Consider the following 57,671-nt stretch of genomic DNA (forward strand, 5'->3'; position numbering starts at 1 on the left):
TAAGTTGAGAGCGTTGGGGCAACACTAATAATCCAATATCAATTCAAGGAGAGGCCAAAAAGCCAGATCAAGGAAAGGCCAACACCGCGGGTAAGAAGGCGCAGAGTAAGCGCTAATAAACCAATAAGAAAATTAATACATAAATCGAATAAATACAGGAAACAAAAACACAAAAAACAGAAATGAGAAAGAAGAAACAGCAAACAAAAAACCCTCACAAATCCAAGCCCCGCAGGGCGCCAATTGCGCGCAGCAATCACACTTCTCCACATAACGCCAAAAAAATCCAACCCCAAACCGCACTGCATAAAATGCAAAAAACAACACATTTCACCACTTAACAACAACATCAAAAAAGCCAATCCCCACTCAGACGCCCAATAAAATCTATTTCAGCTATAGTCGCCATTTTCCAGCCGCCCGCCGGGCAAAAAAGAGCCCTAATAAGCCCGCCACCAGGAGTCAGTAAAATGAACGCCCGCGAACCCGCTTTCATCTCCGCTTCGCGCAGCGCACGCCTGCGCCAGATGCTCGTCAGCAACGAACTCGAATTCATGATGGAGGCCCACAACGGTCTCTCCGCCCGTATCGTCCGCGAAGCCGGCTTCAAGGCGATCTGGGGTTCGGGTCTCGCCATCTCCGCCCAATTCGGCGTGCGCGACAACAACGAAGCCAGCTGGACGCAAGTCGTCGACAACCTCGAATTCATGGCCGACGCCAGCGATCTGCCCATCCTCCTCGATGGCGATACCGGCTACGGTAACTTCAACAACGTGCGCCGCCTCGTGCGCAAACTCGAACAACGCGGCATCGCCGGCGTCTGTATCGAAGACAAGCAATTCCCGAAAACGAACAGCTTCATCAACGGCGAAGCCCAGCCGCTCGCCGATATGGACGAGTTCTGCGGCAAAATCAAAGCCGGTAAAGACTCGCAGTCGGATGAAAATTTCTCGATCGTCGCCCGCGTCGAAGCACTCATCGCCGGCTGGGGGATGGACGAAGCCCTGCGCCGCGCGGAAGCCTATCGGCAAGCCGGTGCGGACGCGATCCTGATTCACAGCAAGCTCTCGCGCCCCGACGAAATCCTCGAATTCGCGCGCGAATGGGCCGGCCGCGGGCCGCTCGTCATCGTGCCGACCAAGTACTACAGCACGCCCACCGAAGTGTTCCGCGAGGCCGGCATCAGCACGGTCATCTGGGCGAATCATCTGGTCCGCGCAGCAACCTCGGCCATGCAGGCCGTCGCCAAGGAAATTCACTCGAGCGAAACGCTCGTGAACGTCGAAGACAGCATCGCCGCAGTCAACGAAATCTTCCGTCTGCAAGACGCCGACGAATACTCGGAAGCTGAAGATCGCTATCTGTCGAGCGGTCGTGCAGCCGGCGCGGCCGTCGTGCTCGCGGCCAGCCGCGGCAAGGGGCTCGAAGCGGTCACCGAAGATCGTCCGAAAGTCATGCTGCCGATCGCAGGCAAGCCGCTCCTGCGCTGGCTCGTCGATGCGTTCAAGAAGCAGAGCGTCAACGACATCACCGTGGTCGGCGGTTATCGCGCCGATGCAATCGATGCGGCCGGGATCAAGCTGGTCGTCAACGAACGTCACGCGCAAACCGGCGAACTGGCGTCGCTGGCCTGTGCCGTCGACAAGCTCGCGGGCGACACGGTCATCTCGTACGGTGATCTGCTGTTCCGCAGCTACATCCTGCGCGATCTGGTCGAGAGCGAAGCCGCGTTCAGCGTGGTGGTGGATTCGTCGTTGACCGATACGGAAAACGCCAGCGTGCGCGACTTCGCGTGGTGCTCGGCGGGCGACGATCGTGGTCTGTTCGGCAACAAGGTCACGCTGCGTCACGTGTCGAGCGGGCAGGAGGCAACGTCCGCCATCGCTTCGCAAACACCGCATGGTCGCTGGGTCGGTCTGCTGAATGTGCGCGGCGAGGGCCTTGAACGTCTGCAAGCGGTCCTCGCCACGTTGCAAGCGCGCCCGGATTTCGATTCGCTCGATATGCCCGCGCTGCTGAATGCGCTGATCGAAGCGGGTGAAGCGATCGAAGTGCAATACGTGCACGGCCACTGGCGCGGTGTGAACGATCTGGAAGACTTCCGTCGTGCCGGCGATTTCGCGCATGCGCAAGCGCCGTTCGCGGCAGCGGCCGGCAACCAGACGGGCGCTGCCAGCGGAGCCGCGCAATGATTGAGGCAGCCCAATTCGTCGAGGCGGCGCGCGAACGTGGCTTCGACTGGTATGCCGGCGTGCCGTGCTCGTATCTGACGCCGTTCATCAACTATGTGTTGCAGGACGAATCGCTGCATTACGTCTCGGCGGCCAATGAAGGCGATGCGGTCGCGTTGATCGCGGGCGTCACGCTCGGCGCACAGAACGGCCGGCGCGGCATCACGATGATGCAGAACTCCGGTCTCGGCAATGCGGTGAGCCCGTTGACCTCGCTCACATGGACCTTCCGTCTGCCGCAATTGCTGATCGTGACGTGGCGTGGGCAACCCGGTGTTGCGGACGAACCGCAGCACGCGTTGATGGGCCCGGTCACGCCCGCGATGCTCGATACGATGGAAATTCCGTGGGAGACCTTCCCGACGGAAGCCGACGCGATCGGCCCGGCGCTGGATCGCGCCATCGCTCACATGGATGAAACCGGCCGTCCGTATGCGCTCGTGATGCAAAAGGGCAGCGTGGCGCCGTACGAGTTGAAAGAGGGGCCGGCAGGCGCGCGTCGTGTGCCGGTGGCGCCGCGTTCGCAATTCAGGAACGCCGCAGCGAATGAGTTGGCATCACGTCACGACGCGTTGCAGAACGTCATCGCGCACACACCGCTCGAATCGACGGTGGTGCTTGCGTCGACCGGATTTTGCGGCCGCGAACTCTATGCAATCGACGACCGTCCGAACCAGTTGTACATGGTCGGCTCGATGGGTTGCGTGACGCCGTTCGCGTTGGGGCTTGCCTTGGCGCGTCCCGATCTGCACGTGGTCGCGCTCGACGGCGACGGCGCCGCGCTGATGCGCATGGGCGCATTCGCGACGCTCGGCGCGTACGGTCCGTCGAATCTCACGCATGTGCTGCTCGATAACGGCGCACATGACTCGACCGGCGGTCAGGCGACCGTGTCGTCGCAGGTGTCGTTTGCGGGTGTCGCCGCGGCTTGCGGTTATGCGTCGGCGCTTGAAAGCGACGACATCGGCGTGATTGACGAGCTGTTCGAAACAGCGCCGTCACCCCATGGTCCGCGCTTCGCGCGACTGGCGATTCGCCGCGGCACGCCCGATGGCCTGCCGCGTCCCACTATCACCCCGCCCGATGTGAAAACGCGCCTGATGCGCCACATCGGCGCCGCTTAAGGAGTGTACTGATGCTGCTGCTCAATCCCGGCCCGGTGACGCTCACCGAACGCGTCCGCAACAGCCTGTTGCAAACGGATCTGTGCCACCGCGAAAGCGAGTTTTTCGATTTGCAGGAAGAGGCGCGTACGCGTCTGGTCGATCTTTACGGCCTCGACGCCAGCGAATGGCAAGCAGTTTTGATGACCGGTTCGGGCACGGCTGCGGTTGAAAGCATGACCGCCGCGCTGGTGCCGCAAAACGGCAAGCTGCTGGTCGTGGAAAACGGTGTGTACGGTGAGCGTATTTCGCAGATCGCCACGCAATACGGCATCGCGCACGAGTCGCTGAAGCACGACTGGATGCATGCGCCGGATCTCGCGAAGATCACCGAACGCCTCGACGCGGACAAAGCGTTCACTCACGTCGCCGTGATTCATCACGAAACGACGACGGGGCGCCTGAACGATCTGCAGGCGCTTGGCGCGCTGTGCCGCGAACGCGGCCTGCGCCTGCTGGTGGATGGTGTCAGCAGCTTCGGCGCGGAAGCGATCGATTTCGCCGACGCCAGTCTCGATGCCGTCGCGGCGACCGCGAACAAGTGTCTGCATGGCGTGCCGGGCGCGTCGTTCGTGCTGGTGCGGCGCGCGGCGCTTGCGCAGGCGGCGAGCCGCACGTATTACCTGGACCTCGGGCGCCTCGCGCGTTTGCAGGATCAGCGCAATACGCCGTTCACGCCGTCTGTCCATGCGTACTACGCGCTGGTCGAAGCGCTGCGCGAACTCGCCGACGAAGGCGGCTGGCAAGCGCGCCACGCGCGTTATGCAGCGCTCGCCGAGCAGGCTCGCGCGGGTCTGGCTGAGCGGGGCATTGGCAGTGTGTTGCCGCCGGAGCAATCGTCGGTGGTGCTGCGCGCGTATCGCTTGCCGGACGGCGTAGCGTATCCGCAACTGCACGACGCGCTGAAGGCGCGCGGTTTCGTCATTTATGCGGGTCAGGGCGGCTTGTCGGCCGAACTGTTCCGTATCTCGACGATGGGCAACATCCACGCCGCCGACATCGACCGTCTCCTGCAAGGCTTTACCGAGCTGACACGCTAAAGCGCGCGCTCATTCAGACGCTCACTTAGACGCTCACGCACGCGTCCGGTGACAACCGCACGGGCGTCACACCGGGTCTTTGTCCGGCGGCCCATCGGGCCGCTGCGGCTCCTCGGTGTGATGACCGGGCGACGGCGGCACTAGCGGGTCGGCTTCCGGGTCCCGGTTCGGATCGGCGTTCGGGTCGGGAATCGGGCTGGTATGCATGTCGTAGCTCATTGCATCACCTCTTTGAGTCAGGAATAGGGCTCAAAAGCGGGCTAAAAAGCGGGCCTGAAAAGTGGGTCGAGGCGCGGGCGGTACGCCCGGTCGAATGGGCATCAACGCCGTCCGTTTCCTTCTAGCGTAGACGATCCAGCACGCGGCGCGACCCTTACTTCTTCGCGCGGCGGCCCACGCTCAATTGCCAGTAACGTTCGGCAGCGAAAACATCGTCGTAATCGCCGGCGCCGAACGCGCGTAACTGGCTTTCGTAGGCGTTGACTGCTTCGCGTTTGAGTTGCGTGCGACGCTGGAGATCAATCACATGGCCTATGCTCGGATAGGCCGGCGTCGCGACGATGCCACGCTGCGCGAGGTCGGCGAGCCGTGCTTCTACGACACCCGGCATGCGGCGGTGAATCGCGTCCTCATAAGCGAACCACGTGAGATGCGACAGGCGCGGCAGGATTTCGCAGCAGGCTTCGAACACGCGTACGTGATCTTCGTGATGCAATCCGAGCGGCATCAGCAGTGTGTTCGCGGTTGTGCGGTAGATGGTCTCTTCGAGTTCCGCCGCCAATCTGCTGATCGACGGCGAGTCCAGGTATTGGTCGTCGCGAAACGGCATGCGCAGTGGAATTGCGTCGAGCACCTCGAGCGCGAGGTTGTCTTCGCGCGTGCGGGCGTGGATGGCCTGATGGGCGCTCGTGAAACCCGACTTTTTATCCCACTCGGTATGCATCTCCTGCTCAGGCGGCGCGGCAAATACCGTGCAGACCGCGGCGTCAGGATGGGCGGCGAGTAATGCGCCGCAACTGAAGACGGCGTCGTCGAAATGGGGCGAGACGATGAAAAGGCGTGGGCTGGTTTCGCTCATGGGACGTGGGGTGGTGTCGAGACGCTCGGGGCCGCCTTCGAAGCTTCAATATCGCGCGAGACAACCTTGCTGGATTGGCGGCGTCACATCAGCTTAGGCGGAATTGGCGCGGCTTGTGTAACCGTTTTGATCGACGCAAACCGCATGCCTGGGTGGGCTGATGCTGCCGTGGCTTCCCGCAGAAGCTCACCGTGACGCATTGGGCATATCCCGAACCTTCTCACCTTTGGCCGGCGTGCTGTCGGGGGTGCATCGCGCTCTCCTCACCGCTCGGGTATGAGCGGTGAGCCTGATTAATCGCTCACCTGTGAGCAGTGACGTTTTTACTCCTGCTGGCTACGTGCCGCCGGCCGCCAGCGCCGCCGCGCGACTGAACGCCGTCGTCATGGTCGACACGATGTCGTCGCGCAACCTGGCGTCGGCCGTACTTAGCGCATACGACGGATGCCAGGCCGGCACGATCAGGCGCCCGTCGTGGGCGATGGTTTGACCGAGGTATTCCGACAGATTGACGTGCGCGCCGACCAGCGCTTTCAGCGCGGTTGCGCCCAGTGTGACGACCACGCGTGGCGCAATGTGAGCCAGTTCTTTCTCCAGCCAGTACTGGCAAGCCTCGACTTCGCGCCGCACGGGCGTGCGGTGCACGCGCTGCTGGTCGAGGGTTTCCCATTTGTAATGCTTGACGGCATAAGTCAGATAAAGCGTCTCCCGCTTCAGACCGGCGCGCGTAAGTATGGCGTCCAGCAGTTGGCCGGCAGGGCCGGTGAAGGGTTCGCCGTGCTGGTTCTCGTACTCGCCCGGCTGTTCGCCGACCACCATGATCGCCGCATGGGCGGACCCGGCGCCCGCAACCGCCTGTTTCGCGTTGCGCCATAACGCGCAGCGCCGGCAGGTGGCGAGCGGGCCGGTGGGTTCCTGCAAGGGCGGTGTCATTGCCGAATATTCGACTGGCGGCGTGGGCGGGACGGTGACGGCGGCACTTTGCGCGCCGAGACGGCTGCGCTCACGTGCGAGCCGCGCGGGTAACGGTGGACCCGCGGGCGGCATTCTCCAGTAGCGCAACGGCACGGGCGACGGCTCGCCATTGAAAGCGCTGGCGTAATACGCGAGCCAAAGCGCTTCGGTGGACGTGCTGGTGATCGCTTCGCCGGTCATGGCGCTTTCCGGTAAATCGTGCGCGACTTGCTCGTCTTCCTCGGTTGCCGGCCGACCGATGCGCAGCAGCATGCCGTTCCAGAATGCCGCGCCGTACGGCGTGGCCAGCATCCAGGTGGAATCGCCCATGCGAGAGGCGAAGCGCGCGGCGGTGCGCTCCAGCAGGTCATGATGCGGTTCGTACCAGCCGACGAATTCCGGCCAACCCATCGACGGATCACGCCGCCTGAACAGCGTGAGTGTCAGCAGATCCTCAGTTTCGTGCTCGACCGCCTGGAAGCGTTGATCGAGCAACGCGCCGTCGGGGTCGTTCAGATCGAGGGCGTGGCGTTCGCCGTGGGTCCAGCGCCACAGGATGCGGTATAGCAGCGCCCAGCGATCCGGCGCGCGAAAGCAGGCAGCCGATTTCAGCCGGAAGAGGAGTTCACGGGGAATCGCGGGCGCGGCGAGGGCGGCAGTGGCGCCTATCTCGGGGGCACTTGCAGGCGCGGAATCGGACTCGCTATCGGACGCGCCTCGCGCAGCCACGCTAGAAATGCCCGCAGTGCCTGATGCTGTCGAAAACCGCGCATCTTGCCCGACGGCCGCACCGGTGTCGTTGCCATCGCAGACTGACGCTGCGTCATCACCCCCGGACTCAACCCACTCGATCTGCGACGGCTCGACACCCTGCCGCAGCATCGCCCGTGCGGCGCGCCGCCAGACGGCGAAAGACGGTTCGATTGGAATGCGTTTCATGCTGACGCGCTGTGGATGCGCGCAGCGTCATGTTGTCATGCGCCAATCCAAGCGTTCAAAATACTGTATGGATATACAGTATGCGCCCAAACGCCGGCCTGGATCAACCCCGCCGGCTCGCAGACTGCGCCGACGGCGCAGTCGCGCTAAAGCTACACATTGCGCAGATCCTCCGGCGTATCCACGTCGCGCAGTATTCCGGGGTCGTCGACGTCCAGCCGCATCACCCGCTGCGACATCAACAGCGCGCGCGCGCCGGTGTCGCCGTCGAGGGTCATCAGTGCGTCCCGATGCTCGATGCCGAAGCCGACCGGATGGCCGCGCTGCCCTTGGTAAAACGGCGCGACGATCGACGCGCCGCCGTCGAGCGCGCGCGCCACCGCTTCGATCGTCGTGGTGGCGATGCGCGGCATGTCGGCGAGCGCGACGATCCAGCCTTCAGCGTCTTCGCTGGCTTCGATGCCGGCGGCGAGGCTGGCGCCCATGCCCCGTTCGGCGGCCGGGGCGAACATGACTTCACAACCGGCGTCGTTCAGGAGGCGCGCAAGGGCGTCCGAGCCGGGCCGCACCACGGCCAGCAAATGCGAGACGACCCTCAGCAACCGGTGCGCGGCTTCGTGCGCGACCGGCGTGCCGTCGGGCATGCGCGCCAGGAGTTTGTTGTGCACGCCGTCCGGGTCGAAGCGTGAGCCAAAGCCGGCGGCGAGCAACACGCCAGTGGCGAGCGAGGCGTAGGCCATGGGCGGGCACCGGTAGAAAGAATGAGACCGATTGTGCGATGCAACGCACCAGCAGGCAAGCGGCAATGCATCAGCCGACGTGTGCCGTCATGGGCGGCCGTGCCCGTACAATGAGTCGCTTACCTCACATCAAAGCGGATCTTCATCGCCATGAAGCGCCTCGACGACAATGCCGCGCTGATCCTGATCGACCTGCAAAAGGGCATTCAGTTTCCAAAGCTTGGTCGCCGCAACAATCCTGACGCCGAACACCATCTCGCGGGCTTGCTCGCCCATTGGCGCGACACCGCACGGCCTGTCGCACACGTGCGCCACATTTCGCGTGATCCGGACTCGGTATTCTGGCCGGGGCAAAGCGGCGTCGAGTTTCAGGCGGCGTTCGAGCCGCACGATAGTGAGCATGTCGTCGAAAAGAATGTGCCGGATGCGTTCATCGCGAGCGGACTCGAACGCTGGTTGCGCACACGGCAGATCGATCAAGTGGTGATCGCGGGCGTGATTACGAACAACTCGGTCGAAGCCACCGCGCGTACGGCCGGTAACCTTGGCTTCACCACCCTGGTGGCGAGCGACGCAGCCTTCACGTTCGACATGCGCGATCTGAACGGCCGCGTGTGGGCGGCCGAGGATATTCACGCGCTGTCGCTCGCGAACCTCGCGATGGATTATGCGGAGATCGCGACCACCGCCGAGATCGTCGGCCGCGCGTCGCGCGCTTAGCGCCCTCGGCGGACCCACGCATCAAGTACGACCGCATGCGTGGGGCGCCGAACGCGCATCACACCTGCATCACCCCCATCACCTTATCGAGCGTCACCGGCAGATCGCGCACGCGCACGCCAGTCGCGTGATACACCGCATTCGCAATCGCCGCCGGCACGCCCGTGATGCCGATCTCGCCGATGCCGCGCACGCCGAGCGAGTTGATGTAGGGATCAGGCTTATCGATGAACGTAATGTCGAGCGAACCGATGTCGGCATTCACCGGCACGTGATATTCGGCGAGATTCGCGTTGGTGAAGCGCCCATAGCGGGTATCGAGCGAGGTCTCTTCCTGCAACGCCGCCCCCACACCCCACACGATGCCGCCCATCAACTGGCTGCGCGCCGTTTTCTCGTTCAGCACGCGCCCCACGTCATACACACCGACTACGCGCGGCACGCGAATCGTGCCGAGGTCGGCATCGACATGGACTTCGACAAACACCGCACCGAACGAATGAAGCGAATACTTCTGCCGCTCGTCGCCGGGTTTGACCGTCGCGGTGGCTTCGATCGGTTTGCCACCTGAACGCGCGATGATTGCCGCGGCCGGATCGCGCTTCGCCGGTTGCGAGCGGCTGATGACCCAGCCGTTTTCCACCGTGATGTCGTCGAGCGCGATGCCGTGCACCGGCGAGGCCTCGTCGGCGAGCGCCAACGCGATCAACTGGCTGCGCACCTGGGTCGCGGCATCGCGCACGGCCGGCGAGACGCTCGCCGCCGATTGCGAGCCGCCCGACCCCGGGGCTTTCGGCAGCGAAGAATCGCCCAGCGCGAAGTGGATGTTTTCCGGCGCGAAGCCGAGTGCATCGGCGGCAACCTGGGTCATCACTGTATAGGTGCCGGTGCCAAGATCCTGGGTGCCGGAGGCGACCATGGCGCTGCCGTCCGGCAGAATCCGCGCGATGGCCGAGGCTTCGTTGCGGTTGGCCGGGTAGGTGGCCGTGGCCATGCCCATGCCGATCAGCGTGGTGCCGTTGCGCATGGAGCGCGGCGCGCTCGACCGACGCGACCAGCCGAATTTCTCCGCGCCGATCTGATAGCACTCGCGCAAGGACTTGCTCGACCACGGCCTGTTTTCCTGCGGATCGGCATCGGCGTAATTCTTCAGACGCAGCGCGAGCGGGTCCATTTTCAACGCCGCCGCGAGTTCGTCCATTGCCGATTCGAGCGCGAACGAGCCGGTTGTTTCGCCGGGCGCGCGCATGAAGGTCGGTGTGCCGAGATTCATCGGCACGATCCGGTGCGTCGTGATCTGGTTCGGCACGGTGTACAACATGCGCGTGACCATGCAGCAGGTCTCGGTCCAGTCTTCGAACATCGACGTATTCGACGTACTGTCGTGACGCATCGCGGTCAACGTGCCGTCGTGCCGCGCGGCAAGCGTGAAATGTTGCTCAGTATGCGGACGCGCGCCGACGGGCCCGAACATCTGTGGTCGTTCGAGCACGAGGCGCACCGGACGCCCGGTCTGTTTCGCGGCCATCGCGCAGAGCGACACGTGTGACCACGACGATCCCTTACAACCGAAGCCGCCGCCGATAAACGGCGAAATCACGCGTACGTCGCCAGGTGCCATGCCGAAGGTTTTGGCGACCGCCTGAGCCGCACCGCTAACGCCTTGCGTCGAGTCGTAGAGCGTGAGTTGCGGGCCGTCCCAGCGCGCCATTGTGGCGTGCGGCTCCATCGGGTTGTGATGCTCGATCGGTGTCGTGTAAACGGCGTCGACGTGGACCGTGCCGCTGCGCATGCCGTCCTCGAAGCTGCCGCGTTGCGTGTCGGTTGTGCGGCCCTGCGGCTTGTCAGGCGCATGGCCGTTCGGCTTCGCCTGGGCGAAATCGAGTGTCGCGGCGCTGCTCTGGTAGGTGATGCGCAACTGACGCGCGGCATCGGTGGCATGTTCGAGTGTATCGGCGACCACCACCGCGACCGGCTCGTTGTTGTATTGAATGTGATTGTCCTGCAGCAGCGACAGATGCCTGCCGGCCGGCGGCGTCAACGCAGGCCTGCCTCCGTTCGGCAGGCGCGGCGCGTTCTGATATGTCATCACCAGTAGCACGCCTGGCAAGGCCTGCGCGCGGCTTGCATCGATCGACGTAATCGTGCCGCGCGCAATCGTGCTGGTGACGAGCACCGCATGCGCGAGCCGTGCCTCGGGGAACTCGGCAGCGTAGCGCGCTTCGCCGGTGACTTTCAGCAGACCGTCGATGCGGTCCATGGGTTGACCGATCAGGTTCACGCGACACCTCCAGTGCGGCCTGCGGCCTGGTTCACTGCGCGCACGATCGCGCGTTGCGCGAGTTGCACCTTGAAACGATTGTCGTGCAGCGGTCTGGCATCGCGTAACGCGGCGGCCGCGGCATTGTGCAGCGTCGCTTGCATGAGTGGCTGGCCGTTGAGCATCTGCTCGGCGGCGTTCGCCCGCCACGGTTTGTGCGCGACGCCACCTAACGCGATGCGCGCGGTTTTCACGTGGTTGCCGTCCATCTGCAATGCGGCGGCCACTGAAACCAGCGCAAATGCGTAACTGGCGCGGTCACGCACTTTCAGGTAGTGGGAGTGTGCGCTGAACAAAGGTGGCGGCAGATCGACGGCCGTAATTAACTCACCCGCCTGCAATGTCGTATCGACATCGGGCCGCTCGCCGGGAAGCCGATGAAAGTCAGCAAACGGAATCGCCCGCTCGCCCGCGGGGCCCGTGACGCGCACGACGGCGTCGAGCGCTGCGAGCGCCACGCTCATGTCCGACGGGTTCACCGCGATGCATTGCGGACTCGCACCGAAAATCGCTTGCGTGCGGTTGTGGCCTTCAAGCGCCGCGCAGCCGCTGCCTGGCGTGCGCTTGTTGCACTGCGTGAAGGCGGGATCGTAGAAGTAGCCGCAGCGGGTGCGCTGCATCAGATTGCCGCCCACGGTGGCCATATTGCGCAGTTGCGGCGAGGCGCCGGCCAACAGGGCTTGCGACAGCAATGGGTATTGTTCGCGCACGAGCGCGTGATTGGCCGCATCGCTATTTCGCACCAGGGCGCCGATGCGGAGGCCGCCATCCGGCAACGTGGTGACCGTATCGAGTCCGCTGATGTGCGTGATGTCGATGAGCCGCATCGGCCGCGCCACGCCGCCTTTCATCAGGTCGAGCAGGTTAGTGCCGCCGCCGATGAACACCGCACCCGGTTGCTGCACCGCGCGCACGGCGCCGGCGACATCGCCGGCGCGTTCGTAATAGATCGCATCCATGCTGGTCGCTCCGTCAGGCGTTGCCGCTGCTATCGCTGCCGTTGCGGCTGGCGCTATTCTGCCCACCGCCTTCATGCACGTCGCGCACCGCCGCGACGATGTTCGCGTACGCGCCGCAGCGGCAGATATTGCCGCTCATGCGTTCGCGGATTTCGTCGTCGGAAAGTTGCGGCGGAGGGCTGCGGACATCGGCGGTCACGGTGCTGGCCGTGCCGTTACGGAATTCGTTGAGCAGGGCAGTCGCGGAACACAACTGCCCGGGCGTACAGTAGCCGCACTGGAACGCATCGTGTTCGATGAAGGCCCGTTGCATCGGACTCAGCACGTCGTTGCTGGCGAGTCCTTCAACTGTCGTGATGTGGCTGCCTTCATGCATCACGGCAAGCGTCAGGCAGGAATTGATGCGGCGGCCGTCGACCATCACCGTGCAGGCGCCGCATTGTCCGCGGTCGCAGCCCTTCTTCGTGCCCATCAGGCCCGCGTATTCGCGCAACGCATCGAGCAAGGTCACGCGTGGTTCGAGTTGCAGCGTGTAAGCGCGGCCGTTGACGGTTAGTGTGACCGGGCGCGGCGGCACCGGTGCATGTACTTCGGCGGGCGGCGGTGCGGCCGGGGTTTGTGCTTGTGCGCGCAGATGCGGCGCCGCGCCGACGGCGGCGGCAGCCGCAGCCGATTGCAGAAAGCGGCGGCGCGACGGTTGGGGTGGGGCGGCGTCGGGTTCGTCGCCCGAATCGTGAGGTTTGTTTCTCATGGACATGACGGTCTGCTGGCTCCATTGAAAGGTCAATGCAGGCTGGCGACGCGTGGGTATTCGACGTACGGATACCCGACATGCGGGTATCCGACATGCGGGTTCCCGATGCGTCGACATCCGAAGCGGCTCGGTCTAATTCATCACTCAGCAATTTCGGTGCCGTTGCGAATGCAACAGTGGGTCGACGCGGCGCAACTGGGTCCGCCGTGAGCCGGTAGTGAGTCACGATAAATCGGATCGAATCGTGGACAGCGCAACCAAAAATTCAGCCGCACGCATCAACTACTAACGTTGCGCTTAACGAACGGGAAAGTAAATACGCGCAAGCGCCTTCTTTCTGGATACAAAAAGAAAGACAGTTTTGCGTGGGACGAGGAGTCCGCTCAACCAGGCTCAGGCGTCGGCCCAGCGGCGCAGCAGATTGTGATAAATGCCGGTGAGGCTGACCACGGTTGCATCGTTCGAACCTTTTTCGGCAGCCAAACGTTGCACGTCGTTGTCGAGTTGAAACAGCATGGCGCGTTCGCCGTCGTCGCGCACCATGCTCTGAATCCAGAAGAACGACGCGACCCGCACGCCACGCGTTACCGGGCTCACGTGATGCAGGCTCGAAGCAGGGTAGAGCACCATGTCGCCGGCCGGCAACTTCGAGCGATGCACGCCATAGGTGTCTTCGATGCAGAGTTCGCCGCCGTCGTAGGACTCCGGCTCAGCGAGAAAGAGCGTGGCCGACAGATCGCTGCGGATGCGGAAGTCGGTGCCGCGCAACTGGCGAATCGCATTGTCCACATGCGTGCCGAAACCATCGCCGCCTGCGTAGCGGTTAAAGAGCGGCGGAAAGACTTTCAGCGGCAATGCCGCGGAAAAGAAGCGAGGATTGCGGCCGAGCGCATCCTGAATCGCATCGCCCACCGCACGCGCCGCGGGGGATCCTTCTTGCAATTGCTGGTTGCGCTTGGCCCGCGCCGACTGTTCGCCGGAAGTCGTATTGCCGTCGATCCATGGCGCCGCGTCGAGGACTTCGCGGCATTGCGCGACCTGTTGTTTGCTGAGTACACCTTGCAGATGCAGCATCATGCGCGCGACTCCTGCGCGTGGAGTATCCGCGCGCTTGCCGCCGTGCTTGGGTCCATGCGCGGACCCGCGCTTCCATTCGTGTCAGGGTCCATGCCCGGCCCTGCGCTTCCATTCGTACCCGTATCCGCGCTCAATTTCGCCGCTATGTGCGCACGTATGTCCGCATTCAGGTGTTCAGCCAGCGCACGAAATGCGCTAACCGGCGAAGCGGCCAGCCACGCCTGCATCTTCGCGACGAACGCTGTTGTTGCCGAATGCGGCACACGTTGCAACCACTCAAGCGCGGCGTCGATCTCGCCGCGCGCGGCCAATAGCCGTGCATAGTTGAACTGGCCGCGAAAATCGCCGCCTTCCGCAGCGCGCCGGTAATAGTCGAGCGCGATGTTTGCGTCCGCATCGACTTCCCAGCCGTCCTCGTAAAAGCTGCCGACAAAATTAATCGACTTCACGTGACCCATGTCGGCGGCGCGCCGGAACCATTGCAGCGCCTGCGCACGATCGCATTCCACGCCATTGCCGAGCGCCAATGCCGAGGCATAGTTATACATGCCCCAGTCGAGTCCCGTCTGCGCGGCAAGCCGGTACCAGTAGACCGCTACCGGCGCGCACGCGGTGGTTCCCCAACCGTGTTCGTAGCACCGGCCCAGCATGTTCATCGCCATCGGATGATCCTGCCGGGCCGCATGCTTGAACCACGTCAACGCTTCTTCGGCATTGCGCGCTACGCCGTGACCGTCGAGCAGGTACTGGCCGTACACCGCCTGCGCTTCGACGATGCCGTTGTGCGCGGCTGCCGCCACCCATGCGGCGGCTTTAGCGGGTGGCCCGGCGAGAATCGCGGCGAGTTCGTCGTGTGAGACGCTCGCCAGCGCCTTCAGCGTCACCTGTTCCATCATGCCGTGCTTAGTAGTGCGCGTTGAGCGTCAGGAAGGCGGAGCGGCCCGCCGCGATCGACGCGTAGTGCGCCGGATAGGCCTGGTCGTAATACGTCCGGTTGAAGATGTTCTGCACATTCAGTTGCAGGTCGACCTTCTTGTTGATCCGGTACGCCGCCATGCCGTCGAAGCGCCAGTACGACGGCACCGCGCGCAGGTTCGCCGTGTCGCCGTACACCTGCGACATGTAGAACGCGCCGCCGCCAATCGTGAACTTCGGCAGGACGTCGTAGTTGGTCCACAGGCTGATGCTGTTCTTCGGCGTGTTCGGGAACTGGTGACCGTTATCCGACGTGGTCTTGCCGTTGTCGCGCAACTGGCTCTTCATGTACGTGTAGCCGCCGAACACCTGCCACTTGTTCGTCAATTGCCCGGCCACGCCGAATTCGAAACCTTGCACGCGCTTGTTGCCGACCATCGCGTATTCGTTGTTCGGCAGCGTGACGCGTGCGTTGGTTGTGTCGATCTGGAACAGCGCGCCCGTCAGCGAAAGCTGGTTGTTCAGCACATTCCACTTGGTGCCGAGTTCGATGCTGCGGTTCTTTTCCGGGGCGAGTTGATCCGCGTTCGCACCGACACCGCCACGGCCCGGTGTCAGCGATTGCGTTTCGCTGCCCTGGCCGAGCATGGCGCCGGCCGGCGTCGACGAGGTCGCGATCGACGCATACACACTGCCGTTCGAAGCCGGCTTGAAAACGAGCCCGAACTGGTAGTTGAACAGCGTGTCGTCGCGCGAGACGTGCTTGCCGCCGTTGGCAACCGTGTTGCGGAAATCAGTCGAGTAATCGTCGACGCGCAAGCCGACGTTGGCCTGCCAGCGCTTCGTGAGTTCGATCGTATCGAACGCATACAGCGATTTGGTGACGGTGCGCTGCTCGTTCGGATCGTTCGTTTGCTTGACCGACCCGGCCCATGGGTCGTTCGGATTCGGCGACCACAGGCTCGTGCAGTTATAGCCCGAGGCCGCGCCGATGCCCTTGGTTTTGCAGATCGCGCCGGTGGCTGCAGCCACGGTGTACGAATCGTTCACGCTGGTTTCGCGCGACAGTTCGAGGCCGGTGGTGAAGCTGTGTTTCAGGAACCCGGTCTTGAACTCGCCGAACAGTTCGGTCTGGTTCGCGAGGCTGTAGACGTCACTGGCACGCGTATTCGCACGGCGCCACACCATGCCGTTGACGACGTTGCCCTGGCTGTCGTCCGGTTGCGTCCAGATGTAGTCCTGGGTGGACTTCGTATAACGCGTGGTGTTGCGGATCGTCAGGTTGCTGTTGATGTCGTGCTCGATGCGCACGGTGCCGACGTCCGAGGTCGTCTTGCGGAAATCGCGGTCGATCAGGCCGTAAAAGTTGTGGCGGTCCACATTGGCCGGATAGATCGTGTCGACGTTGGCCGGCTTGTTGGTGGTCGTGTAGAAGTAGGGAATACCGCTGTCGGGCAGGTCGTCGGTCGAGAGATGGTAGTAGCTCGCCGTGACGCGAGTCGGCGTGCCGAGACCGTAGGTGAACGACGGCGCGATGCCCCAGCGCTCGTTGTTGACCGCGTCGCGACCGGGCACGTCGTTGTTGTGGCTCATCACATTCAGGCGGAAAGCGGCGTGGTCAGCCATTTGCCAGTTGCCGTCGGCGGTGAAGCGGCGATAACGGTCGGTGCCGAGACCCGCGCTACCGTCGGCGGAATTGCCCAGATGCGGGGTCTTGGTGATCAGGTTGATGCTGCCGCCCGCGCCGCCGCGGCCGCCGTAGGCGCCGTCCGAGCCCTTGGTGACTTCGACGCTTTCGATATTGAACACTTCACGGGTGGTCGCGCCGATGTCGCGCATGCCGTCGACGAAGGTGCTGCCCTGGGCGTCGTAGCCGCGAATGAACGGCCGGTCGCCGAGGGGATTACCGCCTTCGCCGGCACCGAAGGTGATCCCCGGCACCGTGCGCAGCGCTTCCGTCAGCGTCGAGGCGCCCGTGCTCCTGATCAACTCCTGCGCAATCACAGTCACGGACTTCGGCGTATCGACCAGCGGTGCGGTGAATTTGACCGAGGCTGAGTGGTCGGTCTTGAAGCCGTCGTCCGCCTGGCCTTGTACGGCGATCGGCGCGAGCTGGCTTTCCTTGTTGGGCGGCGCCGTGTCGGCCGTGCCCTGTGCGAGGGCGGGGCCGGCCGCCAGCATGCTGCACAACGTCGTGCTGATTTTGCCGAGCTTCGGTTCGTCGGACCGCAACTTCATTTTTATCCCCGTCCTTGAGTGCTGGTGACCGGGCGGGCAACGCATTCCTTACCCGGACATTCCATGTTTATTACAAAGTGTTTTCGGCGTGCATTCTATGCAATCTGACTGTAATTGAGAAGCGTTCGCATCAAAAATCTCGGAATGTGACATTTCGATGAAGGTGTCGTTGAGTTTTGTTGGCGTCTGAATCGACGAAGATGGACTGGGTAAGGGTGGAGTTGGCGACTTCTGAAGGTGTGGAGGTGACTGTGTGTTTGTTGCTCGACTGGTTTTTGTAGCGCGTAATTCGCCATTTCCGATCGAAGGGCGGGCCCGCCCCATTTCTTACTGTGCCGCCAACTCGGCCAGCGTCTCCCGCAGCCACACGAGTGCCGGATCGGCCTGGTTGCGCGGATGCCATCCCGCGTACAGCGTGAAGCCGCGCGCGTCGAACGGCAGCGCAAAGATATCGAGCTGATCGACGTAACGTGCCGCGAAGCGCGACGGCAGTGTCGACACATAGTCGGTTTTCGACAGCAACTCCGGCACCAGGGTGAAGTGCTGGACCGATAGCGCGACGCGCCGCTCGCGGCCGAGCTCGTCGAGATGCTCGTCCATGAAGCCGTGAAAGCTGCCGCCGCTGGTCGACACCAGGACGTGATCGAGCGCGCAGTAGCCGTCGAGGTCGAGTGGCGCCATGCCGCGCGGATGGCCCTTGCGCTGCACGAACACGAAGTGCTCGTCATAGAGCTTGCGGGCTTTCATCGACGGCGGAATCATCCGGTCGGAACCCAGCAGCAGGTCGATCTCGCCGCTTTCGAGCCGCGAGGCGGCGGTGGGCTGGTCGCCGATCACGAAAGCCACGCGCACACCCGGCCCCGCAGAAGTCGGCAAGCGCTCCATCAGGCGCATGCCGAGCACGACCGTGGCGTTGTCGTGCGCGGCGATCACGAAGCGCCGCGCGTCGGTCAGTGGATCGAAGGCAGGCTGGTGGCGCACCACCGCTTCGAGATTCTTCAACGCTGCATGCAGCGGCGCCATCAACTCCAGCGCCCGGGCCGTGCGCGTCATGCCGCGGCCGGTTTCGGCGGGCAGCAGCAGTGGATCGCCGAAGATTTGCCGCAAGCGCGCGAGTTGCGTGGAAACAGCGGGTTGCGTGAGATGCAATCGCCCGGCCGCACGCGTGACGTTCGACTCGGCGAGCAGTGCGTCGAGCGAAACCAGCAGATTCAGGTCGATGCCGCGGAGATCAATCATGTTGATGGGTCACATACGAGTAATTGATTTCTAGAATACGTGCCGCGTTCCTATAGTTCAACCACCGAAACGAACTGAGGAGTATCAACATGAAAGCCTGGATGCTCGATGAACCCGGCCAGCCGCTGGCCTTGCGCGACGTGACCCAACCGCAGCCGCGCCGGAACGCCGTGCTGGTACGGATGGAGGCGGTGCCGTTGTTGAGTTACACGCGTGACTATGTCGAAGGGAAGTTGCGGTATGCCTGCCCGCCGGGACCGTTTTCGCCAGGTACCAATGGGGTTGGCCGGATTGTCGCGGTCGGCGAGGGCGTGGTGGCGTTTCGCGCCGGTCAACGGGTCGCCGTGAATCCGTACTGGATTGCCGACGAAACGGTGCGTGAGCCAGCGCAAGCGTTGCTTGGGCTGACCGCCATCAGTGCCGACAGCGGTGCGCTGCTGGCTGAGTTTCCGCATGGCACATTGCGCGAAATGGCCGAATTCCCGGCCTCGACACTGATTGCGCTGGACGGTCTGGAGGACGTCGATGCCGCCCGGCTCGCGGTGCTGGGCAAATTCTCGGTGCCGTTCGGTGGTTTGCGACGCGGTCGTCTGTCAGCGGGCGAAACGGTGGTCGTCAATGGCGCGAGCGGTTACTTCGGCTCGGCAGCAGTGATCGCAGCGCTGGCGCTCGGCGCGAGCAGGGTTGTCGCGCTTGGCCGGCGCCCGGAACCGCTGCAAGCGCTGGTCGAGCAAGGCCGTGGGCGGGTGGTGCCGGTCGTGTTGACGGGCGACGTCGCGCAAGACACAGCGGCGATTCGTGCCGCAAGCGGTGGCGGCGTGGACCTCGGGTTCGACATGGTCGGCCACGCCACCGACGCGAACGCGACGCTGGCCGCATTGCGCAGCCTGCGCCGAGGCGGGCGGCTCGTGCTGATGGGCAGCATGCAAGTGGACTTGCCGATTACGTACCAGGAGATGTTGCTGAACAACTGGGAATTGATCGGCCACTTCATGTACACGCGCGCTGACTATCTCGCGCTGGTTTCGATGGTGGCATCGGGGCAGATCGCGCTCGATGCCGTCGAGTTGAAGTCGTATCCATTTGCTGAACTGGAGGCGGCAATCAACGCGGCCGGCCGCATGTCGGGTCTGCAATGCACGGTCGTGGAGGGCAAGTCGCCGCAAGCATGGGGCTGAGCACGACCGCGCGATGAGGGTGTCAGTCGGGCGCGCGCTCCGGATGGCGAAGTCGCGAATGATTGCGACCGTAGATCCCATAGATGATGAGTCCGATCACGAGCCAGACGAAGAGCCGTAACCACGTGATGAGCGGCAGCCCGACCATCAGCAGCAGGCAAAACAGAATCCCGAGGATCGGGATGACCGGCACGCCCGGCGCGCGGAACGGCCTCGAGGCGTCCGCGTCGCTGCGGCGTAGATAGATCACGGCGCCGCAGACGAGCACGAAGGCGAACAGGGTGCCAATGCTGACCATCTCGCCTAACACGTTGATCGGTGTGAACGCTGCCACAACCGCGACGATGGCGCCGATCATCATCTGGCTCAGATGGGGCGTTTGCAGACGCGGGTGGACGCGCGCGAACAGGTGCGGCAGGAGGCCGTCCTGTGACATCGTGAAGAAGATGCGGCTCTGGCCATACAGCAGCACGAGTATCACGGTCGTCAAGCCGGTCAGCGCGCCGATCTTGATGAGCACGGAAAACCAGGTGACGCCGATCACATCGACGCCTTTCGCGATCGGATCCGGGACGTTGAGCTCGGCATAGGGAACGAGTCCGGTCAGCACGCCCGCGACTGCAATGTAGAGCACCGTGCAGATCACCAGCGAACCAAGAATGCCGATCGGCATGTCGACTTGCGGCTTGCGTGCCTCCTGGGCCGCGGTGGATACCGCATCGAAGCCAATGAAAGCGAAGAACACGACGGCCGATCCGCGCAGAATACCGCTCGCGCCGAAATTGCCGAATTGGCCGGTATTCTGCGGAATGAACGGATGCCAGTTAGCCGGATGGACAAAGAAGGCGCCGATCACGATGAATGCCAGCACCACGGTCAGTTTGATCGCCACCATGATGTTATTGAGCCGTGCCGACTCCTTGGTGCCGAGCACGAGCAGGGTGGTCAGCACGGCGATAATGAAGACCGCCGGCAAATTGACGATACCGGCCACGGTGCTGCCGTCGGCGAGCGTGACCGTGGTGCCGGGCGCCGCCGCCAGGGTGGGCGGAATGCTGATCCCGATGTTGTGCAACAGGCTCACGATGTAGCCAGACCAGCCGACCGCAACGGTCGCCGCACCCATCGCATACTCGAGGATCAAATCCCAGCCGATGATCCATGCGAATACTTCGCCGAGCGTGGCATAGGTGTAGGTATAACTGCTGCCGCAGACCGGCAGCATGGCAGCCAGTTCGGAGTAGCAAAGTCCGACAAAGGCGCAGGCAATCCCGCCGAGGATAAACGAAAGAATGATGCCCGGCCCCGCAAATTGGGCTGCGGCCGTGCCCGTCAGAACAAAGATGCCGGCGCCGATGATCGCGCCGATACCCATCGCCGTAATGCTGAGCGCGCCCAGTGACTTCGACAGATGGCGTTCACCGCCCTCAGCGCTTGCGACAATATCCGCGACGGATTTGCGCGCCATGTAACTCGTGTCGGCCATGATGAGTCGTCCAGTTCGTATGTTGGTGAATCCGGAATCGAATTGATTCGTGACGCACTGCAATAAGCGACTGCTTTTAAGGCGACTGACACTGTTGATGTTGCGGTAGAGGAGGGAACTAACGAATTCAGTCTAGTCTGGATTTAATCGGGTGTGGGCTGAAGTTCGGTGCTGCGCTTACCAGAACGGCCTTGCGGGCGAGCCGCAAGGCCGTCTTTTTATGATCGTCGAATCCTGCTCAATCGATGCCGTGAAACACCGCATCGTCCGGCCCAAGATAAGCAGGCGGGCGCCACGCGGCATCGCGCATCGAATGCTGGACCAGCTTTTCCACCCCCAGCAGCACCGCGAAAATCGCCATCCGCACGGGGATGCCGTTATCGGTTTGCCGGAAAATCGCCAGCCGCGGATCGTGATTCAGGTCCACGCTCAGATCGTTCGCGCCCGGCCGGCTGTCACGTGGCAGCGGGTGCATGATCAGCGTATCGGCGCCGCATACGCTGTCCATCAGCGCCTGATTGATCTGGAAATCCGGTGTGTAGCCTTCGAACGATTCGTCGGTGAAGCGCTCTTTCTGGATCCGCGTGGCGTACACGACATCGGCGCCGCGCAGTCCGGCGGTCAGGTCGTGGGTCTGTTCGATCACGTGGTCGTTGCGCGAAATCTGCTCGATGATGTAGCTCGGCATTTCAAGCATGGGCGGCGAGATCAGCGTGAACTTGATGCCGCGATACAGCGCCAGCAGCTTGACCAGCGAATGCACCGTGCGGCCATATTTCAGGTCGCCGACCAGCGCGATATGCGCACCGTCGACGATCTTGCCCAGTCGCGAGAACTCGCGCTGGATCGTGTACAGGTCGAGCAGCGCCTGGCTCGGATGCTCGCCCGGGCCGTCGCCGCCGTTGATCACCGGCACGTTGGTGGCGCGCGCGAATTCGGCCACCGAGCCTTGTTCCGGATGGCGGATCACCAGTGCATCCACATAGCCGCTCATCACGCGGCTGGTGTCGTAGATCGACTCGCCCTTGGCCATCGACGAAAACGTGAAGCCGGTGGTGTCGCACACCGAGCCGCCGAGCCGGCAGAATGCCGCGCCGAAGCTTACTCGGGTCCGTGTGCTGGCCTCGAAAAACAGGTTGCCGAGCACCGCGCCTTCGAGCACGCGGGAGATTTTCCGGCGCCGCGCGATGGGCTGCATGATGTCGGCTACGCGAAACAGCGCCTCGACCGAGTCGCGCGAGAACTGATCGACTGACAGCAACTGGGGCTTGCCTTCGAACAGCATCTGGCTGGCCAGCGACTGTGAGTCTACGCTTTGCGTATACTTTTCGCCCGGTTCGCCGTGCACCACGATTTCCGACACGAAGCGTTCGACGATCTCCGGCATGGCCCGCGATTCCTGCGAATCGTCCGGCAGCAGCCAAGTGTCGAGTGCGCGGCGCGACACGCCGATACGGCTCGCGAACGTTTCGCGGGTCATGTTCAGGCGACGCATTGCATCGCGTAGGAAGGCTTGTTGCGGGACGCTCATACAGGCACCTGTCGGGAATGGGTTGCGCACCGGATATGTACGCGGTGCGTATATTAGTTTCCCTGCCGCAGAAGTCAAGCAATTTTGCGAGTTTGGCAAGCCTGTTTGCAAACCCGCTTTGCAAACTCACGCCGGACGCGGTTACACTGCGTTTCATGCATTCCGGCCAAACGCTCCGACTCCGCCCGTCAACCACCGCACGTCTCGCTTCTGCGAGCGTCGTGGCCGCACGCGCGAATGTTGCGAGCGTTAGCGCCAAAGCCAAAAAACAGCCGCTCATCTGACCGGAGCACGCTGTTCCGTCAGATGCGACGGAACAGCCGGTCAACGCCCGCCTGCGGCATTCTCTGTCTTACCTCCCTCGCACACCTGATCGGAATCGATACGGTCGTCATCGAGGTAAAGACATGTCTATTTTTTCGGGTATCTGGGTTCCGCTCATCACGCCGTTCGCCGATGGCGAAGTGGATCACGCCGCGCTGCGTGCGCTCGTGCGCCGCTCCGCCGACGCGGGCATTGCCGGGCTGGTTGCGCTCGGCACGACCGGCGAGCCGTCCGCGCTTGACGACGCTGAACAGGATGCCGTGCTGGCGACGATTCTCGACGAAGCGCAAGCCGCCGCCCACAGCGCAGACGCACCCGCGCTGCCGGTGCTGGTCGGCGTGTCGGGCAATCACACGGCGAGCATGAAGGCGCGCATCGAGCAACTGAATGCACTGCCGATCGCTGGTGTGCTGATGGCCGCGCCGTACTACATCCGGCCGTCCCAAGCGGGCATCGTCGGGCATTTCACCGCGCTTGCCGATGCGAGCGACAAGCCCGTCGTGCTGTATGACATTCCCTATCGAACCGGCGTGCGGCTCGAACTTGACACCCTGCTGACGCTGGCCGCGCATCCGCGGATTCAGGCGGTGAAGGATTGCGCCGGTTCGCTCGACACCACGCTCGCGCTGATTCGTGACGGCCGCTTGCAGGTGCTGACCGGCGAAGACATCAACATTTTCAACACCTTGTGTCTGGGTGGCAGCGGCGCGATCGTGGCCTCGGCGCATCTGCGGCCGGAACGGTTCGTCGCGCTGTATCGGGCGCTGTCAGCAGGTCGGCTCGACGAAGGACGGCGCATTTTTCACACGCTCGCACCGCTGATCCAGGCGCTGTTCGCCGAACCGAATCCGGCGCCCGTGAAGGCGTTGTTGGCCGCGCAAGGGCTGATACGCAACGAGTTGCGCATGCCGATGACGCGTGCTGGCGATGCGCTGGTCGCGCGACTCAGGGACCTGGAAGGGCTTGATCGGATGGAACCGCACGCGGCGGCGTTACCTGCGTGAGTACGGATGCGCTTAGCCGTGCACATCGTGACACGACGCACACGGCTAGCGCGCTGCGTTCGCAACCGCAACAGGCAGGCAACGTCCGGCACATGCTACCTGGCATCCCGCACCGCCATTTGTATTTGAGATGATGGTTCGCGATGCCAGGCGATAATCGGCGCCCTTTGTTCATTATCGCCACCGGCTTTTTGTCCGGTCGATGCCGCATGCCGTTAGTCTCGTCCGCCGATCTCCTGTTCTTCCTCAGCATGCCCAGGTCGCTGGGTGCATTCAACACGCCGAACCTGCTGGCCGCGTGTTGTGCCGTCCGTGCGCGGCCTTGCACGTGCCGCATGGCACGCGCCGGGCGCCGCTGATGTCCTCCGTGTTTCACGCCGGCAGTCAGCTCTCCAGCGGCTCGGTCGGTTTCGTCACGCGCCGCACGGCGCTCACCATTGCGGTTGCCACGGCGTTCGGCGCTGCAGCGCTGGCGCTTGCCGCGGGCATCGCGATCGGTGTGCATTGGCCGGCGCACGGCGCCGGCGATCAGGCGGCGAGCCGTGTCGAGCACGACTATGCGATCGATCAACTCGGCAAGCTGAACGCATCGGTTGCGCAGATCGAACCACGCATCGCGCGCCTGACGATGCAGGTCGGTGCGTTGCGCGATTTCGAAGCACGCCTGAATACGCCGCGGCCGGTGCCGCGCGCACCAGCGACCCCAGCCACGCAGGGCGCCCCCTCGGAACCCGACACGTCCGCCACCGATAGCGAAGGCGAGGGTGGCCCTTCGTTGCCGCCGCGCCGCTGTACGGATGTCATGCCGTCTCCGGCCGGTCATGCCGATGCCGTGCGCACCCGGCAACAACTGGATTGCATCGCCGCGACGCTGTCCGCGCTCGAGCAACAAACCGCCGACCACGCGATCGCGTACGCCGCCTTTCCCGGCCGCATGCCGGCCGAGGGCGCGCGTTTCGGTTCGCCGTTCGGCAACCGCACCGATCCGTTCACACATCGTTTGAGTTTTCATCCAGGCATCGACCTGGTCGCCAAAACCGGCACGCCGATTCTTGCGGCAGCGGGCGGCCAGGTGATCTTCGCCGGCGAGAAGTCGGGCTATGGCAACGCGGTGGAAATCGATCACGGCAACGGACTCGTGACCCGCTACGGCCACGCGTCGCGCATCGTCGTGCATGTCGGCGATCTGGTGCTGCCGCGCCAGTATGTCGCCGATGTCGGCTCGACCGGCCGCTCCACCGGCCCGCATCTGCATTTCGAAGTGCTGGTCAACGGCGCGCCGGTCGATCCGGCTGCCTATCTCGCGCTATTCGCGCCCACGCCCCATGGTTGAACGACGGGTTTCCCGCGATGCGGGCAGTCTGGCGCACGGCGCCTATACGTTGCAGCCCGCGCGGCCGCTCGTCCTTCGCGTGACGCTGTGGGTACTGGTTGTGCGCGCTCGGCGCAGCAGGCGGTGCGGCGGCCGTTGTGGTCTGGCAGTCGCAGCGCGCCGGCACACCGGCTGATCAATGCAGCGCGGCGCCGGTCGATGAAGGCGCCGATCAGGCTGAACTCGCCCGTACCCGGCTTGCGCTGGCGCAGGAGTCGGCGGCGCGCGCCGCGGTGCAGAAAACCGCGGACAGCGCCGTCACCGACGTCGCGCGCCTGAACGCCGAATTGCAGTTTCTGCATGGCCAGAGCAAGACGAAGCCACCGGGCCGTTGATTGCCTGACAACCCAGCAACCTCACACCGGCTCGTCGCCCGGATAGCATCACGCGACGACCATGTTCATTTCAAAGAGATACTTATGTTCAGCAAGAAAAAACACGCGGGCATCCAGCAGACCAAGCTCGCCACCCTCATCGCACACGACGTGCGGATCACGGGCGACCTCGTGTTCAGCGATGGCCTGCGTATGGACGGCCACGTGAAGGGCAACGTCAGCGGCGAGCCGGGCACCCAGACGCTGCTGGTGTTGAGCGATCGCGGCTCGATCGAAGGCAACGTGCATGGCTATGACGTGGTGGTCAACGGCCGGATCGTCGGTGACGTGATCGCTGATCACTTCGTCGAGTTGCAGAGCAACGCGCATGTGACCGGCAACATCTACTACCAGCAGTTGCGGATGGATTGCGGCGCCTCGGTGGACGGCAAGCTCACCAAGCGCGACGCCGCGCAGGCGACGCCGATTCTCGTGTCGGTGGCCGATACCGCACACGAGGCGCGGAAGGCCGGTTAACCGGCCGCGTTTCGCGTCAAACCGGCCCCCGGCAACGACTGGCAGGGCGCGGCCGCATCGTGACCGAGCGCATCGCTGCGCGTCGCCCGCGATTCGCCCAGTGCGCGCATTTCCCGCGTTTCGGCGAGACGCTCCAGCGCGCCGCGGTCGAGCGTGGCGAGCATGTCGCGTTCGACGATCAGATGGTGCAAGGCCAGCACGATCAGGCCGATGGCCAGCAACAGATCACCTGCAAACACCACGGCGTAAACCGCCGAGGTGGTGCGAGGATTACCGTACAGCAGCGTCGTGTTGGCGCGGTCGAGCAGCACGAGCACGAGCGGCACGATGGCATTGAGCGTCGCGATAGCACTCCCCACCGCTACCAGCATCCGTGCCGGTCCGAGTTGTGGACGGCGCCGGCGGTACACTTCATACAGCGTCGCCGCGCGGCACGGCGCAAAAAACAGCGCCAGCAAGCTGGCCCGCGCCACCAGCGGAGCATGCCATGCCAGCAGGCCCCCATGCAGCACGCAGAACACGGCAGTGACGACCAGGCCGGCGCGCCACGGCACCGATGCACCGAACAGATCGCGCGTACCCGACCAGATCAGGATGCGGCTTTGCAACGCCAGGGTCGAGGTGGCCAGCAGCAGCAAATCGCTGGGCCAGATCTTATGCAGCGTGAAGCATGCCGTGGCTGTTGAAAGCAGGTAAAAGCCGACGGCCCAGAAACGGAACGCAGTGACCTGCGCAAACATGCGCGCGAGTGCTGTCGTGATCAGGGCGCTGCACAGAAACGTGATCAGCCACACCGTTTGGAACGTTGCTACGTCAATCTTCATGAAGTCTCCAGCAGCCTATCTGCCTGTTCCTGCTTAACGGTAAAACGAGGCCACGCAGCGGGGCGGGCTATCAAGGGACGCACTGAGTCGCGTCGGTATACGCGTGTCAAACAGATTCGGATGCTCATGCGGCCACCTTTCTTTCGCGGAGCATCGCGCCGAAGTTCTCGGCGGTGAGCGGATGGCCTAGCAGGAAGCCTTGCATCTCGTCGCACATCATCGACTTGAGCATGTCACGTTGCGACTCGGTTTCGACGCCTTCCGCCACCACGTCCATGTCCAGCGAGTGCGCGAGCGCGATGATCGCCGCAACGATCGCGCTGCCTTCCGGCCCGTGCTCGTCGAGCCCGTTGGTAAAGAAGCGGTCGATCTTCAACTGCTTGACGCGAAAGCGTTGCAGGTAGGCAAGGCTGGAATAGCCGGTGCCGAAATCGTCGATAGCGATTTCAAAGCCGCTGGCCTGGAACGCGCGAATCATTTCGATGGTTCGTGGGGCGTCCTGCATCGCGACGGCCTCAGTGATTTCGAACATGATCTGCTCGCATTGCACGCCTTCGTCGGTCACGATCTTGAGCATCGTCGTGACAAGGTTCGGTTGCGACAATTGGCGCGGCGAGAGATTGATCGCCACCTTAATCGACGGCAAGCCCTGCTCGATCCAACGGCGAATCTGCCGGCACGTTTCGCGCAAGACCCAGTAGCCGATCTCTACGATCTGGCCTGAGCGTTCGGCAATCGGAATGAACTCGAGCGGCGCCAGCGAGCCGAGCAGCGGATGATTCAACCGGATCAGTGCTTCGGCACCCGCCAGCGAGTCGCCGCTGCCGCGGAACTTGGGCTGGAAGTGCAGCGAGAAATGGCCGGCGGTGAGCGCTTCGTGTAGCGCGCTTTGAATCTGGAGCGTGCGCGTCGCGGCTTCATTCATGCTCTGTTCGAAGAAGCGATAGGTGCTGCGGCCCGCGCGCTTGGCTTCATACATGGCCGCATCGGCATGTTTCAACAGCGTATCGACGGTATCGCCGTCGTGGGGATAGAGCGCGATGCCGATGCTCGGCATCACCTGCAGCGGTTGCGAATCGGTCCATGCGCCCTGACGCATCCGCTCGAGTACGTTATCGGCTATCGCGCCGGCGTCTTCGCGTGAAGCCAGGTTCTCGGACAGCACGACGAATTCGTCGCCGCCGAGACGTGCGACGGTGTCGCTCGCCCGCACGCACAATAGAAGACGCTGGGCGAACGCGGACAGCACTTCATCGCCGACGGAGTGGCCGAGCGAATCGTTGATGGTCTTGAAGCCGTCGAGATCCATGAACAGGATGGCGAACAGCGAGCGCTGCCGGCGCGCGCTTTCAAACGCGCGTTCGATGCGTTCGGTCAGCGTGCTGCGGTTGGGCAGGCCTGTCAGCGTGTCGACGGTGGCGAGCCGCACGATCTGACCGTTCAGTTGCGACACCGCGCCGGTCAGAAAGCTGGTGCGCGCATCGAAACGCGACAGCAGCAATGTGACGATCAGAATGGCGAATGTGAACAGGATCACCGAGGTGGCGAGCCACTCGGCGTTCACGCCCTTGGCCGCACCACAGACGGCGCCGAACGGAAACTCGGCGGCCGCCATGCCGGCGTAATGCATGCCGCTGATCGCGACACCCATCACCATCGCCGCGCCGAAGCGCTTGGGCACCACGTGGCGTTCGTCGTCGTTGCTGAGTGCGCGCGCCATCCACAGCGCGGCAGTCGACGCGCCAATCGCGATCGTGAGCGAGCCGGCGAACCAGGCCGGGTGATAGTGGATACCTGGGTCCATTTGCATCGCTGCCATGCCGGTGTAGTGCATGCCGGCGATGCCGAAGCCCATCAGCACGCCGCCGGCCACCAACCGCGCCGGTGTAAGCCGAGCATGGGTTGTCGCGACCAGCGCCAGATACGACGCGCCGATCGCGAGTCCGAGCGAACAGGCGGTCGTCGCGAAGTCGTAGCCGAGCGGAATCGGCAACGAGAAGGCGAGCATCGCGACGAAGTGCATCGACCAGATCCCGACACCGAGCGCCGTGGCGCCGCCCAGGCGCCACGCGTGCCGCAGACGTGCCGAAGCCAGCAGGAAGATGCGGCCGGTCAGATCGAGCGCGGTGTATGACGCCAGCACCGCGACGGCGAACGAGATTGCGACCAGCCAAAAATTGTATGAGCTCTGCATGTTAAGTCCAACCGCGAAAGGGAAGCGGCTGAACTTGTTATCGACAGTTGGTGGCGTTTATTGAGTTGATTTTCAATATGTTAGCCATAGGCGTCGAGCATCGCGCAACTGGCCGCGGCTTATGCCAGGGTGAACCCTTCGTCGAGCCAGCCCGTGACGCCGCCGATCATCAATTTGACAGGCCGGCCCAATTGCGCGAGACGCAGTGCGCCGCGTGCGGCGCCGTTGCAGTGCGGGCCCGCGCAGTAGGTGACGAATAGCGTGTCCTGCGGGTACTGCGCGAGCTTTGACGCCACGATCTTGCCGTGCGGGAGGTTCAGCGCGCCCGGCACGTGACCCTGCTCGAACAGCACCGGGCTGCGCACGTCGAGGAGGACGAAGCCGGGCGTGCCGCTCGCGAGCGCAGCGCTCACGTCGGCGCAATCGGTTTCGAATTGCAGCGACGCCTGGAAGTTGGCGAGGGCAGCGGCGCTATCGGCGGCGGGGATGGCGGTGACGGCGTTGACGGGGTTGAGGGTGGTTTGGGTCTGCATGGCGAGTCTCCGGGGCGGAAAGTGGGCGTGATTGGATGGCGAAGCGATTCTGTGGCCTTCATTGTCGCGACGCGGCACGCGCCGGGTAAGTGGCGTAATCGTCAATCTCCGGTAACATCACGCCATGCACAATCATCTTGTCGTTGCGCTCGCTTACGACCGGCTCTGCACGTTTGAATTCGGCTGCGTGACCGAACTGTTCGCGCTCGAACGTCCCGAGCTCGGCGTGGACTGGTACCGCTTTGCCGTATGCGCGAGCGAACCCGGTCCGATTCGCGCAGCCGGCGGCATCACCGTCGCCGCACCGTATACGCTCAGGCTGCTGGATCGGGCTGACACGATCGTCATCCCTGGCTGGCGCGATGCCGACGAATTGCCGCCCGAGCCGCTGCTGAAAAAGATTCGCTCCGCCTACGCGCGCGGCACGCGCCTCTGTTCGATCTGCTCCGGCGTGTTCGTGCTGGCCGCCGCGGGTGTGCTCGACGGCAAGACCGTCACGACGCACTGGCGCTATGCCGACACATTGCAGCAGCGTTATCCGCAATTGCGCGTGCAGCCAGATGCGCTCTATGTCGACGAAGGGCAGATCATCACCTCGGCGGGATCGGCGGCAGGGCTCGACATGCTGCTGCATCTGGTGCGGCGTGATCACGGCAGCGCGGTAGCCAACCGGGTCGCGCAGCGACTCGTGGTGCCGCCGCATCGTGAGGGCGGCCAGGCGCAGTTCGTGCCGCGGCCCATGCCGCACGACGAAGGCGGGCGTCTCGCGAAGCTGATGGACTGGGTGCGCCGCCATCCCGCGTTGCCGCACACCTTGCGCTCGCTGGCCGAACGGGCGGCGATGAGTCCGCGTACCTTGCAGCGGCAGTTTCACGACGCCACCGGCATGGCGCCCTACGAATGGCTGGTGCGCGAACGCGTGGCGATCGCGCGGGAACTGCTTGAAGCGCCGGCCCCGTTGCCGATGGCGCGCGTCGCGGCGCTGGCGGGCTTCGGTTCCGAAGAGTCGCTGCGACGGCACTTCCGGCGTATCGCGTTGACGAGCCCAGGCGCGTATCGTAAGAAGTTCGGGGTGCAGGCCGGCGTGTAGGTGATCGGGTAGAGGTGCCTTACGTTTCGTCTTGCTGTTCCCGCATACGTGAATCGTTTCAAACGAACGCTTGCCGATGGGCAAAATCACTGCACGGCTCGTGGGTCACGAGCGGGTTAATGCGTGCCGCATGACGCATCGAAAGTGTTTCAGGCAAGCTCCGGTGCCCGTTCGAAAGTCACAGAGCGCCGCGTGCCGGGCGTTGCGGCCGGATCGCACGATTGGCCGTCGCTTTGGCGGCCTGCAAGGGTTCGCGCAATCGTGGATTTTCTGTCAGCATCACGGCCAGCGTTCGTGGCGACTCACATCAAACGTGCGGCGCATACGGCGACTTGAAGCGCGTGTTCGAAACGCGTCATTGCCACCGTCCTCTTTTTCTCATGAACGTCAAAACCGCCGTCACCGCTGCTGCCGTTGTCGTCTCTACTGCTACTGCAGCGCTCATGCCCGCGCTCGTGGCGGCGCAAACGGCAACGGCCGATTCGCGCGCCGATCTCTATCGCCGCAACCTGCTGGCGGGCAAGGACGTGCCGTGCCGCACGAACGCGTCATGCGCGGCATTGGGCGTCGCGGCGCTGGAAGCCGGGCGCATCAAGGAAGCGCAAACGCTGGTCGCGATGGAGGCCGCGCTCGCCGAAGCCACCGCCATGCAGGCGGACGAGGAGAACTCGCCGAGAGCAACCAGTTCGGCACGGGCCCGCGTGGCGATGGCGCTGGTCCATCAGGGTGATGTGCAGGTGAGGCTGGGTGCATTGCCGGATGCGCGCGCGTACTACCGGACCGCGGTGAGCCGTGGCAACGACTATCCCAACGACGCGCTGCTTGGCCGTGCCGTAGCGGCCGCGCGTCAGCGTCTCGAAGCGATCGCCGGCAAGGCGGTGGTGGTCGGTGTGCCGCCGAACGGCGCGCGTTTTGCCAGCTATTTGTTCTTTGGCGCCTGGAACAGTATTGAGGTGAAACCGGTGAAAGGGCGCCACGGCGTCTACCGGGTCGACGGCGATTTCATGTATCCGACCGTTGGCGCCGACGGTCAGCCGAGCGCGAACATGGGCAACCTGTCGGCCTACGTGCGTTTTTACGACGGCGTGGCGCGCGTGCCGATGACCGATGACGGCGGCGATGCGCCGCTCGACGCGACCGCCAGGATCACCAACCTCGCGCCTTATGACAAACCAGCGAACAAACCAGCGGACAAACCAGCGGACAAACCAGCGGACAAACCAGCGGACAAACACGCGGACAAACACGCGGACAAACACGCGGACAAACACGCGGACAAACACGCGGACAGATGCCTGATCGAGTTCAGGCTTTCCGCACCCGAGACGCTCGATGTCCAGACGCACGGCTCGCCGACAGCGTGCGGTTTCGGCTTCAACGTCAGTGCGGACGGACGTTACTATCTGATGACAGGCTCCTGACGGCTGGCCTGTCACAGGCCGCGCGCCTGTTCAGGTCGCGCCCGCACGCTTTCCGATCCACGCTGTCTCTCTTATGATGCAGTGGCTGTGCACGTTTAATCGCCGTCCAAAGCGTTCCCGCCAACAAAACCCTGATAAAAAAACGCTCGCTTATGCAAAACCTCCTCGACTATCCGGCACTCGTCTTCATCTCCTGCTTTGTTGTGATGTGGCTGTCGGCGCGCCTCGGCGCGTCGCTGCTGCGGCGATTCAGAAAGATCGACGAGGATGCACGTGACGATTTCAGCGTAATTCAGGCCGCCACGCTGACGCTGCTCGCGCTGATCATCGGTTTCACTTTTTCGATGGCGGTAGGCCGTTACGATCAACGCAAGAACTACGAGGAAGAAGAGGCGAATGCGATCGGCACCGAATACGTCCGCGCCGATCTGTTGCCCGCCGCCGATGCGGCGACCGTACGCGGCTTGCTGAAAGCCTATCTGGATCAACGCGTGCTGTTCTACACGACGCGCGACGCGGACGAGCTCGCGCAGGTCAATGCCGAGACATCGCGGCTGCAGAACGCAATGTGGTCTACTGTGAAAAATGCCATTGCCGCGCAGCCCACGCCGGTGGCCGCGCTTGCCGTCGCCGGAATGAACGATGTGCTCAATACGCAGGGTTACACGCAGGCTGCGTGGTGGAATCGCATCCCCTTCGCGGCATGGACGCTGATGGTGCTGATTGCGGCGTGCGCGAACGTGCTGGTTGGCTACGGCGCGCGCGGTTTGAAAGCAGGAGCCGGATTGTTGCTGATCGTTCCGCTGGTCGTGTCGCTGTCGTTCATGCTGGTCGCCGATATCGACAGCCCGCGCGGCGGCGTGATTCGCGTGAAGCCGCTCAATCTCCATGCGCTCGCGGACTCCATCCGATCGCATTGAACCTGTACTGAACCCGCGTTGAACCGCATGAAGGAGAAACACGTGTCCGATATCGCACAGACTATCGCCAGCTTCAATGCCGGCCGCGATCCTGAGCGGCTCGCGATGAAATACAAGCTCATGCGCAGCTCGCCGTTCGTGTTTCTGCGTGGCACGTGTCATCTGTTTTACGCAGGGTTGCCGCGCGACAAGGTGCTCGACGATGCGCCGCCGGTGTGGATTTGCGGCGATATGCATGTGGAAAATTTCGGCAGCTATCGGGGCGACAACCATCTCATCTATTTCGACAACAACGATTTTGACGAAGCCTGCCTCGCGCCGAGCCTTTACGAACTGGTGCGCCTCCTTACGAGCGTGCTGGTCGGCGCGAGCGATCTCAAGCTGAGCCGCGCGGAGGCACTCGCGCTCTGTCATACGGCGGTCGATTCCTATAGTGCGGCGCTCGCCTTCGGCAAAGCGCGCTGGATTGAAGCGGAGACGTCGACCGGTATGGTGCGCGATCTGTTCGACGCACTGGCGAGCCGCACGCGTGCCGAGTATCTCGACCGGCGCTGCACGCTCAAGGGCAAGACCCGCGTGCTGAAGGTGGATGGCAAGAAAGCGCTGGCGGTCAGCGACAAGGCGCGCGCCGCGGTCACCGAGTTCATGCATCAGTTCGCCGCGGGTCAACCCAATCCAGACTTCTATCGCGTCATCGATGTCGCGCGGCGGATTGCCGGCACCGGTAGTCTGGGTGTGGACCGCTACGCGATCCTCGTCGAAGGCAAAGGCTCGCCGGACGGTAACTATCTGCTCGACCTGAAAGAGGCGTTGCCTTCTTCGGTGACGCCGCATGTACGCACGCCACAGCCGAAGTGGCACAGCGAGGCGCAGCGCGTGGTTGAAATTCAGCGGCGCAATCAGGCGGTTTCGCAGGCGTTCCTGCATGCGGTCGATTTCAATGAGCGCTCGTATGTGCTGCGCAGCCTGCAGCCGTCGGAAGACCGTGTGGCGTTGAGCGACTGGGACGGCAAGCTGCCGCGGCTCGAAGCAGTGATCAACAGCATGGCCGAACTGAGTGCGTGGGGGCAACTGCGCAGCGGCGGCCGGCAGAAGTCGTCGATCGCGGACGAGTTGATCGCGTTCGGCAATCGCAAGGATTGGCAATTGCCGTTGATCGATCTTGCGACGCAGTGCGAGGCGCGGGTGGCGGCTGATTGGAAGGCGTATTGCGAGGCTTATGATCGGGGTGCGTTTAATCTGGCGGCGAAACTTTGAGATTCACTATGCTGGCGGCTCAACGTCTATCGCATAGGTCGCCTGACGCGCGCAGCGGCGTCACTGTCATACCGCGCTTGCACAATCTCACGTTGTTCTAGAGATCTCCCATGCGCGGCGCATCACGGCGCCGCGCATGCCAGCGTCTTCTCCAGACAAACCCTGATTGCTGCGGTGAATCGCGCACTGCTATCGTTCGCTGGCAGGTGTGGAAGCGCTTCCACTTCTGCTGGCAAAGAACTTCCAAACAGCTTCCAGTCAGCTTCCACATCGAGTTTCGCCGTACCCGGTTCAACGACCTCAGCGCAGGAGAATCCGTGGCAAACGACGCATCCGCTGTATCCGACGCAATATCCCGCGACCCCGACGCACTCGCCGATCCTTTCACCCCGCCCGCGGACTCTTCGCTGTGGCGCAAGAACTTCCTGCTTGGCGCCGCCACGGCTTCGTATCAGATCGAAGGCGCGGTGGATGAAGACGGCCGCCTGCCGTCGATCTGGGACACCTTTTCGGCGACGCCCGGCAAGGTGCTGGCCGGCGACACCGGCGCCGTTGCCTGCGATCACTATCATCGATGGGAAGCGGACGTCGATATGCTGGCCTCGCTCGGTCTTGAAGGCTATCGGCTCTCGATCGCATGGCCACGCGTCATGGACGCGGCGGGCGTGCCCAATCGCAAAGGGCTCGATTTCTACAAGCGGCTTCTGAACCGCCTGAAAGAGAAGGGCATCACGACCTCCGTGACCCTCTATCACTGGGACTTGCCGCAGCATCTGGAAGATCGCGGTGGCTGGCTCAATCGCGACACCGCTTACCGATTCGCCGACTACGCTGACCTGATGAGTCGCGAACTGGCCGGCACGGTCGACGCATGGGCGACGCTCAACGAGCCGTGGTGCTCGGCGTATCTCGGCTATGGCAACGGACATCACGCGCCGGGGCTCGCCGATGGACGCTTTGCGACGCAGGCGATGCATCATCTGCTGCTTGCTCATGGCCTCGCGGTGCCGGTGTTGCGCGCCAACGATCCGGCTTCGCAGAAAGGTATCGTCGCCAACATCGGCCGCGGTACGGCTAATAGCGACAGCGCTGCGGATCAGCGTGCGGCCCATCTGTTCGAAGTCCAGCACAACGCGTGGATTCTCGATCCGTTGTTCAAGGGCGCGTATCCGCAGGACCTGTTCGAGTTGTGGCCGGGCACCGAGCCGCTGGTGCTCGACGGCGACATGCAAACCATTTCCGCGCCGCTCGATTTCCTCGGCATCAACTATTACTTCCGCACCAACGTTGCGAGCGACGGCGCGCATGGATTCCGGGACGTGCCGCTCGAAGGCGTCGAGCGCACGCAGATGGGCTGGGAGGTGTATCCCGACGGCTTGCGCGATGTGTTGACCGGTTTCAAGCGTACGTATCACAACCTGCCGCCGATCTACATCACTGAAAACGGCATGGCCTCGGATGATAAGGTGATCGACGGCCGTGTCGACGATACGCAGCGCATCTCGTTTCTCAAGCGGCATCTCGCGGCGGTCGATCAGGCGATCAAGGCCGGCGTGGATATTCGCGGCTATTTTCTGTGGTCGCTGATGGATAACTTTGAGTGGGCGTTTGGGTATGAGCGTCGCTTTGGTGTCGTACATGTCGACTACAGTACGCAGAAGCGCACCGTCAAACGCAGCGCGGAGCTAGTGGCGAAATTTTTGAAGGAGCGGAAGGCGCGGGTTTAACGGCCGGTGACGCTGGTTTGTATGTCGACTTGAAACACGGGCGCAAAGCCCGGTGCAATTGTGTTGCATGAGAAAGGAGACGGGATGAACAGCAAAAAAATGGCCTTACGAGGCGTGGTTGCGGCACTGGCGTTGTACGGCGTCGTCGCGCATGCCGACCCCTTGAAGGCCAACGTGATTCATTGGTGGACCTCGGGCGGCGAGTCGGCCGCGATCCGCCAGTTCGCCGACGCGTATAACAAGGCCGGTGGCCTGTGGGTCGACAACGCGGTGGCCGGCGCCGATCAGGCGCGCTCCACCGCGATCAACCGGATTGTCGGCGGCGATCCACCCACTGCTGCGCAGTTCAATACATCCAAGCAGTTTCACGACCTGATCGACCAGGGTCTGCTGAACAACGTCGACACCGTCGCGGCGAAAGAAAACTGGAACGGCGTGTTCCCGCAATCGATCCTCGACAGCATCAGGGTGAACGGGCATTACTATGCCGCGCCGGTCGATATCCATATGCCGGCCTGGTTCTTCTACTCGAAGCCGGTGTTCCAGAAGGCGGGCATTGCCGCCGAGCCGAAGAGCTACGACGAATTCCTCGCCGATCTCACCAAACTGAAAGCTGCGGGCGTGATCCCGCTCGCGCTCGGCGGTCAGCCATGGCAGGAAAAGATCACATTCGACGCGGTATTCGCCGACGTCGGTGGTCCCGATCTTTATCTGAAGGTGTATCGCGATCGCGACATGAATGCGGTCAAGTCGGATGCGTTCAAGAAGGTGCTCGCGTCGTTCAAGCGCTTGCATGATTTCGTCGATCCTGGCTCGCCTGGCCGGAACTGGAACGATGCCACCGCGCTGGTGATTTCCGGCAAGGCGGGTGTGCAGATCATGGGTGACTGGGCCAAGGGCGAATTCTCGGCGGCCAACCAGGTTGCCGGCAAGGACTTCGGCTGCTTCCCAGGTTTTGGTCCGCACTCGCCGTATCTGGTCGCGGGCGACGTATTCGTGTTCCCGAAAACCGACAATGCCAACGCGATCAAGGCGCAGAATCTGCTTGCCACGGTGATGACCTCGCCGGCCGCGCAAGTTGCATTCAGCGCGAAGAAGGGTTCGATTCCGATTCGTCCCGATGTGGACGCCAGCAGTCTCGACATCTGCGCGAAGGAGGGCATTGCGATCATGAAGGACAAGTCGCGTCAGTTGCCGAATCCGGAAATGCTGCTCTCGCCTGACACGCAGGGCGCGTTGATCGACGTCATCACGAACTTCTGGAATAAGAACCAGTCGGTCGACGATGCGCAGAAGGCGTTTGCCAGTGCATTGAAGAGCTAGGGGCTCGCCATGCACGCGCTTAAGCTGCAAACCGCCGACTCCCGGCCGCGCAAAGGACCGGCGAAAAAGCCGCTAAAAAAGCGTTTGCCGATAGCAGCATGGGTGGCGTTGTTGCCGATGGTCCTGACTGTCGTGTTTGCGTATCTCGGCACGGTGGTCTGGACCGCGCGCGTGTCCCTCAGCAACTCACGCACGTTTCCTTCCGGCGACTTCGCGGGCCTCACGCAATACACGCGGCTTTTCAATAACGATCGTTGGCTGCTGTCGCTGCAAAACATCGTGATCTACGGTGCGTGCTTTATCGTCGCGTGCATGGTGATCGGTTTGCTGCTGGCAATTTTCATCGATCAGCGCGTGGTCGCGGAAGGTGCATTGCGCACGGTGTTTCTCTATCCGTATGCGATGTCGTTCGTCGCAACCGGATTGGTCTGGCAGTGGATTCTGAACCCGGAGTTGGGTGCGCAGGCCGTGCTGCACAAGCTTGGTTTCGTGCACGCGCGCTTCGACTGGATCGTCGATCAGGACTGGGTGATCTACACCATCGTTATCGCGACGGTGTGGCAGGCGTCTGGCCTCGTGATGGCGCTGCTGCTGGCCGGCTTGCGCGGTATTGACGATGAACTGTGGAAAGCCGCGCGTATCGACGGCATTCCGCGTTGGCGCGTCTATGCGAGCATTGTGGTGCCGATGCTCGGACCTTCGATGTCCACCGCCTTCGTGCTGCTCTTCGTAATGGTCGTGAAGCTCTACGACGCCGTGGTTGCCATGACGCAAGGCGGCCCCGGCACAGCGAGCGAAGTGCCGGCGAAGTTCATCATGGACTACCTGTTCGGCCGCGCGAACATCGGCCTTGCGTCGGCCGCGTCGATTGTGCTGCTCGCGACGGTGTTGGCTATTCTCGCGCCGTTCTTCTATGCACGCAGCCGCGCTGCGTTGCGCAAGGAAGTGTGATGAACACGCTCGGTCCTCCACTGAAGGGCGGCACGCCGAGCCGTACGCGCCGGCGCCGCCGGGCATTTACACCCGCACGCGTCGGTGTCTATGCGTTTCTGCTCACCGCAGCGTTGTTCTTCCTGCTGCCGCTATACGTGATGCTCGTCACATCGGTCAAACCGATGAGCGAGATTCGCCTCGGCAATCTGCTCGCTTTTCCCACGCATTTCACACTCGACGCTTGGAGCGCCGCGTGGCAGTCCGCCTGTACGGGGCTCGATTGCAACGGCATTCAGGTCGGCTTCTGGAATTCAGTGCGTATCGTCGTGCCGAGCACGGTGTTGTCGATCATGGTTGGCGCGGTGAATGGCTATGCGCTGTCGTTCTGGCGGCCGCGCGGGGCCGGGCTGCTGTTCGGCATACTGCTGATGGGTGCCTTCATACCAGTGCAGGTGATGGTCTATCCGCTCGTGCGCGTGCTCGCGAGCGTGCATCTATTCAGTTCGCTGCCGGGTATCGTAGTGATTCACACCATCTTTGGCATGCCAGTGATGACGCTGCTGTTTCGCAACTACTACGCGTCGATTCCGCAGGAGCTGTTCAAGGCCGCGCGCATCGACGGCGGCGGTTTCTGGCGCATCTTTTTGCAACTGATGTTGCCGATGTCCACGCCGATCATCGTCGTCGCGGTCATCATGCAGGTGACCGGCATCTGGAACGACTTCATTCTTGGGCTGGTGTTTGCCGGCACGAAAAACCTGCCGATGACGGTGCAATTGAACAACATCATCAATACGACGACCGGCGAGAGGCTCTATAACGTCAACATGGCGGCGACCATTCTGACTTCCATGGTGCCGCTGGCGGTCTACTTCATTTCGGGCCGCTGGTTTGTGCGCGGCATTGCGTCCGGCGCCGTCAAGGGATAGGTTGATTGAGCATGACAAACCTGGTGAATGGGGCGAACGCGGTGGTAAATGCAATGGCAAATGCGGCAGACGTGGCTAACCCGGCAGATGCTGCGGGCCTCGGCAACGTGGCTGACACCGCGGGTCTATCGAATCCAGCCAACGTATCGGTGCGCAATCTGAAGATCCAGCTCGGCGCGAATACGGTGATCGAGAATCTCGATCTCGACGTGCAGGCCGGCGAGTTTGTCGTCCTGCTAGGCCCCTCGGGTTGCGGCAAATCCACCTTGCTGCATAGCATCGCGGGTCTGATCGATGTGACCGACGGCAGCATCGAGATCGCGGGCGAAGACATGACCTGGGCCGATCCGAAAGATCGTCGCATTGCGCTGGTGTTTCAGTCGTACGCGTTGTATCCGACCATGAGTGTCGAGCGTAATCTGTCGTTTGCGTTACGCATCAACGGCACGCCGAAGACAGAGATTGAGCGGCGCGTCACTCGGGCGGCCGACATGCTGCAACTCGGCCCGTTGCTCAAGCGCAAGCCAGCGCAACTCTCGGGCGGGCAACGGCAGCGCGTGGCGATCGGCCGCGCGATCGTGCGCGAGGCCGACGTATTCCTGTTCGACGAGCCGCTGTCGAATCTCGACGCCAAGTTGCGCACCGAATTGCGGCGTGAACTCAAGCAGTTGCACCAGCGTCTGGGTGCGACGATGATCTACGTGACCCACGATCAGGTCGAAGCCATGACGCTCGCCACGCGTATGGCCGTGATGCGCGGCGGCGTGATCCAGCAGTTCGGCACGCCCGCCGAAGTCTATGCACGGCCGAACAATCTGTTCGTCGCCACGTTTCTGGGCTCGCCGGCGATGAATCTGCTCAAGGGCACACTAGAGGCGCGTGACGGCTCGCTAAACTTTTGCACGGCGCATTTGCGGCTCGATGTGTCGCACTATCCTTTCAAAAACCTGCCGGTGGATCGTCTGCCTTGCGTGCTCGGCGTCCGGGCCGAAGACGTGCACGTGGGCGAGGGCTCAAGCACAAAAATGAGCGAGCGTGCGAACATTTCACTGATCGAGCCGATGGGCAACCACCGTGTCATCTGGCTCGACTATCATGGAGTGCAAATCGCGTCGATCGACCAGACGAAGACGCCGGTGGCGATAGGGGGTGCCGCGGCGTTCTCGTTCGATGGCGCGCATATTTCGCTGTTCGAGGAAGAAGGCGGCGCGCGGCTATAGTGACCGGACGCAGCGTCGTTGCATACAACAGGCTTGACGGAGAACCGCGTGGCAACACTCAAAGATGTCGCGGCACTGGCCGGCGTCGGCATGTCGACTGCCTCACGAGCCATTTCCGGTAAGGGACCCATTTCAGCCGATGCCGCCGCGCGCGTGAAAGCGGCTATCGAAGCGCTGAATTTTCGGCCGTCGTCCATCGGCCGCGCGATGGCGACGCAATCGCTCGGCATGATCGGTATTTTCGTGCCGACCTTCTTCGGCTCCTATTACGGCACGATTCTCAAGCAGACCGACACCGAACTGCGCGCGGTGCGCCGCCACGTGGTGGTGGCGACCGGCTGCGGGGAAGTGTCGCCGCGCGAGCAGGCCATCGAGGCGGTGCATTTTCTGATCGGCCGCGATTGCGACGGTGTGGTGGTGATCAGCCACGATCTGCACGACGAAGATCTGGACATGCTGCATCGCATGCATCCGAAGATGGTGTTTCTGAATCGTGTGTTCGATCAGTTGCCGGAGGCGTCGTTTTGTGCGGATCATCGGCGCGGGGGCGAACTGGCGGCGCGCACGCTGCTCGATCATGGGCATCGGGACATCGCCGTGATTTCCGGGCCGTTCAGCGCTTCGGACAATCAGGCCCGGCTCGAAGGCTTCTTTGCCGAATTGTTGCGCGAAGGCATCGCACGTGACGATGTCACGCTGATCGAATCGGACTTCTCGCCGGAAGGCGGCTACGCGGCCGCGCAGAAGCTGCTCGATTCGAAGCGGCGCTTCACAGGCCTTTTTTGCGCGAACGACACCATGGCGGTGAGCGTGCTGGCGCGCTTCCATCAGGCTGGCATTGCCGTGCCGGATGAAGTCTCCGTGATCGGCTATGACGATGATTATTCGGCCGCCTATGCCGCGCCTGGACTCACCTCGGTGCATATCCCGACGGCGGAGTTGACGCAAAACGCGGTGCGCTGGCTGGTCAATCAGTGTTACCGGACCTCGTGGGAGATCTTTCGCGAGTTTCCGGTGAGCGTGACGATGCGGGAGTCGGTGGGGCCGGCACCGGGTGTGGCGGCTTCGTCGATCAAGGTGAAGGCGGTCAGCTACAGCAGCGCGTCGTAGCCTCTTTTCGGAGCGGCGCGCGGGTGTGCCGGACCGCTCATTGACCGCTTACGCGTTGCGCATGGGGGCTTGCTTGGGTCTCAGGTCCCGCTGCGCAACGACTGTTCGTAGCGCAGACGCGCTTCTTCGTCGAGCCGCGTGTCTTCGAGTTCCTGGAGCACGCCTTCGAGATCGATCGGCGTGGTGTCCTGTTCGACACGCCCGGTCAACCTGGCATCCACGTGCAACGCGCCCGCTTCGTACAGCGACCAGATCTCCTTGCCGTAGCTCGTATCGAGCAGAGCGGGTGCGAAGCGGCCGAAATACGTGGCGAGGTTGTTCACGTCGCGCTCCAGCATGGCCGGCGCTTCCAGATTGCCGGCGGCATCCACGGCTTGCGGCAGGTCGATGATCACCGGACCGTCTGCGGCGAGCAGGATGTTGTATTCGGACAGGTCGCCGTGAATCATGCCGGCGCACAGCATGCGCACCACCTGGTTGAGCAGCAGCGCGTGCAACTCGAGCGCGCGTGCTTCGGTCATCTCGACATCGTTCAGGCGCGGCGCGACGTCGCCGTCCGCATCGGTCACCAATTCCATCAGCAAGACGCCGTCAGTGCAGATGAAGGGCTGCGGCACGCGCACGCCCGCGTTGGCAAGCTGGAACAGCGCATCGACTTCCGCGTTCTGCCACGCCTGTTCCTGCACTTCGCGGCCATAGCGGCTGCCTTTCTCCATGGCGCGCTGCTGGCGGCTGTTCTTGACCTTGCGGCCCTGCTGATAGGACGCGGCCTGACGGAAACTGCGCTGTTTGGCGTCCTTATAGACCTTCGCGCAGCGCGTGGACTCGCCGCTGCGGACCACGTAGACGGTAGCTTCCTTGCCGCTCATCAACTGCGAGATGACTTCGTCGATCAGGCCTTCTTCGACCAGCGGGAGCAGGCGTTTGGGTGTTTTCATGCGGCCGCCGGAGCGCGGTGGGCGGCTGAAAGGCCAGGTGCGGCCGGACGTGCGGGGAGAGGGTGCGAAATTCGGATCATGCGGGATTATAAGGGGTGATGGAGTCCTGCCCCACCGGCCCCCTCAACAACGGCCCAATTGCCTCCTCGATGCAGTGGACGAAATATTCCGCCGGCCGTGTCAGTTGGGACTCTTGCGGCGACATCAGATACAACTGCAACGGCGGCGGCGCGACCGGCAGCGCGAGGCGCGTGAAGCTCTGCCCGAGCAAGGTTTCTTCGAGCGAATGCGTGGTCCACGCGAAGATCGCGTCGGTGCTGATCGTCAGGCTGTAAAACAGCGCGTACGACGTGCAACGCGTGATCCGCCGGGGCGGCGTGAGCCCGGCGCATTCGAACATCGCGCGGATAAAGCCCGGGTAGTTGTCCGTCACGTCGGTGTGAATCCACTCGGCTTCCTGCACCGCCTCGAGCGACGCCGCGTCTGCATAGGGACTCTGCGCGCGCGTCACGAATACGGTTTCGAACGAGACCATCCGCTTTACGCTGCCCAGATCGCTCACCGGTCGCGCGAATGCGGCGAACGCCAGATCCAGCGTGCGATTGCGGAGTTGCTCGTGCAACTGGTTGAAACCCAGTTCGCGAAACTCAAGTGTCACCATCGGCCAGCGTTTGCGAAATTCGACGAAGGCCTCGGCTAGCCCCGTCGTGCCGACAATCGGCGTGATGCCGATCACGAGGCTGCCGTCGCGCAGCCCCTTCAGATGCGCCATATCCTCCTCGGCGCGCTCCATCTCGCGCACCACGGTGCGCGCCCGGCTCACCAGCGCCGCGCCTTCGGCCGTGGGTACGACGCCCCACGGGTTGCGCTCCAGCAGCCGCACGCCGAATTCCGTCTCCAGTTCCCGCACCGCCTTCGTGATGGCCGGTTGCGTCACGTACAACGCTTTGGCCGCGCCGTTGATGCTGCCCGTCGAGGCAATGGCAACCAGTGCTCGCAGATGATGAATTTTCATGATGCGGAATATAGCACTGGCAGTTATGCGCATCAAAATTTGTGCTTATTTGTTTTCGGGTCTGATCTTTACGCTTTGCTTCGACGGTTGCGAAACGACAGCCGGCTTAATCGGAGCACAACGAATGACGCATTCTTTTCCCCAGCTTCTCGCCGAACTGCGCGAGACCGAACACGAATTCATTTCGATTCGCCGCGATATCCACGCGCATCCCGAACTCGGCTTTGCTGAAACGCGCACCGCCGAACTGGTCGCACGCAAACTCGCGGAGTGGGGCTATGACGTGACGACGGGTGTCGGCGGCACGGGCGTGGTCGGCCAACTGCGGCGCGGCACGTCGAGCCGCACGGTCGGACTGCGCGCCGACATGGACGCGCTGCCGATTCAGGAAGCCACCGGCCTGCCGTACGCGAGCACCGTCGCGCAGACCATGCATGCGTGCGGCCACGACGGCCACACCGCGATCCTGCTGGCCGCCGCGCACTGCCTCGCTAGCCGGGGCGAATTCGACGGCACGCTGAACGTGATCTTCCAGCCCGCGGAAGAGGGCTTGGGCGGTGCCTCGAAGATGATCGCGGACGGTCTCTTCACGCGTTTTCCGTGCGACCAGGTGTTCGCGCTGCACAACGCGCCCGGCCTGCCGGTCGGCCATTTCGCGCTGCGCCACGGCTGCATGATGGCCTCGTCCGATACGGTGACGATCACCGTGACCGGCAAGGGCACGCATGGCGCGATGCCGCAGTTGGGCTGCGATCCGATCGTCGCGGCGGCCAACATCGTGCTGGCCTTGCAATCGATCGTCGCGCGCAACATCGAGCCGACCCGTGCAGCCGTCGTGACGGTCGGCGCGATCCATGCCGGCACCGCAGCCAACGTGATCCCCGAAACCGCGACGCTGAAACTCTCGGTGCGCGCCCTCGATTCGGAAACACGCGACAAGGTCGAGGCGCGGATCCGCAGCATCGCGCAGTTACAGGCGCAAACCTACGGCGCTACGGCTGAAGTCGACTACCGGCAGATCTCCCGCCCGCTCGTCAATCATCGCGGCGCGGCTGACCTCGCGATCGAAACCATCGAAGCCCTGGTAGGCCCCGAGGGGTACACGCTCATGCCCGATGCGGTGATGGGCAGCGAAGACTTTTCGTGGATGACCGAAGTGGTGCCGGGCTGCTACGTGGTGCTCGGCAACGGCGTCGACTCGAAAGGCGGTTGCGCGGTCCATAACCCGGCATACGACTTCAACGACGCGGCGATCAGCTGGGGCGCTGCTTACTTCGTCGGACTCGCCGAGCGCTGTTTGAGCGTGCGCTGAGCGCTGCTCGAGCCTTGCTTGAGCGCCGCCTGAGCACGGCCCGCTCGCCGGGTTTTGATCAGGCGTCCAGCGCGCCGAAATCTTCAGTTCCGTTTTGCACTTCATTTCTAGACATCAATGGCATGCGAGGAGTAGGGAGACCCATGAAAAAATGCATCGCAATGAGCGCGGCACTGCTGACGCTCGGCACTAGCACGGCGCACGCCGAGCCGTATCAGGTGACCTTGCTGAGCGCACTGCCGGAGTTCAACGGCAGCCTGCGCGAAGGTGTGGCGCTGTACGGGTCGGTCGATATGGGCATTAACTATCAGACCGTGGGCGGCAAGTCGCTGGTGCAGACCCAGAGCGGCGGCGAATGGACCTCGAAATTCGGCATCTTCGGACGGGAGGATCTAGGCGGTGGCCTGCGCGCCGAATTCAATCTGGAGAACGGCTTTCTCGCCAATAGCGGCGCCATGCAGGACAACACCTCGTTCTTCAATCGCGAGGCATGGGTGGGGCTGAATTCGTCGACTTATGGCCGCGTGCGTTTCGGCAAACAGATCGGCACGGGTTTGCCGCTTTTCGTCGATGTGTTCGGCACGGTGGGCACCAACTCGGCATATACGTGGCTCGGCACGGCTGTCGTGCAGACGCCGAAGGGCTTCGGCTACAACAGTGACCTCGGCGCCGGTGCGACGCAACTGGCCGCGCGGGTGAACAACGCGATCACTTACCTGTCGCCGAGCTTCGCGGGTTTCAGTACGGAACTGATGTATGCGCCGAGCAACGTGGCCGGGCAGTCGCCAACCGCGGCGGCGCAGGGCGCGCTGTTGCAGTGGTATGACGGCACGACTTACGTGACGGGCACCTACAACCAGGTGTGGAGCGCAACCGGAACCGGTGGCACGACCACCGTGCGCAACGATCTTTACGGCCTCGGTGTGGTGGTCGACACTGGCAAGATCGTGCTGTCCGGCGCGTTCAACCAGTACGCGCCGAAGCTCGCCAACGACGGCATCGCGCGCGTCTATACGCTCGGCACGATCTGGCCGGTCGGGCGCAACGCGTTCCGCGCTTCGGTGGTGTATCGCGATACGTCCGGCGTGCACGACTCGGCAAATAATCTCGCGAAAGATTCGGCATTCGGCGTGATGCTTGGCTACGACTACACCCTCTCCAAACGTACGGGGCTTTATGCGCGCGCCGGCTTCATCCGTAACTACGGCATTTCCACCGTACTGCTGAACAATAATCCGCTGCCGACACAAAGCGGCAGCACCGCACCGGAACTCGGCACGACGCCGGTCACCGTGTCGCTGGGCATGTATCACAACTTCTAGGCGCGAGTTTCCCCATGAATGCAATCCAACACACCGCTGGTGCTGTCGCGACCGAGCTGACCGATGTGAATGAGCGCCACGCGTCGCGCCGGACTGTCGTTGCCGCGGCACTCGGCAACGGCCTCGAGTTCTTCGACTTCACGGTCTATAGCTTCTTCGCCGCGCTGATCGGCAAGCTGTTCTTCCCGGCCGGCAGCGACGTGGGCGCGCTGATGATGTCGCTTGCAACCTTCGGCGTCGGCTTTGTCGTGCGGCCGCTCGGCAGCATTGTGATCGGCGCGTATGCCGACCGCGCGGGCCGCAAGCAGGCCCTCGTGCTCACCGTTTCGCTAATGGCGCTCGGCACAGGCATGATCGGCCTCGCGCCGACTTACGCGACGATCGGTCTGGCAGCGCCGGCGATCATCGTGCTGGGCCGTTTGCTGCAGGGCTTTTCGGCGGGCGGAGAAGTGGGCGCGGCGACCACCTTGCTGATGGAGTCGGGCAGCGCGGGGCGGCGCGGTTCGCTGGTGAGCTGGCAGATGGCCTCGCAGGGCGGCGCGGCGCTGGTTGGCGCGCTGGTGGCGGCAACGCTCTCGCGCAGCCTGTCGCACGAGGCATTGCTTGCATGGGGATGGCGCGTGCCGTTTCTGATCGGGCTGCTGATCGGTCCGCTGGGTTTCTATCTGCGCAAGCATCTCGACGAGACCTTGCCGGCCGCGCATGCAGCGAAAGCGGCTAAGCCTAAAGCTCGCATCGAATGGCGGCAGATCGTGGCGGGCACGATGCTGGTGATCGGCGGCACCTCGTCGATGTACGTGATCGTGTTTTTCCTGCCGTCGTTCCTGACGATGACAACCGGCATGCCCGCTGCGGTGTCGCTGCTGGCCGGCTGCACGGCCGGCCTCGTGTTGCTGGTCGGCTCGCCGTTCGCTGGCCGTCTCGCGGACCGCATGCCGCGTCGCAAGACTTTGCTGTACGCGGCGTCGGTGGTATCCCTGGTGGTGCTACTGCCGGCGTTTCACGCGATCAAAACATGGCCGTCGATCTACACGGTGGTGCTGGTCGTATTCGTGTTGATCGGCTTGATGACGCTTTCGAGCCCAGCGGGGTTCGTGCTGATTCTCGAAGCGTTCAAACCGGAAGTGCGGGCGACCTCGCTCGGCATCATCTACGCGTTAGGCGTGACGCTTTTCGGCGGCTTCGCGCAGTTGATCGTCAGCGCGTTGTGGCGCATGTCGGGTAGTTTTTACGCGCCGGCGTGGTATGTGCTGGCGTGCGGGCTGGTGAGTTTCGCTGGGGTCGTGCTGTTCAAGGAAGCGAAATAGGGCTGCACTTTCATGGTGCGGGCGACGCGGCTTGCGCGGGCGGTCCATCGTGTGTTCGATGGGCCGCTGCAGGATGCGCGAAGCCTGCATCACCATAAGTGCGCAGCACTTCAGCGATGATCACCTGGTAACCATCGAGCCAGTTTGCCTGCGCCGCCTTCGCTTCCAGATGCGCGGGGTGCTGCATCAAAGCCTGCAATGCGTCGAGCGACGCCCAGTAGTACACATTCGACGTCAGTCCAGTCGACGCGTTCTCCCAAGCCTCTTCGCCGAGATAGCCGGGAATGGCCTTGGCGGCGGTGGCGATGGTCTCGTCGAGCCGGTAGAAGCGTTCGTCTAACTGCCTGGTTGCGAAGATGAAAGTTGACGTGTACATGGCGTAACCGGTTTGTAGGCGGGCAAAGGTTTGCGCATCATAGCGCGTTGTGTCGAGCGCGCTTTTTTCTCCACCAATTGCCGTGTTTTCAGGTGTATTCTCGCGGACCGTACCCCGTGCGATAGTAACGACGTTGTAATACTCCGCAACAGTGTTTTGCGTTTTCCCTCATTCAATTCGCACGCCAATCGCTTAAACTTGGCAGTAACAATTTGTTACGGGGTGCGAGATGTTGGCCGTGTTCATCATCGCCTGTCCAATCGGCATCGCCGCGTTGTTCGGTTTCGCGCGGCATGTGGATCCGCTGACAGGGCAGTTCAAGCGTTAAGCCAAAGTGGGTCGGTTTCAGTGGCGCTTTCAGTGGCAAGTTAGACGCCATGGCCGGTTTTTACCCGTTTCTTTAGCCGATTAAAGCCGCAAGCCTTGCCTTTGTGTGCCGAGTCACGGCACGATGCGCGATAACCTTAGTTCGGGGCACCATCGCGCATGCGAGATTTTCTGGCAAACATCACCACACGCCTTGGCGTACTGAAGGGCGTACTTCCTCTAAGCCGTGCCGCGGCGGCGCGCGATGCGCTGGCCGGCGTGCAAGTGGCGTTCATGGATATTCCGCAGGTGCTAGGCTACGCGCGCATCGCCGGCATGCCTGCCGTTACGGGCCTTTACACCGTCTTTCTGCCGCTCATCGCGTTCGCATTCTTCGGCGCATCGCGGCACCTCATCGTAGCGGCCGACTCCGCCACCGCCACCATTTTCGCCAGCCGGCTCTCGACCATGGCTCCGGCATCGAGCGCCGAGTATGCGGCGCTCGCCGGGATGGTCGCGTTGCTCACCGCCGCGCTCCTGTTCATCGCACGGATCTTCAAGCTCGGTTTTCTCGCTGACTTTCTCTCGCGTACCGTGCTGGTCGGCTTCCTCGCCGGTGTCGGCGTGCAGGTCGGCATCGCCATGCTGGGCGACATGCTCGGCATACCCGGGCATGGCGCGAGCAGCGTCGCTCAACTTGCGCTCGTGGTGCGCGAATCGGCGCAGATCAATCTGCCGACGCTTGCCATCTCCGCGCTGGTGGTGGTCGCCATTCTGGTGTGCAAGCGGTTTTTACCACGCGTGCCGGTGCCGTTGATCGCGGTGGTGGTGGGTATCGCTGCAAGCGATGTTTACGGTTTCGCGGCACACGGTATTGCCATATTGGGGCCGGTGGCCGGCGGACTGCCGCCGTTGCGCATGCCTTCGGTTACGTGGCAACAGATGCTCGATCTGCTGCCGGTTGCCGCCTCGTGTTTCGTGATGATCGTCGCGCAGAGCGCCGCCGCGAGCCGCGTATTCGCCGAGCGCTATCACGAAACCGCCGATACCAATGCCGATCTGCTGGGTATTGCCGCCGCCAACGCCGCCGCGGCGTTTTCCGGCGCCTTCGTGGTGAACGGCAGCCCGACGCAAACCGCTATGGCCGATCGCGCGGGCGCGCGCAGCCAGTTCGCGCAGATCGTATTCGCGCTGGTGGTGGTCGTGGTGCTGCTGTTTTTCAGCCGTTTTCTGCAGTACCTGCCGCACTGCATTCTGGCCAGCATCGTGTTTACGATCGCCATCGGCCTGATCAATCTGAAGACGTTGTTTTCGATTCGCCGCGAAAGTCCCGGTGAGTTCACGCTGGCCGTGTTCACCGCGGCGGCCGTGGTGCTGATCGGTGTCGAGCACGGCATTCTGGTGGCGGTGGCGTTATCGCTGCTGCGACATGTGCGGCATAGTTACCAGCCGCACACCATGATTCTCGTGCCCGGCGAAGGCGGCATCTGGGTGCCGGTGCCGGCCGCGCCCGGACTCCAGACCGCGCCGGGGCTGATCGTCTATCGCTTCGGCGCCGATCTGTTCTACGCGAACGACCACTTTTTCGTCGACGACGTCCGCAGCCTGGTCGACCATGCGCCAAGCGCGGTGCGCTGGTTCGTGATCGACTCCGGCGCGATCACCGACCTCGACTATTCGGCGGCGCGTTCAGTCGGCGAGTTGTGCGAGACGCTAAAGAACCAGGGCATCGAAGTGATCTTCGCGCGCGTGAACCGCTATTTGCGCTCGGATATGGACCGGCACGGGATCGCGCCGATCGTTGGAGCAGAATGTATTTTCAGCACCCTGCATGAAGCGCTGCGCCTGGCAGGCGTGGAGCAGCCTGGTACGCAGGTTAAGGGCGCATCGTGAACATCTGTTTGGCCTGACGCGGGGGATTGCTTCAGGTCTGCGACTCTTCGTCGGCAAAGAAGTAGCCGATAAAAAAGCATGCGCCGGCGACCAGTGCGCCAAGCACGGCCACCGTGAAAGCGAGCGCTGTACCGTGCCAAAGACGGTCGAACCACTGATGAAGTTGCGCCATCAGCACTTCCGCGGTGCCGCCGATGCGCTGCAATTCGATCTGGTAGCGCGGGTCCGCGATGCCGTACATGGAGACGGCGTCGTCGGGCGCCGGGGCCATTGCATAGATGATCGCCGCCGCGATCAGACTGGCGAGCAGCGCGACGGCGCCCGCCAGATACAGCCGCTTTTGTAATGGCGAGCGCTTTGCTGCCGGATTCAGGTCATTACCACCGCTCATCGTGTCCGCGTGTCCGCTCGAGTCATCAGGGTGACAGTATCGCAGAGCGGACGCGCTCCGAAGGCGCGGCTAGCTTTTCGAAGTGAGCAGCTTGATACCGGCAATGCCGAACATGATGGCCAGCGAGCCATCCAGCCAGCGACGGATCGCGACGTAGATGCGCCGTGCGGACGCGGTTGAAAACAGCACCGCGTAGCTGCTGAACACGGATACGCCGATCACCATGCAGCCGAGCACGACCGGCGCGGTGTGCGACGTGCCGCTTGCCGGCGACATAGCTAGCGAAACGATCGAGAGCCACACCAGAATCGCTTTCGGATTGGTGAGGTGCAGCAGCAGGCCACGCAGATAGAGCCGTTTGAGCGGTTCGCCTTCGCGTGCGGTATTCGCGGGCAGCTTTTCTGCGCTGAATGCGGAGCGCGCGGATTTGAAGCCGAGCCACAGCAGATAAAGTCCGCCGGCAATCTTGATCGCCACCAGACATTCCGAGTAAGTGGCGAGTACCGCCGACAAACCGAGCGACGCCAGCAACGCCCAGAAAAACGAACCGGACACCACGCCAAGCGCGAAGGTGAGCGCGGATTTCCTGCCGGCGCTCATGGCGAGCGACATGATCGCGAGATTGCTCGGCCCCGGGCTCGCCGTGCCGACGAAGTAGGCGCTATAGGCGATCAGGACATCGGCGGTGAGGAAGGAACTGGCGGTCATGTTGTATACCTCGGCGGCAGGCAAACCGTGCCACTCGTTGCGGCACAGGCGAACAGCGCGGATCGATGCGCGAACGACGATTCTGCTCGCCCGCGTGCCAATCTCACAGATACAGTTGATGGCCTGTGCAACAGCACAATCGTGCGTTTGCCGGCTAACCCAGCCAACCCAGCCAACCCAGCCAACCCAGCCAACCCAGCCAAGACAGCCAAGACAGCCAAGACAGATGAAGCCGCTCATTCAGTCCGGTCGCACCACTCCAGCCCCCGCCGCGGCACCGATACACTCGGCCAGTGCCCCCGCTACCGCCTGGCGGCTGTGCCGGGGACGCTGCACAAGCCCGATTTCACGGTCAAACGTCGCATCGCCGAGTTCGAGTGCGGTGACGTTGGCGGGCCACTTGCCGAGCCCCGCCGTATTCGGAATCAGCGCCACGCCGATGCCGCGCGCGACCAGTTGCGCGATACCTTGCAACTCGTCCAGTTCGATGACGTCGTGCACGTTCAGCCGTGCGCGCCGCAGAAAGCGGTCGACCAGCCTGCCGCCGAACGACCCGCGGTCATAGCGGATGAATGGTTCGCTCATGAGCAGCTCGCGCCAGGACCGCTTGCTCCGCGCAAGCGTCCTGGGCACCAGCAGCACGAAAGGTTCGGTGACGAGCGTGCGCCATTCGAGTTCTGACGGCAGCGCGAACGGCGGCTTGATGATCACGGCGAGATCGAGTTCGCCCGAGTCCACCTGTCCAAGCAAACCCAGCGACACGCCCGGCACGACGCGAATCCGCCAGCCAGGGCGGTCGTCGCGAAAGCGGGCCAGCGCGTCGGCGAGAAACGACACTTGCGCGGACGCGATCGCCCCCACCCGCAGCATGCCGCTTTCGGCCCCGCCCGCGCCTCGTTCCGAGAGCCGTGCGTACAGCGTCATCATTTCTTCGGCGAGCGCGAGCGTTTCGCGGCCGGCGTCGTTGAGCGTGGCGGAGCGGCCCGTGCGGTCGAACAGCGCGAATCCGAGCTCCGTTTCGAGCCGCTGCATCTGCGCGCTCACGGCCGATTGGGTCAGTCCGATACGCGCGCCCGCGCCGGAAAACGTGCCGTGCTGGCTGACGGCGATAAAGGTCTTGAGTTCGCTGAGCATCGTCGATTGATCGATTTTGGTGTTGGTCAGATCAAATATATATCGTTTTTCACCATTTTTAGTCATGGTTAAAATTGGCCTCACGCGTGTGCCTTCATGGACCGCTTCATTAGCCGCTTGATTAGCCGATACACGAGCCCACTTTCCTTCCTGCGAGTTTTCCCATCATGAGCGTTGCCGAAACCGTTTTGCCGCCGTTCCATCTGGCGTTTCCTGTCCATAGCCTCGCCGCCGCACGTGAGTTCTATGGCGAGTTGCTCGGCTGTCCGGAAGGGCGCAGCTCGCCGGATTGGGTCGACTTCAACTTCTACGGGCACCAGATCGTCGCGCATCTTGCGCCCGAGGAAATCGGCCACCGTCAAACCAGCAAGGTCGACGGCGACGCGGTGCCGGTGCGCCACTTCGGGGCGGTGCTCTCGATGGACCAATGGCAGGCCGCAGCGGACAAGCTGCAGAAGGCCGGCATCGACTTCATCATCGAACCGCACGTGCGATTCAAGGGTGAGGTCGGGGAACAGGCCACGATGTTCTTCCTCGATCCGTCGGGTAACGCGCTGGAATTCAAGGCGTTTGCGGATATGTCGTCGTTGTTTGCGAAGTGATACGCGTGCCGCGATGTCGGCGAATCAGATTGCGAACCAGGTTGGCTAAATAAGCCAGCGGTTCCAAATAGGAAGGCCGGTCAACTTTGATAGTTGACCGGCCTTTTTGTTGTTCGACACCGATGCGCCCGAAACCGATGCACCCAAAACAAAGCGCCGAAAACCAAACCGGCCCAAACAAAACCGCCTCAGCGATTCACCAACCTCGCCGGAATGAACACCAGAATCAGCACGGCGGATAAAGTCAACGTGCAAGCCGTCAGCACGAGCCCGGACGCCAGCGTATGCGTGTAGCCCTTGAGCCAACCGATCACCGTCGGACTGATAAAACCCGCCAGGTTGCCGGTGCAGTTGATCAGCGCGATCCCCGCCGCCGCGCCGCTGCCGCCGAGAAACGCGGTGGGCAGCGCCCAGAACATCGGCAGCGCGCTAACCACGCCGGAGACGGCCAGTGTGAGCCCGATCATTGATAGCAGCGAACTGTCACCGTTGGCCGCGCACAGGCTGAAGCCGCACGCCGCCACCAGTGCGGGCACGACGACATGCCAGCGCCGCTCGCGCGTGCGGTCCGCGTGGCGGCCCACCGTGATCATCGAGATCAGCGCCACCGAATAAGGAATCATCGTCAGCAAGCCGATCATCAAAGGATCGTCGATCCCTGTGCCGCGAATGATGGTGGGCTGCCAGAAGCCGATCGCGTACGAGCCCATGACCACGCCGAACAGCACGAGGCACAACAGCCAGACGCGCGCCGACCCGAACACGGCGCGCACCGAGCCATGCGTGCGCACCACGGCGTCGGCATCGATTTCATCCTGAATCAGGCGCTTTTCTTCGCTGCTGAGCCACTTTGCATCGGCCACACGATCGTCCAGGCAACGATAGATGACGAAGCCGAGCACAAGCGACGGCAACGCTTCGACGATGAACAGCCACTGCCATCCTTCGAGTCCCCACGTGCCGTTGAAGGCGTGCATCAGATAGCCGGACAGCGGGCCGCCGAGCAAACCGGAAACCGGAATGCCCGCCATCAGCAAAGCGGTCATCTTGCCGCGCCGGTGTGAGGGAAACCAGTAGGTGAGGTACAGGATCATGCCGGGAAAGAAGCCCGCTTCGGCGACGCCGAGCAGAAAGCGCACCACGTAGAACATCAAGGGCGTGTGCACCCAGGCCGTGACCATCGAAAGCAGCGCCCACGTAATCATGATGCGAGCGATCCAGCGCCGCGCGCCGAAGCGATGCAGCAGCAGGTTGCTCGGCACCTCGAACAGGAAGTAGCCGATGAAAAAGAAACCGGCGCCGAGGCCGTAAGCCGCTTCGCTGAAATGCAGGCTGCTGAGCATTTGCAGTTTCGCAAAGCCGACGTTGACGCGATCCAGATAAGCGACCACGTAACCGACGAACAGCAGTGGCATAAAGCGCCACGCGACGCGCCGGAACAACTGATCGGCCGGGTTCGCGTCGACGGTGGCAGGGTAGGACGTTTGGGTCTGCAAGGGTTGTCTCCTGGCCCGCCGTGCTGGTTGTTTTGAAGGCTGGGGCGGGCGAACGATGTGAGAGTGTACGGGCAGGCGAGCCGCGTTTCCATGGCTAGGCGGGGCTTGTCTCCTGAAGGTCGGCGGCGAGCGTCGACGCGTCTTCGATTTCGAAGCCGATGTGCGTGAGCGCCTGTTGGAGTTCGTGTTGTTGTGCGTCGTCGAGTTCGATCAGTGGGGGGCGCATCGTGGTCCATTGCGGATCGCCCGATTGCCACGCGATGGCGGCCTTCATCGCGGCGATGATCGGGTAACGCTGGAATATCGTGCGCGTGTCGTTGAGCCGTTGCTGCTGATCGGCGGCATCCGCTTCGCGCCATGTTTGTGCGAGGCGGACGATTGTGGCCGCGTTGACGTTGCCGGTCGCCGTGATGCACCCTGCGCCGCCGTGCTGCATGGTCGGCAGCAGCAGCGTTTCGGTGCCGGCAAACACATCAAAGCTGGCGCTCTGGAATTCCTGCAGCAGCGCAGCGGTGTGATTCCAATCGCCGGAACTGTCCTTGATGCCGGCGATCACGCCGGGATAGCGCATGAGCAAACGCTCGATCAATCCGAAGCTGATACCGACCTGAGAAACCGGCGGGATGTGATACAGGTAAACGCGCAGGCGAGCATCGGCTACAGCTTCGATGACTTCGGCAAAGCCGCGAAACAGACCTTCGTCGCTCACGCCCTTGTAGAAAAACGGCGGCAGCATCAGCACACCGGCGCAACCGCTGTTCACCGCTTGGCGCGTCAATTCGATCGCATCGGGCAGCGCGCAGGCGCCCGTGCCCGGCATCATTAGTTCGGGCGGTAAACCGGCGTCGAGCAAAGCGTCGAGTAGCGTGTGCTTTTCGCTCACCGTCAGCGAGTTCGCTTCGGAGTTTGTGCCGAATACGGCCAGCCCCACGCCCTGGCGCAGCAGCCAGCGGCAATGTTTGACGAAGCGGGCGGGCGAGGGCGAGCGATCGGCGTTGAACGGCGTGAGTACCGGCGACAGAACGCCGCGTAGGCCGGGCGTGGGCGTGCTCATGGGAATGTCTCCTTCGATGTCCATGTAGGTCGCGTCCGTGAATGCCCGGCATGCCGGTGCTAAGCATTCAGGCGCCGACGCAGTATTGCGTGACCTGGAACCGCGAAGAAGCGCGAGCCGCTTGCTTCAAACGTTAATTATTTTTGTGTCTCGCCGGGTGTGGCGTTCAGTTCCTGCGCGGCCTTCAGGAATGCGTGGACGAGCCGCATGCGCGCCGACGAGCGGCCCCACAACAAGCCGACCACACGCTTTGGAAACGCATGCGGCAACGGCCATTTCGCGAGCGAGAGACCGGAGAAACGCGTCATCAGCCAGTCCGGTACCAGCGACACGCCGAGCCCCCGGTCCACCATCACCGCGATGGCATCGAGCCCGTCGAGCTCGCAGCGCTGATGGGGCTGGATGCCGTGCTGCCGCAAATACCCGTCGGCCAACTGCCCGCCGACCACATTGCGGTCGTAGCGTACGAAGGGCTCGCGTTGCAGCACGGCGTGCGGGTCGTCGACCTGCATCGACGCAGGCGTGAGCAGCACCAGTGGTTCTTCGCGAAACGTGTGCCAGTCACAGCTTTTCGGCAGATCGAAGAGCGGCTGAACCAGCATCGCCGCATCGAGATCGCCGCTCACCACTTTGCGGTAGAGGTCGACCGAGTTGCCCGGTTCCAGATAGATATCGATCTGCGGATGCCGCGCGAGCAGCCCGGCCAGCACATCGGGAATCACGCTTGTCATCATGGTGGGCGTGCCGCCCAGCCGCAGTTGACCCGCGAGTACCGATTCGTCGTTCAGGTCGGATTTCAGGTCGCGGATATCGTGCAGCACCGCGCGGGCGCGCTCCAGAATGCGCTCGCCCGCTTCGGTCGTGCCGACGGTGCGGCCCGAGCGGCGCACCAGCTTTGCGCCGAGTTCCTGTTCGAGCATCTTTACGCGTTGCGCGACCGCCGCGGGCGTCAGATCGAGCCTGCGCGCGGCTTCCGCGATCGACCCGAGTTCGACCACATAGACAAAGCTCTGCAGATAGCGCGAGTCCATCGAATAGAATTTTTATCTTTTGAAGAAGCCAAAGGATACTGTTTTTGACGCCTCACGGCTATCACACTTCGATCTCACCGAACGCGCATCAGACGCGGACGGCCCGCAAAAATGGAGGAGTGTGGAAATGCCAAGGATTGAATCGGTATCGGTTTGCGCAGCGGGTGTGCCGCTCGATCGCGTGACCTCGTTTGCAACGCGCACGGTCTCGACGCGTCACTATGGTCTGGTGAAAGTGCGCTCGACCGATGGTGTGGAAGGAATCGGCTTCTGTTATGTCGGCAGCGCGGGGGGCGAACTGCTGCGCGTGGCCGTCGAACAGTTGCTGGCGCCGGTGTTGATCGGCAAGGACTCGTATGCGGTGGAGGGCCTCTGGCAGGCGATGTATCAGGAGGCGTTACTGCAAGGCCGTGCCGGCACCGTGATGCGCGCGATCAGTATTCTCGATACGGCGTTGTGGGACCTGAACGCGCGCAGCCACAACGTGCCCCTGCACAAGTACCTCGGCGCCGTCGAACTCGATACCGTGCCCGCGTATGCGAGCGGTGGCTACTATCTCGACGGCAAGTCCGCGGGCATGCTCGGCGAAGAAATGGCGAGCTATGTCGAGATGGGGTTCAAGGCCGTGAAGATGAAGGGCGGCCGCCTGTCGCCACGCGAAGAAGAAGCACGCGTGCGCGCCGCACGCGAGGCGATCGGCCCGGATGTCGAACTGATGATCGACATCAACAACGGCTGGACCGATACCACTCAGGCCTTGCAGCATCTGCGGCGGATCGAGCAATACGATCCGTACTTCGTGGAAGAGCCTTTTTCCCCTGACGATATCGACAATCACGCGCGCCTCGCCAAGCTGACGCGCGTGCCGGTCGCGACAGGCGAAATCGGGTATGGCCGCTGGTATCACAAGGAACTGCTCGACAAGGGCGGCGCGGCGATCCTGCAAACCGATGCGGTGGTGTGTGGCGGCATCAGCGAATGGCGGCGGATTGCGGCGACTGCGGCGAGTTACGGTGTGGTGATGTGCCCGCACTGGTTCCATGACGTGCATGCGCCATTGGTTGCGGCCACACCTAATGCGCGTTACGTCGAGTACTTCTGGGACGACCAGGTGCTCAATTTCCGTCGCCTGATCGATCGTCAACTCAGCCACAGGAACGGGCGCATCGTGTTGCATCAGACGCCGGGTCTC

At 62.9% G+C, this 57,671-nt stretch carries 48 protein-coding genes and 2 pseudogenes (1 of these 50 running past the window's edge); 25 read left to right on the forward strand and 25 right to left on the reverse strand.

Annotation, left to right across the window (positions count from 1 at the left end; genetic code table 11):
- The first annotated feature begins 470 nt into the window (after positions 1-470).
- Genes aepX through PQQ96_RS09395 form a run of 3 tightly spaced genes read left to right on the forward strand, consistent with a single transcriptional unit; the run spans position 471 to position 4,434 of the window.
- Positions 471-2,192: a phosphoenolpyruvate mutase gene (aepX, locus tag PQQ96_RS09385; protein ID WP_408291061.1), complete on the forward strand. Its 1,722-nt coding sequence runs from the start codon at positions 471-473 to the stop codon at positions 2,190-2,192.
- A complete protein-coding gene (aepY, locus tag PQQ96_RS09390; protein WP_408291063.1) occupies positions 2,189-3,355 on the forward strand; it encodes a phosphonopyruvate decarboxylase in 1,167 nt (388 codons plus the stop codon). The genes aepX and aepY overlap by 4 nt, the downstream gene beginning before the upstream one ends.
- Positions 3,356-3,366: 11 nt before the next feature.
- Positions 3,367-4,434, forward strand: a complete 1,068-nt coding sequence (locus tag PQQ96_RS09395; protein WP_408291065.1) for a 2-aminoethylphosphonate aminotransferase — start codon at positions 3,367-3,369, stop codon at positions 4,432-4,434.
- A gap of 66 nt (positions 4,435-4,500) precedes the next feature.
- On the opposite strand, the gene PQQ96_RS09400 is transcribed toward PQQ96_RS09395, so the two are convergent.
- The 4 genes from PQQ96_RS09400 to PQQ96_RS09415 all read right to left on the reverse strand — a co-directional run bounded on the left by PQQ96_RS09400 (position 4,501) and on the right by PQQ96_RS09415 (position 8,145).
- Positions 4,501-4,641: a hypothetical protein gene (locus tag PQQ96_RS09400; protein WP_165924003.1), complete on the reverse strand. Its 141-nt coding sequence runs from the start codon at positions 4,639-4,641 to the stop codon at positions 4,501-4,503.
- Positions 4,642-4,807: 166 nt separating this feature from the next.
- Positions 4,808-5,512: a PIG-L family deacetylase gene (locus PQQ96_RS09405; RefSeq protein ID WP_408291067.1), complete on the reverse strand. Its 705-nt coding sequence runs from the start codon at positions 5,510-5,512 to the stop codon at positions 4,808-4,810.
- Positions 5,513-5,848: 336 nt separating this feature from the next.
- Positions 5,849-7,405 carry a UdgX family uracil-DNA binding protein gene (locus PQQ96_RS09410; protein ID WP_408291069.1) on the reverse strand — a complete coding sequence of 519 codons (1,557 nt, stop codon included), beginning with the start codon at positions 7,403-7,405 and terminating at the stop codon, positions 5,849-5,851.
- Positions 7,406-7,557: 152 nt separating this feature from the next.
- Positions 7,558-8,145, reverse strand: a complete 588-nt coding sequence (locus PQQ96_RS09415; RefSeq protein ID WP_408291071.1) for a nucleotidyltransferase family protein — start codon at positions 8,143-8,145, stop codon at positions 7,558-7,560.
- Positions 8,146-8,295: 150 nt separating this feature from the next.
- On the opposite strand from PQQ96_RS09415, the gene PQQ96_RS09420 reads away from it, so the two are divergent.
- A complete protein-coding gene (locus PQQ96_RS09420) occupies positions 8,296-8,865 on the forward strand; it encodes a cysteine hydrolase family protein (RefSeq protein WP_408291073.1) in 570 nt (189 codons plus the stop codon).
- Between the two features lie 58 nt (positions 8,866-8,923).
- On the opposite strand, the gene PQQ96_RS09425 is transcribed toward PQQ96_RS09420, so the two are convergent.
- From PQQ96_RS09425 to PQQ96_RS09455, 7 genes and pseudogenes are all read right to left on the reverse strand, one after another.
- A complete protein-coding gene (locus PQQ96_RS09425) occupies positions 8,924-11,146 on the reverse strand; it encodes a xanthine dehydrogenase family protein molybdopterin-binding subunit (protein ID WP_408291074.1) in 2,223 nt (740 codons plus the stop codon).
- Positions 11,143-12,144: an FAD binding domain-containing protein gene (locus PQQ96_RS09430; protein WP_408291075.1), complete on the reverse strand. Its 1,002-nt coding sequence runs from the start codon at positions 12,142-12,144 to the stop codon at positions 11,143-11,145. Before PQQ96_RS09430 ends, PQQ96_RS09425 begins: the two co-directional genes overlap by 4 nt.
- Before the next feature lie 13 nt (positions 12,145-12,157).
- The gene (locus PQQ96_RS09435) at positions 12,158-12,901 is read right to left on the reverse strand and encodes a 2Fe-2S iron-sulfur cluster-binding protein (RefSeq protein WP_408291077.1); all 744 of its coding nucleotides are present in this window, start codon (positions 12,899-12,901) and stop codon (positions 12,158-12,160) included.
- 390 nt (positions 12,902-13,291) lie between these two features.
- On the reverse strand, positions 13,292-13,975 hold the full coding sequence (locus tag PQQ96_RS09440) for a Fe2+-dependent dioxygenase (RefSeq protein WP_408291079.1): 684 nt from the start codon (positions 13,973-13,975) through the stop codon (positions 13,292-13,294).
- A gap of 167 nt (positions 13,976-14,142) precedes the next feature.
- A pseudogene (locus PQQ96_RS09445) lies at positions 14,143-14,868 on the reverse strand (tetratricopeptide repeat protein); the annotation flags it as partial.
- A 10-nt stretch (positions 14,869-14,878) separates the two neighbouring features.
- Complete coding sequence (locus PQQ96_RS09450) at positions 14,879-17,128, reverse strand: TonB-dependent receptor (protein ID WP_408291081.1); 2,250 nt, start codon at positions 17,126-17,128, stop codon at positions 14,879-14,881.
- A gap of 327 nt (positions 17,129-17,455) precedes the next feature.
- The gene (locus PQQ96_RS09455) at positions 17,456-18,367 is read right to left on the reverse strand and encodes a LysR family transcriptional regulator (RefSeq protein WP_408291083.1); all 912 of its coding nucleotides are present in this window, start codon (positions 18,365-18,367) and stop codon (positions 17,456-17,458) included.
- 89 nt (positions 18,368-18,456) lie between these two features.
- Between PQQ96_RS09455 and PQQ96_RS09460 the strand changes: the two genes are divergently transcribed.
- A complete protein-coding gene (locus tag PQQ96_RS09460) occupies positions 18,457-19,545 on the forward strand; it encodes a zinc-binding dehydrogenase (protein ID WP_408291085.1) in 1,089 nt (362 codons plus the stop codon).
- Positions 19,546-19,567: 22 nt separating this feature from the next.
- Here PQQ96_RS09460 and PQQ96_RS09465 read toward each other — a convergent pair whose 3' ends face one another.
- Positions 19,568-21,031 (reverse strand): amino acid permease, encoded by a 1,464-nt coding sequence (locus tag PQQ96_RS09465; RefSeq protein ID WP_408291086.1) that lies wholly within the window; start codon positions 21,029-21,031, stop codon positions 19,568-19,570.
- A 238-nt stretch (positions 21,032-21,269) separates the two neighbouring features.
- Positions 21,270-22,562 carry an aspartate carbamoyltransferase gene (locus PQQ96_RS09470; protein WP_074288187.1) on the reverse strand — a complete coding sequence of 431 codons (1,293 nt, stop codon included), beginning with the start codon at positions 22,560-22,562 and terminating at the stop codon, positions 21,270-21,272.
- A 407-nt stretch (positions 22,563-22,969) separates the two neighbouring features.
- Here PQQ96_RS09470 and dapA point away from each other — a divergent pair, with 407 nt between their 5' ends.
- The 4 genes from dapA (at position 22,970) to PQQ96_RS09490 (ending at position 26,113) form a co-directional block, all read left to right on the forward strand.
- On the forward strand, positions 22,970-23,890 hold the full coding sequence (dapA, locus tag PQQ96_RS09475) for a 4-hydroxy-tetrahydrodipicolinate synthase (protein WP_408291088.1): 921 nt from the start codon (positions 22,970-22,972) through the stop codon (positions 23,888-23,890).
- A 358-nt stretch (positions 23,891-24,248) separates the two neighbouring features.
- Positions 24,249-25,223 (forward strand): M23 family metallopeptidase, encoded by a 975-nt coding sequence (locus PQQ96_RS09480; protein WP_408291090.1) that lies wholly within the window; start codon positions 24,249-24,251, stop codon positions 25,221-25,223.
- A gap of 98 nt (positions 25,224-25,321) precedes the next feature.
- Positions 25,322-25,597 carry a hypothetical protein gene (locus tag PQQ96_RS09485; RefSeq protein ID WP_408291091.1) on the forward strand — a complete coding sequence of 92 codons (276 nt, stop codon included), beginning with the start codon at positions 25,322-25,324 and terminating at the stop codon, positions 25,595-25,597.
- 84 nt (positions 25,598-25,681) lie between these two features.
- Positions 25,682-26,113: a bactofilin family protein gene (locus PQQ96_RS09490; protein WP_408291093.1), complete on the forward strand. Its 432-nt coding sequence runs from the start codon at positions 25,682-25,684 to the stop codon at positions 26,111-26,113.
- Here PQQ96_RS09490 and PQQ96_RS09495 read toward each other — a convergent pair.
- The 3 genes and pseudogenes from PQQ96_RS09495 to PQQ96_RS09505 all read right to left on the reverse strand — a co-directional run bounded on the left by PQQ96_RS09495 (position 26,110) and on the right by PQQ96_RS09505 (position 29,664).
- Complete coding sequence (locus PQQ96_RS09495; protein WP_408291094.1) at positions 26,110-26,937, reverse strand: hypothetical protein; 828 nt, start codon at positions 26,935-26,937, stop codon at positions 26,110-26,112. The two genes, PQQ96_RS09490 and PQQ96_RS09495, sit on opposite strands and share 4 nt — an antisense overlap.
- Before the next feature lie 124 nt (positions 26,938-27,061).
- Positions 27,062-29,134, reverse strand: a pseudogene (locus PQQ96_RS09500) (putative bifunctional diguanylate cyclase/phosphodiesterase); the annotation flags it as partial.
- A gap of 116 nt (positions 29,135-29,250) precedes the next feature.
- The gene (locus PQQ96_RS09505) at positions 29,251-29,664 is read right to left on the reverse strand and encodes a rhodanese-like domain-containing protein (RefSeq protein WP_408291095.1); all 414 of its coding nucleotides are present in this window, start codon (positions 29,662-29,664) and stop codon (positions 29,251-29,253) included.
- Positions 29,665-29,788: 124 nt separating this feature from the next.
- Here PQQ96_RS09505 and ftrA point away from each other — a divergent pair, with 124 nt between their 5' ends.
- From ftrA to PQQ96_RS09555, 10 genes are all read left to right on the forward strand, one after another.
- Complete coding sequence (gene ftrA / locus PQQ96_RS09510) at positions 29,789-30,754, forward strand: transcriptional regulator FtrA (RefSeq protein ID WP_408291096.1); 966 nt, start codon at positions 29,789-29,791, stop codon at positions 30,752-30,754.
- Positions 30,755-31,134: 380 nt separating this feature from the next.
- Complete coding sequence (locus tag PQQ96_RS09515) at positions 31,135-32,175, forward strand: hypothetical protein (protein ID WP_408291098.1); 1,041 nt, start codon at positions 31,135-31,137, stop codon at positions 32,173-32,175.
- 152 nt (positions 32,176-32,327) lie between these two features.
- Positions 32,328-33,095 carry a bestrophin-like domain gene (locus PQQ96_RS09520; protein WP_408291100.1) on the forward strand — a complete coding sequence of 256 codons (768 nt, stop codon included), beginning with the start codon at positions 32,328-32,330 and terminating at the stop codon, positions 33,093-33,095.
- 42 nt (positions 33,096-33,137) lie between these two features.
- Positions 33,138-34,352, forward strand: a complete 1,215-nt coding sequence (locus PQQ96_RS09525) for a DUF2252 domain-containing protein (protein WP_408291101.1) — start codon at positions 33,138-33,140, stop codon at positions 34,350-34,352.
- A gap of 317 nt (positions 34,353-34,669) precedes the next feature.
- On the forward strand, positions 34,670-36,079 hold the full coding sequence (locus tag PQQ96_RS09530; protein ID WP_408291103.1) for a GH1 family beta-glucosidase: 1,410 nt from the start codon (positions 34,670-34,672) through the stop codon (positions 36,077-36,079).
- An 84-nt stretch (positions 36,080-36,163) separates the two neighbouring features.
- Complete coding sequence (locus PQQ96_RS09535) at positions 36,164-37,402, forward strand: ABC transporter substrate-binding protein (RefSeq protein ID WP_408291105.1); 1,239 nt, start codon at positions 36,164-36,166, stop codon at positions 37,400-37,402.
- Positions 37,403-37,411: 9 nt separating this feature from the next.
- Complete coding sequence (locus PQQ96_RS09540) at positions 37,412-38,353, forward strand: carbohydrate ABC transporter permease (protein WP_408291106.1); 942 nt, start codon at positions 37,412-37,414, stop codon at positions 38,351-38,353.
- Entirely contained in the window at positions 38,353-39,264 is a 912-nt protein-coding gene (locus PQQ96_RS09545) for a carbohydrate ABC transporter permease (protein ID WP_408291108.1), read from the forward strand. Before PQQ96_RS09540 ends, PQQ96_RS09545 begins: the two co-directional genes overlap by 1 nt.
- Positions 39,265-39,275: 11 nt before the next feature.
- Positions 39,276-40,484 carry an ABC transporter ATP-binding protein gene (locus tag PQQ96_RS09550; protein WP_408291236.1) on the forward strand — a complete coding sequence of 403 codons (1,209 nt, stop codon included), beginning with the start codon at positions 39,276-39,278 and terminating at the stop codon, positions 40,482-40,484.
- Positions 40,485-40,532: 48 nt separating this feature from the next.
- The gene (locus PQQ96_RS09555; RefSeq protein ID WP_408291110.1) at positions 40,533-41,594 is read left to right on the forward strand and encodes a LacI family DNA-binding transcriptional regulator; all 1,062 of its coding nucleotides are present in this window, start codon (positions 40,533-40,535) and stop codon (positions 41,592-41,594) included.
- Between the two features lie 80 nt (positions 41,595-41,674).
- Here the strand turns inward: PQQ96_RS09555 and PQQ96_RS09560 are convergent, their stop codons facing one another.
- Both PQQ96_RS09560 and PQQ96_RS09565 read right to left on the reverse strand, forming a co-directional pair.
- Entirely contained in the window at positions 41,675-42,532 is an 858-nt protein-coding gene (locus PQQ96_RS09560; RefSeq protein WP_025527708.1) for a PA4780 family RIO1-like protein kinase, read from the reverse strand.
- A 76-nt stretch (positions 42,533-42,608) separates the two neighbouring features.
- Positions 42,609-43,547, reverse strand: coding sequence for a LysR family transcriptional regulator (locus PQQ96_RS09565; protein WP_408291112.1), 939 nt, complete (start codon positions 43,545-43,547; stop codon positions 42,609-42,611).
- A 124-nt stretch (positions 43,548-43,671) separates the two neighbouring features.
- Between PQQ96_RS09565 and PQQ96_RS09570 the strand changes: the two genes are divergently transcribed.
- The 3 genes from PQQ96_RS09570 to PQQ96_RS09580 all read left to right on the forward strand — a co-directional run bounded on the left by PQQ96_RS09570 (position 43,672) and on the right by PQQ96_RS09580 (position 47,488).
- Entirely contained in the window at positions 43,672-44,859 is a 1,188-nt protein-coding gene (locus PQQ96_RS09570) for a M20 aminoacylase family protein (protein ID WP_408291113.1), read from the forward strand.
- Positions 44,860-45,002: 143 nt separating this feature from the next.
- A complete protein-coding gene (locus tag PQQ96_RS09575) occupies positions 45,003-46,181 on the forward strand; it encodes a porin (protein WP_408291115.1) in 1,179 nt (392 codons plus the stop codon).
- A 14-nt stretch (positions 46,182-46,195) separates the two neighbouring features.
- On the forward strand, positions 46,196-47,488 hold the full coding sequence (locus PQQ96_RS09580) for an MFS transporter (protein WP_408291117.1): 1,293 nt from the start codon (positions 46,196-46,198) through the stop codon (positions 47,486-47,488).
- Between the two features lie 10 nt (positions 47,489-47,498).
- Here PQQ96_RS09580 and PQQ96_RS09585 read toward each other — a convergent pair whose 3' ends face one another.
- Positions 47,499-47,864: an antibiotic biosynthesis monooxygenase family protein gene (locus tag PQQ96_RS09585; protein WP_408291119.1), complete on the reverse strand. Its 366-nt coding sequence runs from the start codon at positions 47,862-47,864 to the stop codon at positions 47,499-47,501.
- 486 nt (positions 47,865-48,350) lie between these two features.
- Here PQQ96_RS09585 and PQQ96_RS09590 point away from each other — a divergent pair, with 486 nt between their 5' ends.
- Positions 48,351-50,063 (forward strand): SulP family inorganic anion transporter, encoded by a 1,713-nt coding sequence (locus PQQ96_RS09590; RefSeq protein ID WP_408291121.1) that lies wholly within the window; start codon positions 48,351-48,353, stop codon positions 50,061-50,063.
- Between the two features lie 31 nt (positions 50,064-50,094).
- Here PQQ96_RS09590 and PQQ96_RS09595 read toward each other — a convergent pair whose 3' ends face one another.
- From PQQ96_RS09595 to PQQ96_RS09605, 3 genes are all read right to left on the reverse strand, one after another.
- The gene (locus PQQ96_RS09595) at positions 50,095-50,454 is read right to left on the reverse strand and encodes a hypothetical protein (RefSeq protein WP_408291123.1); all 360 of its coding nucleotides are present in this window, start codon (positions 50,452-50,454) and stop codon (positions 50,095-50,097) included.
- 69 nt (positions 50,455-50,523) lie between these two features.
- Positions 50,524-51,162, reverse strand: coding sequence for a LysE family translocator (locus PQQ96_RS09600; RefSeq protein WP_408291237.1), 639 nt, complete (start codon positions 51,160-51,162; stop codon positions 50,524-50,526).
- A 240-nt stretch (positions 51,163-51,402) separates the two neighbouring features.
- Positions 51,403-52,296, reverse strand: coding sequence for a LysR family transcriptional regulator (locus tag PQQ96_RS09605; protein WP_408291124.1), 894 nt, complete (start codon positions 52,294-52,296; stop codon positions 51,403-51,405).
- 167 nt (positions 52,297-52,463) lie between these two features.
- Between PQQ96_RS09605 and PQQ96_RS09610 the strand changes: the two genes are divergently transcribed.
- Entirely contained in the window at positions 52,464-52,898 is a 435-nt protein-coding gene (locus tag PQQ96_RS09610; RefSeq protein ID WP_408291126.1) for a VOC family protein, read from the forward strand.
- 188 nt (positions 52,899-53,086) lie between these two features.
- Here PQQ96_RS09610 and PQQ96_RS09615 read toward each other — a convergent pair whose 3' ends face one another.
- From PQQ96_RS09615 to PQQ96_RS09625, 3 genes are all read right to left on the reverse strand, one after another.
- Complete coding sequence (locus PQQ96_RS09615; RefSeq protein ID WP_408291128.1) at positions 53,087-54,394, reverse strand: MFS transporter; 1,308 nt, start codon at positions 54,392-54,394, stop codon at positions 53,087-53,089.
- A gap of 94 nt (positions 54,395-54,488) precedes the next feature.
- Positions 54,489-55,448, reverse strand: a complete 960-nt coding sequence (locus PQQ96_RS09620) for a dihydrodipicolinate synthase family protein (protein ID WP_408291130.1) — start codon at positions 55,446-55,448, stop codon at positions 54,489-54,491.
- Between the two features lie 137 nt (positions 55,449-55,585).
- Entirely contained in the window at positions 55,586-56,479 is an 894-nt protein-coding gene (locus PQQ96_RS09625; RefSeq protein WP_408291132.1) for a LysR family transcriptional regulator, read from the reverse strand.
- 127 nt (positions 56,480-56,606) lie between these two features.
- Between PQQ96_RS09625 and PQQ96_RS09630 the strand changes: the two genes are divergently transcribed.
- Positions 56,607-57,671 carry the 5' portion of a mandelate racemase/muconate lactonizing enzyme family protein gene (locus tag PQQ96_RS09630; protein WP_408291133.1) on the forward strand. The gene runs 60 nt beyond the window's last position, so 1,065 of the gene's 1,125 nt are visible here — the first part of the coding sequence; the start codon lies at positions 56,607-56,609; the stop codon falls past the right edge of the window.

The organism is Paraburkholderia sediminicola (assembly GCF_046027825.1).
In the GTDB taxonomy this organism is placed as follows: Bacteria; Pseudomonadota; Gammaproteobacteria; order Burkholderiales; family Burkholderiaceae; genus Paraburkholderia; species Paraburkholderia sediminicola_D.

What these genes read in the sequence shown, in the direction of transcription:
- aepX (WP_408291061.1), top strand. Translation starts at nt 471, where the DNA reads ATGAACGCCCGCGAACCCGCTTTCATCTCCGCTTCGCGCAGCGCACGC.
- aepY (WP_408291063.1), top strand. Translation starts at nt 2,189, where the DNA reads ATGATTGAGGCAGCCCAATTCGTCGAGGCGGCGCGCGAACGTGGCTTC.
- PQQ96_RS09395 (WP_408291065.1), top strand. Translation starts at nt 3,367, where the DNA reads ATGCTGCTGCTCAATCCCGGCCCGGTGACGCTCACCGAACGCGTCCGC.
- PQQ96_RS09400 (WP_165924003.1), bottom strand. Translation starts at nt 4,641, where the DNA reads ATGCATACCAGCCCGATTCCCGACCCGAACGCCGATCCGAACCGGGAC.
- PQQ96_RS09405 (WP_408291067.1), bottom strand. Translation starts at nt 5,512, where the DNA reads ATGAGCGAAACCAGCCCACGCCTTTTCATCGTCTCGCCCCATTTCGAC.
- PQQ96_RS09410 (WP_408291069.1), bottom strand. Translation starts at nt 7,405, where the DNA reads ATGAAACGCATTCCAATCGAACCGTCTTTCGCCGTCTGGCGGCGCGCC.
- PQQ96_RS09415 (WP_408291071.1), bottom strand. Translation starts at nt 8,145, where the DNA reads ATGGCCTACGCCTCGCTCGCCACTGGCGTGTTGCTCGCCGCCGGCTTT.
- PQQ96_RS09420 (WP_408291073.1), top strand. Translation starts at nt 8,296, where the DNA reads ATGAAGCGCCTCGACGACAATGCCGCGCTGATCCTGATCGACCTGCAA.
- PQQ96_RS09430 (WP_408291075.1), bottom strand. Translation starts at nt 12,144, where the DNA reads ATGGATGCGATCTATTACGAACGCGCCGGCGATGTCGCCGGCGCCGTG.
- PQQ96_RS09435 (WP_408291077.1), bottom strand. Translation starts at nt 12,901, where the DNA reads ATGTCCATGAGAAACAAACCTCACGATTCGGGCGACGAACCCGACGCC.
- PQQ96_RS09440 (WP_408291079.1), bottom strand. Translation starts at nt 13,975, where the DNA reads ATGATGCTGCATCTGCAAGGTGTACTCAGCAAACAACAGGTCGCGCAA.
- PQQ96_RS09450 (WP_408291081.1), bottom strand. Translation starts at nt 17,128, where the DNA reads ATGAAGTTGCGGTCCGACGAACCGAAGCTCGGCAAAATCAGCACGACG.
- PQQ96_RS09455 (WP_408291083.1), bottom strand. Translation starts at nt 18,367, where the DNA reads ATGATTGATCTCCGCGGCATCGACCTGAATCTGCTGGTTTCGCTCGAC.
- PQQ96_RS09460 (WP_408291085.1), top strand. Translation starts at nt 18,457, where the DNA reads ATGAAAGCCTGGATGCTCGATGAACCCGGCCAGCCGCTGGCCTTGCGC.
- PQQ96_RS09465 (WP_408291086.1), bottom strand. Translation starts at nt 21,031, where the DNA reads ATGGCCGACACGAGTTACATGGCGCGCAAATCCGTCGCGGATATTGTC.
- PQQ96_RS09470 (WP_074288187.1), bottom strand. Translation starts at nt 22,562, where the DNA reads ATGAGCGTCCCGCAACAAGCCTTCCTACGCGATGCAATGCGTCGCCTG.
- dapA (WP_408291088.1), top strand. Translation starts at nt 22,970, where the DNA reads ATGTCTATTTTTTCGGGTATCTGGGTTCCGCTCATCACGCCGTTCGCC.
- PQQ96_RS09480 (WP_408291090.1), top strand. Translation starts at nt 24,249, where the DNA reads ATGTCCTCCGTGTTTCACGCCGGCAGTCAGCTCTCCAGCGGCTCGGTC.
- PQQ96_RS09490 (WP_408291093.1), top strand. Translation starts at nt 25,682, where the DNA reads ATGTTCAGCAAGAAAAAACACGCGGGCATCCAGCAGACCAAGCTCGCC.
- PQQ96_RS09495 (WP_408291094.1), bottom strand. Translation starts at nt 26,937, where the DNA reads ATGAAGATTGACGTAGCAACGTTCCAAACGGTGTGGCTGATCACGTTT.
- PQQ96_RS09505 (WP_408291095.1), bottom strand. Translation starts at nt 29,664, where the DNA reads ATGCAGACCCAAACCACCCTCAACCCCGTCAACGCCGTCACCGCCATC.
- ftrA (WP_408291096.1), top strand. Translation starts at nt 29,789, where the DNA reads ATGCACAATCATCTTGTCGTTGCGCTCGCTTACGACCGGCTCTGCACG.
- PQQ96_RS09515 (WP_408291098.1), top strand. Translation starts at nt 31,135, where the DNA reads ATGAACGTCAAAACCGCCGTCACCGCTGCTGCCGTTGTCGTCTCTACT.
- PQQ96_RS09520 (WP_408291100.1), top strand. Translation starts at nt 32,328, where the DNA reads ATGCAAAACCTCCTCGACTATCCGGCACTCGTCTTCATCTCCTGCTTT.
- PQQ96_RS09535 (WP_408291105.1), top strand. Translation starts at nt 36,164, where the DNA reads ATGAACAGCAAAAAAATGGCCTTACGAGGCGTGGTTGCGGCACTGGCG.
- PQQ96_RS09540 (WP_408291106.1), top strand. Translation starts at nt 37,412, where the DNA reads ATGCACGCGCTTAAGCTGCAAACCGCCGACTCCCGGCCGCGCAAAGGA.
- PQQ96_RS09545 (WP_408291108.1), top strand. Translation starts at nt 38,353, where the DNA reads ATGAACACGCTCGGTCCTCCACTGAAGGGCGGCACGCCGAGCCGTACG.
- PQQ96_RS09550 (WP_408291236.1), top strand. Translation starts at nt 39,276, where the DNA reads ATGACAAACCTGGTGAATGGGGCGAACGCGGTGGTAAATGCAATGGCA.
- PQQ96_RS09560 (WP_025527708.1), bottom strand. Translation starts at nt 42,532, where the DNA reads ATGAAAACACCCAAACGCCTGCTCCCGCTGGTCGAAGAAGGCCTGATC.
- PQQ96_RS09565 (WP_408291112.1), bottom strand. Translation starts at nt 43,547, where the DNA reads ATGAAAATTCATCATCTGCGAGCACTGGTTGCCATTGCCTCGACGGGC.
- PQQ96_RS09570 (WP_408291113.1), top strand. Translation starts at nt 43,672, where the DNA reads ATGACGCATTCTTTTCCCCAGCTTCTCGCCGAACTGCGCGAGACCGAA.
- PQQ96_RS09575 (WP_408291115.1), top strand. Translation starts at nt 45,003, where the DNA reads ATGAAAAAATGCATCGCAATGAGCGCGGCACTGCTGACGCTCGGCACT.
- PQQ96_RS09580 (WP_408291117.1), top strand. Translation starts at nt 46,196, where the DNA reads ATGAATGCAATCCAACACACCGCTGGTGCTGTCGCGACCGAGCTGACC.
- PQQ96_RS09585 (WP_408291119.1), bottom strand. Translation starts at nt 47,864, where the DNA reads ATGTACACGTCAACTTTCATCTTCGCAACCAGGCAGTTAGACGAACGC.
- PQQ96_RS09590 (WP_408291121.1), top strand. Translation starts at nt 48,351, where the DNA reads ATGCGAGATTTTCTGGCAAACATCACCACACGCCTTGGCGTACTGAAG.
- PQQ96_RS09595 (WP_408291123.1), bottom strand. Translation starts at nt 50,454, where the DNA reads ATGAGCGGTGGTAATGACCTGAATCCGGCAGCAAAGCGCTCGCCATTA.
- PQQ96_RS09600 (WP_408291237.1), bottom strand. Translation starts at nt 51,162, where the DNA reads ATGACCGCCAGTTCCTTCCTCACCGCCGATGTCCTGATCGCCTATAGC.
- PQQ96_RS09605 (WP_408291124.1), bottom strand. Translation starts at nt 52,296, where the DNA reads ATGCTCAGCGAACTCAAGACCTTTATCGCCGTCAGCCAGCACGGCACG.
- PQQ96_RS09610 (WP_408291126.1), top strand. Translation starts at nt 52,464, where the DNA reads ATGAGCGTTGCCGAAACCGTTTTGCCGCCGTTCCATCTGGCGTTTCCT.
- PQQ96_RS09620 (WP_408291130.1), bottom strand. Translation starts at nt 55,448, where the DNA reads ATGAGCACGCCCACGCCCGGCCTACGCGGCGTTCTGTCGCCGGTACTC.
- PQQ96_RS09625 (WP_408291132.1), bottom strand. Translation starts at nt 56,479, where the DNA reads ATGGACTCGCGCTATCTGCAGAGCTTTGTCTATGTGGTCGAACTCGGG.